Source organism: Vibrio sp. 10N.261.51.A4, from assembly GCF_041471945.1.
Classification (GTDB): domain Bacteria; phylum Pseudomonadota; class Gammaproteobacteria; order Enterobacterales; family Vibrionaceae; genus Vibrio; species Vibrio crassostreae_C.
Window position 1 is genome coordinate 1 of sequence record NZ_JBFRPJ010000069.1, and the last position, 57,671, is coordinate 57,671.

The following is a 57,671-nucleotide window of genomic DNA, read 5'->3' on the forward strand; positions in this document are numbered from 1 at the left end:
AGCGCTTATTATCCATACAAGCAATTTAAGAGGGATTCCCAACGCTTGGCATTTTTGCTTTTACTCCAGTTTTAGTGTTTATGGCACAATGCTGAATCTTTGTATTGCTAAGCAAGTTAATTGGGAGTCATGCGCTACTCCAACTTGAGAAGGTAGTACAAGTGGAAACTAGAGTTAAAAAGTCGGTTCGGTATCTTACCTTGGGTATTCTTATCTACCCGTTTCTTTACATGATACTCAATTTTATTATCCCGATTCTAATGGTGATTTTGGGCGAAGTTGGTCGCTCGTTAGTTGAAATTCTTGAATATTTCACTTGGTTTATAATGCCTTTTTTTTCGGTGCTCTATTTGTTAGCTTTCTATCATTTTTCACCCATGTTAGGTAAGTGGCATCAATGGGTTGGGTATGCTTTGGTTTTTGCCGCTGTGCTAATGGAAATAGCGATGCCCTGGATGGAATCTGGTCTGGTGTTTAAGACAGCATCTTTTCTATGTCAGCTTTTCGAGATAGGCATTTTGGTTAGTTGCCTGTTCGTTTTTAGCAATAAGTTGAGGCCAAATTCTGAGCTTGGAAGTAACGTATAGCAAGTCTGAGCCTCATCTTACTAGATTGGAGTGCTTATTATCCATCCGAGCTGTTCAAGAGTGATTCACAACACACGGCATTTTAACTATGCCTTTGTATTAGCCATTTAAGAAGTATAAGGCTGCTTCGGCATTGCGTTACTCCGCCTTGAACAGGGCGCACCACTCATCGTGTTGAAATTCATATTGCATCCCCGTTTCAGGGTAAATCGAGACCTATTTCCTTGCCTGAGAAATGAGCAAAAGTAGTATGTGCTTTAGAACTCTACTTCTAGTCAATTTTTCAGGTCATACGTGAATATACTTCTGATCATACCTACAATTTTTTTAGCTAAATTTATTGGTTTGCAAATGGGATTCACCTATAACCTGTTTTCAGATCCGTTCAGTCTTAAGCTTGCTCTGATTGACCTTAGTTTATTTGTCTTTGTCGGTGCGGTTCTTAGTTTTATTTACGATAAGATCAAACATGCACTCAAGAACGTCAGGAAAAATTAGCCCGACATAGCATTTAAGACTAATGCCCAGCGCTGTTGTTTTCGGCTTACTTCAATCTCAGTGTTTATGTAACAATGGTTTAAGGTCTGGTCATAACGTCACTCACACCTATACATAGTGTTGCTTTCTACGAGGGAATGAACATGAAACAAGGAATTTTAAAGAATCTGAAGCTGGCATTAGGTGTTGGTGTTGGTTTTGGTGTTGCCATTCATCAGTACTTTTTTATGACGGATGGTGCGTTTGATTTCTATCGACCACTTGTGGCTTTTGCTTTTACGTTTGTAGTTAGCAGTATTGGTACACTTCTAAAAGAAAGAATCATGCGTAACAAGGAGACTAATGGAGCATCATGACTAAAATCTACTTCGTATGTGGCTTTATTGGCTCAGGTAAAACTACTTACTCTAAAGCGCTTGCAGAAAAGCATGGTGCCTTTCGTTTCTCGATTGATGAGTGGATGATTCCTTTGTATGGCGAGCATATGGAGCGTGAAGTTTTTGATCGCCGGCTGGCTACGTTACAAGGTTTATTCAAGGAGTCTGCAATGCAGCTCTTTTCCTTGGGTGTCCCGGTGATTTTTGACTTCGGTTTTTGGCGTAAGTCCGACCGAGATTCTTTTATAAGTTGGGCATCAAACCTAGGCGTGGGCAGCGAAGTTCACTACCTTGATGTTCCGTTTGAGACTTGTAAGCAGAGAGCATTTAGCCGCAACTCGGAACTCAATGGCAAGTCTTATGAAGTGACACCTGAAATGTTAGATCTGTTTTGGTCTTGGTTTGAGGTTCCCACTTCAAATGAAAATGTTATTTGGGTTCAACAAGAAGCTCAAAAAGGTATGCAGTCAGGCGCGAAGGTGAGTGGCCTTTTTGCTATCTAGCTTATGTTCTAAGTCTCACGTTACATTGGGTTTATGAAAGTCTGAGTTGTCCATCGAATAGTCGTGTAACAAGGGCATTTCTCATGCCGTATTTTTGGTAATTAGTTCTTCCTGTCGATTATCGAATTTGTCCTAAACCCACTATAAGGCAGGGAACCCCAATGAATAGAACGCTATGGTTCGCACTCATTTCGCTTTTGTTTTCAATGACAATGGTATTTTGTACATACAGTTATGGCATAGAGAGCCACGTTGAAGTAATCACACTCACTTTAGTACTGTCGGGCCCTCTGATTTTGACCTTTGGGCTTGTTGTCATTTTTTGTGGCGCACCAGTCATTAGCAAGTACAAGTTACTTGGAACCATCGCAATTTGTGTGCATGGATTTACAGCCTCACTGCATGTGCTGTGGAACGGATTTATGTTCGTCGATGTGATTAATAAACAAGGCTTAGGTCCGGGACAAGGTTATTCTGGCTTGATACTTTGGGTTGGTAGTATTAAGGCGATGCTACTTGGTTTGGTTGTGGGAGTATGCCTGCATTACTTACTACGATTATTTAGAAAGGCCGCTGTAAGATAGCTGTTGCCTAGTTAATGGGTTGTTCGTTGTCTATAGGAGTTGTCACTGTGTTTTATAGTAAGGAATTCAACAAGGGATTGCTGCACATCCTTGTTGCGATAAGTGCTTTCATTGTCGTTACCTCGGATAATAACCCCGGGACATTAGTCGCTCACGCCATCAATGGTTTAATTGCTTTGCTCTTTTTCTCCATGACCATTGAGGTCAAAGACAATGTACTAGGTTGGTATTTCGGCTTTGGTTTTTGGCGTAAGAATGTAGAAGTGTCAGACATTACCGAGACATCGTTTTATCAAAGCAAGTGGTATCAAGGTATTGGTATCCGAATGCTGAGCGATGGTTGGTTGTATAATGCATCGATAGGTTCAGCGCTTAAGTTAAGCCTAAGCAATGGAAAGCATGTTTACATTGGTTGTAAGGATACGGACGGTTTAAAGCTGGCCTTGAAAACCGCTAACGAACAGATAACTCAAAATTGATTTACGAGGCTTGGCACTTTTCGTTTAAAGTTGGGCTAATGTTTAAGGTTCTATGCTTTAAGTGAGCTGGACTTTAATATCACAACAAATGAATCGGAGGTTGAATGGACAGAGCAATCAAAACACATTTCGACGAGTATCCCGATGATGTTCGAGCTCGGCTTGAAGAGTTGCGTTCATTAATCTTTGAGCTTTGCTCTGATTTGGATTTAGGTGAAGTCGAAGAGTCTCTGAAATGGGGCGAGCCGAGTTACAGCGTTAAGACGGGCAGTCCAATTCGAATCGATTGGAAATTGAAGTCACCAAACAACTATTACTTGTTCTTTAACTGTCAAACGAAGCTAGTCGACACATTCAGAGAATTGCACGATGGCACATTGGTATTTCAAGGTAATCGGGCAATCGTCTTGAACCTAACTGAACCACTTCCCAAAGCACCAATCAAGCAGTGCTTAGAGTTAGCCTTAACTTATCAACAACGAAAACATCTACCGCTTCTTGGCGCGTAATTCTTATGTGTTGTCATTATATTTCTTAAACAGGTTTTCTGTGTTCTAGCTATCACTCTTTAAAGTGCTAAGACTGTACCATCTTGATTAGTATCAAGAGGCTAGGGAATCTCTATAACCAACGCTGATTGTATTGCTTACCGTTTAAAAAGGTGTTCTAGTCACCTTGTATTTCAGTCTTAAAAGGAAGTTGCATGAATTTAGATAAAGCCAAGAAACGTATCGCAAAGCAGGTTAAAAAAGGCGACCACGGATACCCAAAAATCACGTTAGCGTACTACGGAGCGACCAAAGATCTCGCAACGGAAGTCGCAGTTCAATTTATGCTGGGTGAGGGCGATGGTGTTCAAGAAGAGCGTTTTTCTTGTGAAACCGAAATCCGAGATAATGAGTTAGTTCAAACGACGTTACTCAAGATAATCGAGCGAGCAAATGTTAACTCAGTGATTGAAGTTGAAGGCGTGGCTGTTCTTTAGTTTGCTTTAGCCTGGAAACGAAGCCAACACGAGAACTCAGGTGTATAATCCGCATTTTTATCAAATTGGGCAGGACGCATGGCGATCTCGTTTGAAACTCAAAGACTAAAAGTAGAAGAAGTCGCAGGTGAACTTACTGTTCCTGAACGTTCGGCTCTGCTTGAGCGAGTACCTGGCATTCTAATCCCGTCAGTCGTTGAAAACCTTCCACCATACTTTCATGGTATTGTGTCAGGTGAGCTGGCTGAAATTTGGCTCGACCGAATGTTGTCGGGGAGCCGCTTACTTCAAGTGAAATCCAACGATAATCAATTGATTGGTTTTCTGTTCGCTTATGTAGAAGACGAAAGTGATGCTCATATTGGCTACTTGCTTGCAGAAGAGTTCTGGGGCAAGGGTTTAGCGAGTGAGCTACTGAAGGGTTTCATCACAGAAGTCGCTAAAATGGAGTCATGGTCAACACTGATTGGCGGTGTCGATCGTTCAAACATATCCTCTGCCAACTTACTTAAAAAGCTAGGTTTTGTTGAGCAAGCCTCTGACAAAAGTGCCGTGGTTTTCTATGAATATAAGCTTTCTCGTCTTAACTCTTAATTCTTAACTCTGAGCTCTCAGCTCTTAATTTCTAATCCCTAACTCAAGCCACATCTGCGTTATACATTCATTGCCAATGTTTACGTCAATTGATAGGGAAGAAACCTTATTACACCATTCAACTGAGAACCGAGAGCAGCGAGTCTAGTTAACGTGGGCTAATTCGGCACTCTGTGTTTCATTAGCGACTCTCCAATCGCCCCCTAAGGCTTTATAGAAAACAGGCTTTGTATCCACATTAGACCATACTGGTTTAGCGACCTCGACCATCTACCATTACGATGATTGTTTTAGAGATGATGCTGAGATCAGCGGCAATCCAAGACTTAACCGAACATAGGCTTAGTGCATAACTGTGGTCAAAACCTACTTTACGACGTACATCATCAATACAGGTGTCGTAACCTTGATTTACTTGTGCAAGCCCTGTAATACCAGGCATTACACCGTATGTACGGTCGGCAAAGTAAGGAATTTCGTTCTCTAGTTTGGTGTAAAAAGTAGGGCGTTCAGGGCGCGGGCCAATTAGAGACATTTCACCTTTCAGTACATTGATCAGTTGTGGTAGTTCATCAAGACGTGTCTTTCTCAAAAAGCGGCCAACAGGCGTGATTCGTGGGTCATTCGCGGTAGCCCAAACTGCACCAGAGCGAGTTTCTGCATCCTCGTACATGCTACGGAATTTCATGATCTCAAAGATTTCCATTTTCTCCGGTGTCGATTTACCAACGCGCAATTGACGGTAGAAAATAGGGCCACGAGAAGTGAGTGCAATCGCCATCGCAATCAACGGAAATACGGGCGCTAGCAAAATCAAAGCAATCAGTGAGCTTACAAAATCGAAAGTACGTTTAGCACGTGAGATTTTGTATTGGTATAGGTTTTGGGTAGATAGCTGTTCGATGTTCATCATAATAAGTCCTTAATGATTTGCTCGTGTCCAAGGTGAGTTTTCTAGTCCGATTAGGTAACGAATGCCACCAATGAAGTTGGCGTAGTGTCCAACTATCAAATAAGAGATTAATGAAATAGGTTTGTTTACTAGACGCTTTGGCAAGATGCAGCCAAGGACGCCAATGGTATAAACGGCAACTTGAGCCCATAACAGCGCTTCAAATACCAAGTAGTTGCTAAGTAAGATTGAGCACACTAAGCACACAATCATTAAATAGGGAGTGAGTAGGCGAAGTCCTTTTCCTGAAAAGAACGCAAACGCGATGCCTTTAAACTTCGGGCTGAACAAGGCAAATAATCGAATCGCTTGTTGCATGTTGCCCGCTGAAATACGAAGTCTTCTTTTGAAGTCTGTTTCTAGGTTCGATTCTTCTAGCTCTAATGCAACCATTTGGGTTTCGTATTCGGCGATGTAACCTTGTTTAACGATTTGCATCGGTAAGATGAAATCATCATTAATAGTGTTGAGTGGAAGCAGTTCAAACAGGTGTGTTCTAAACAAGTAGAAAGCGCCATGAGAACCCAAGCTAGAACCTAATGAAGCCTCAGACTCTTTAACCGCGGTTTGGTACTGCCAATACGTGTTTTCGCCTTCATTGCCTGTTGGACAAAGTTGATACGTTGCGTTTACCACTCCAACCTTGTCACTTTCAAAATGAGCGGCAGCTATAAGCAAAGCATCCAATGAAATAAGGGCAGAAACATCACTCATCGCCGTGATATCACTGGTTATACGTGTCACTTCTTCATTAACAACCGCGACTTTACCTCGGTTTACTTGATGGTCATGTATCTCAAAATAAACATCACTGCACATCGCTTCTTGGATGGTCATTTGTGCAATGGCGACTGTGTTATCAGTGCAACCATCGCAAGCGATAATGACTTCCAACTTCTTTTTTGGGTAATCGAGTGAAGCAAGGTTACGAATCTTGTCTGCGATCCACTGTTCTTCGTTAAATGCAGGAACAAGAACGGTGATGGTCGGCAACGTGCAATCTTGCTGTTCCTCTTTGTAGCAACGATGACTCTCTTCAACTTTGCGTGCGGGGTGGCTTTTCGCATACCAACGCAGTAACAAAGGGTAGGCTGCGTGATGATAGACAATCAACGCACCTGAAAACAAACAAAGTCCCGCAAGCAACCAATCAATCATGCGTAAGCTCCTTCTGATATATCGTTGTAAGACGAAACCATTTTGATGATGTCGAATTTTTCGAGTACGTAACGACGAGGTGACAAAAAGCGTTCATTTTGCTTTTCTAATAGCGCACTAGCTAACCCCACAATGCTGCCGCTTTTGACGAGGGCGCCGCTGACTGGACATAAGGTTTCATCGACGGCACCAACGTCCATTGCGACGGTTGGAATATTGCATGCTTGAGCTTCAAGTGTAGAAAGCGGCAGCCCTTCGTGGCGTGAAGGTAGGCAGAACGTATCCAACGCTCCGTAAAACGTGGTCATGTCTTCAACTAAGCCAAGAAAGATGACTCGGTCACTCAGATTCAAGCGGCTAGTCAGTTGCTCTAGTTGATTGCGTTTAGTACCGCCGCCAGCCAATGCGACAACCATGTTTGCAGGTAAAAGAGTCAGTGCTTTAATAAGTTGGTCTTGGCCTTTGACATGTTCTAGTCGACCTGCACAACCGATGATGTGTTTGTCTGTCGGCAGGTTTAGTTTTGCTCTCGCGTGTTCTTTCGACATCGGCTTAAACTTCTCACAATCAACGCCATTTTTGATGGTAATGATGTTCTCATAAGAAAAAGCAGTGCGTAGTTGGTTATAAACACGTGTCGCGTCGGCAACTAACGTTGGTTGAGCAGCTTTTAAAGCAAGCGCTTGTAATCGACGATGTTTGTTGTTGTTCAGATGCCAAGCGTCATGTTCGGTATGGATTCGAGTTGGAACCCCGGTTACGCGAGCGGCATAACCAGCGTATAACAGTGGGCCAATATGATGGGTATGAACCACATCAGGGCGAATCGCGTTGAAGGCTTTAATTAGCTTAATAATGATATTGAATTGTACGCCTGGTGCTTTATCCAAAAAGACGATTTGCTTTTTGTATGGCTCTAGCTTCGGCCAGTTGTTTATAGACTCTTGTTTAGTACCCTCTAAACTGACAATCAACACTTGGTCTGTTGGTTTAGCAAGGCGGAGCAAATCCAGAGTTAGGGTTTCTAATCCACCCGGTGCAAGGTGCTGAACAACGTGTATGATCTTTTTGCCATGCTTCGTTAAATGCGTATTCATAGTTTGGACCCTGCCTTTATAATTGTTGTTTCGCCTTTCTGACGTTTCTATTGAAGTAAATTCTTTAAAACGTTTAACTACACAAGGAGATTGCAGAAGTTGTGCCAACTAAATAATCTTTATTTTTCAGTTACTTATGTTATTCAATTCCAGTGCGGTTTTCATTTCTCAAAATGGGAATCAAAACAAAATACGATTGAATGGCAGGTTGAATCATAGGGCTTGGGTAAATCGAGAGTAGCATTAGAACTTGGGGCTTTAAACAAACAAAACGCCAACCGAGTGTTGGCGTTTTGCTCTAGGATGCACGAAGCTTGGAAATTAGAAAGCTGTGAATCTAGCAAGTCAAAAATGGCTTTGAGGCTGACTAGCTCATTTTAGGGATCACCGTTATCACAGGGACACCCAAGATATCTTCGATTTCGTCTTTGCGTTTGATTGAAGAATCAAACAGTTCAAACAATACCGCTAAACCAATACCCAAACCGATACCTGCAACGAATCCAGCCAGAATAAAAACAAAAGTCGGCATGTTAGATTTGACACTCGGTGTGAAAGGCAAATCGATAATCTTCACACGTTTGTTTTGCTCGAATACACCAAGCGAACCCGTTAGTTGAGCCATTTCATAACGCTCTGTCAGTTCATCATATAGTTGACGTTTGATTTCAACTTGACGTTTAAGGCGGTACATCTCTTTTGCATTTTCGCCGAAGTTATTGGCCTTGTGTTCTAATTCGAAAATCATAGTTCGAAGGCTTTTGGTCTCTTCAGTTAAAGACTCAAAGCGAGCACGAACCAGCTGTAGGCTGTGTAATTGAGTGACCAGAAGAGGTTGGGTATCAGAAAGTTTGTTCAGTGTCGTACTACTTGCGATGTCCCAAAGCTGGTCGCTGTTCATCGTTGGCTGGGTTACCTCGAGCAAACTCTTACGTTCATTCTCTAGTCTGTCTAGCTCACGCACTTTAGCTTGCACAGCACTGTGCTTGTCCGTGTATTTAGCTTGTAACAAGGTAAGGTCGCTACGAATGTCGATGATCTGGTCTTCTAATTTACCGATCACAGGGTTGGTTCTTGAAAGTTGTTGGTCGATTGACCCTAAACTTTTTTCGACACCCGATAACTCGGCCTCTTTTTCTGCCAGTGTTTGTTTTAGTGAAGCTAAGCGATTCAAACTTTGGCTCTGTACCTCAGGCGTCGAATGAACATTCTCATTCATGTATGCAGCTAGCGCTTCTTCTGCTTCTGCAAGCTCTGCGCTACGTTTGTCGATATGGATTTTCAAGAAGTTACTTGAATCTTCAATCGATGAACGTTCCGGTGCGAGTAACTGTTCAATGAAATGTTCACTTACCGAGCGCAGCGTCGCTTCCATTCCATTTGGTGTGTTCGACGTTAGACTTATCTTTAGAAAATCTTTTCCAAGCTGAGTCACCGTTAGACGTTGAGACAGGTCAGTAATGATCTCTTGTTTCTCAATTTCAGGCATATCTGGCGTGGTTAATTGCAGTTCATCAGCGACCGAGTAAAGCACATGTCGACTGTGAAGCAGTGTTCTTAATGCGTTAAGCCGATCTTTGAGCATCGTCGAAACGGCAATGTCTTCCAAGAATGGATTCATCTTGGCCGTTTCTTGAATCAACATACTGGTATGCGCGTCATATTTAGTTGGAGCCAACTTGCTCACACCAAAGCCTACAAAGGGCAAAATAAGCATTGGCAGAACGATAACGTAGCGTTGGCGCCACATCGCATTGATGATGACTAATAACCGCAATTTCAGATTATTCATAATAGCTCCAACATCCAATGTACAAAGTTACCACGGTTCTCCCAGCTCTCTTGTTCGACGACAGAGATAGGTGAATTGCTTAGTTGGCGTGCATGATCAAGCGCCCAAATCATTTGGTTGGCACTGCCAACCGTGGTCACGTGCTCTTGGTATGGAACCAAAGCAGGGAACGGTGTTGTGATAATGGGTGTGCCCGCCGCAAGGTATTCCATTAGTTTGAGTGGGCTACACGCTCGGATCTGCTCGTTATCAACAAACGGCAACAAGCTCACATCCCAGTGTTGAGAATAGCTTGGTAGCGTGTGGTGTGGACGAGGGCCAAGGTAATGTACGTTACTCAACTTAGGCAGAATGAGCGTATCAAGCTCGTTTGGACCTATGAAAACAAAGTCCCATTCCGGCATCGCATTCGCAACATGATCAATCATTTCATAATCAAGCCACTTAGAAAGGCTGCCATAAAAACCAGCAATAGGGCGGCGGTTGCTTGGTAAATCTTTTGCTCTTGGTGCGGGTGTTGAAAATAGGTCTACGTCGACACCATGTGGTAGCAAGTGCGCTTTATGCTTTGGAAATTTATCCATCAATTTTTTGCTAGCCGCGAATATAAGCGTTGATTTTTCGATTAGCTCTGATTCGTGCTGTGCAACGGTGTCATGATCAACACCAGCCAGCGCGCTAAAATCATCACCGCAGTAATAGACCACAGATGACTCGCCTAAGTGTCCGCACAAATCAACAGCGGTCGGAAGAGAAGTCCATAGGATAGGCGCGTTCAGATTAAGCTCCGCAATAATCGGTTTTAGTTGGTGCAACATCATTTGCTGAGCCAACTTTCTAGAAAATTTAGAAGCAGGCGCAGGGATTGTCTTTAAGTTAACGATAGTAATGTTGTCGTGTCCCTCAGAGTCGAGCATGTTTTGAGTAACGGCTTTGGTTTTACCAAACAACTTGTTGAACGCTCGGCTGGCATCTTTAGCGGACAGCTTCGGTTGTCTTAAGCCAATAGAGTTGACCCATAAGACTTTGTGTTGCTTAGCAAGGTGACGAACTAAATGTTGAGTCGATGAAGGTAGGCCACCAAAGTCTTCACCAAATACGATTAAATCACGCATGGTCACCTCCATGAGTCTCTAACGAATCGAACATATCGGATTCTGTCACTTCAACGGGTTTAATGTGACCGACAACTCGAGCTGGGTTACCGCCTGCGATTGCAAAAGCCGGGATGTTCTTTGTTACTACGCTGCCTGCGGCTATTACGGCACCTTCGCCGATGGTTACGCCACCTTTAACCGTCACATTCGTGCCTAACCAAACATCGGGTTCAAGAATGATGTCACCGATTTGCTGAGGGTCGTCACCTTCACCTAGCGCTCGGCGTTTTGCATCAAGCGGGTGTCCAGAGTATCCAAATAGAAAAGCGCCGCCTGCGATTCGTACGTTGTCAGAGATAACCACTTTACCTCCAACAGCGATAGTCGACTGCCAACCAATGTCGACGTTATTGCCAATCGACAATAGTGGGTGTTCCAAGCCTTCAAGTTGTTGAGTACAACCAGAGAATGTCGTGTGGCCAGAGATACGGCAGTTGTCGCCAATCGTAATTTGCACCGGACCGCTGACGAAAGGCAGTCCACCATACAAATACAGGCGTTTGCCACATTGAGCCACACGACCTTTGAAAGCCGGAGTCCAGTAGAAGAATCGCGTAAAGCCAGAAACCAGATTCACCACTAGCTTGTGCGCTTGATATAGACAGCGATTAAATAGTTTAGGGGTAGGTAGCTCTGCGCTTCTGATGTTTTTTAAAATGAAAAACACATTTCTAATTCGAGAATTAGGATGAAACTTAAGCCAATGTTTGAATTGATGTATAGATACTGACGTCATAATGAAAATCCTCTTTTTTGTTATATAGAAGTACTTTCATATATTGTGCCATCTAATAAATATAATATTTTCAATAGGTTAAAATGTGTCTTTTAGGTTTTCTCATTTTGACAGGCAGTTTGAGATACATTTGAGACGCAAACTGTGAGTGCTGCGAGGATATAAATCGGCCAGTTGAAGCCTTGAGTCAAAAATGTACCCGACACGATTGTTCCAATCAGACCTGCATAGATCGCATAGGCGACCGCATTGAGTTCGGGGGCGATTTCTGTGGCCGAGTTTTTTAACCTCGTTAGCGTAGAGCGAGAGGTTTTGATCAAAGAAACGATAAGGCAGACAAAAATGATCAGACCAATAAAGCCTGTTTCTGCCAACACACCAAACCAGGTACTGTGAACGGCGTGATTCAGTCCGTCCCAATGGGAACTGTAAAAGAAGTAGTTCGAGAAGAAGTTGTTCAACCCTACGCCGGTCAGTGGATTCTCAACTGCCATCTTTATTGCTGCTTCCCAAGCATAGATTCGACCCATTGCAGATTCATCGATACCTTGTTCAGCGGCACCACCAGAAGATCTGTCTGAGATACCAGCAACTAAATAGAGCACCACGGCCGCGACAGTTCCCACTGAGATTAAGAGAACTTTAGAGCGCACTAGCTTCCACGCAAAAATACCAATCACCGCAATACAACCCAGTAATCCGCCACGGCTTTGAGTGGCAATAATGGCGGCGAGCAGTAACAGACAAACTAAGGCACTGATTAAACGTTTGGATCGTGAGATGCCAGTCGTGGTGGCTTGGCTTATTGTAAAGGCGAGTGGGAACATCAGTACCAGTGCTAGGTCGTTCGGGTCACCTAACATAGAGCCAAAATCGCGGCCAATAGTCACGCGTGAGCCCTCGACAAGCCCAATACCATTTACTGAGTTGTACACGGCAATAGAGCTGACTAAAGCGCCAGCGTAGATAATCGTCATCGCGGTTTTTGCGAGATTTTCCGTGGTATTTACTAGCCAAGTAATCGCAAGCGTCATCACGATAATTTTCCAATAAACGCCCTTGAATTCTGCCAGTGCTATTGGCCTGTTAGACGCGAAGACAATACCAATGAGAACCAATACCCAAAATATGGCGAGCCAATTTAAACAAGGGTGCCAGAAGATTTTAAGTTCTTTACTGATTAATGCATGCCATAGAAGAGCCGACAGAGCGCCTAATGAAAGCATCAGCGGTATTTTTAGCGAATAGAGCTGAGGTATAGCTTCGTGAATTCGGAAAAATGAAAAGACAACGAACAATAGAACTAACCAGAATGTCTTGTTTAACACGAATAAGCCGGCTAATGGCACAAGAGCGAGCGCCACAATGACAGCAGGGTGAGGCACAAAGTACCAAACAACACCAAGCCCAACACACAAGGTGCTGATCGTGATGATGACTGGCAATCTATTGGCTTCAGGGTTGACCATTGTGACCTCTATTGGCAAATAAACTCTTTAGGACTCGGCTCGTAATCTTTTTAAGACGTAGTTACGCCTGATGTTAAAGATTGCAAAGTGAGTGCCAGTTATGCATTTTGTTTAACTTACTGATTTAATGTTGGATTATTAAGTGAGGGCGTAGCCTTGAGGTGAGTTTTGTCATTTTGAGAATCAGTATAAAACTGTCTAAAGTACTTAAATCATCAAGCCAAAATGAACAGTTAACTACAAAGACGAGTATTAACGGTCGAGTTGATAGATTTCCAACAACTGTGGGACAACGGCTTGTGGTGAGTATTGGTTTTTCACGGTTTCTATCGCGTGACTCTTGAGAGAGTCACGTTGTTCGCTCGTCAATGACATCCACAAAGATAAAAACTGTTCTAGCTCAGCTTCTGAATTTGCAAGGTAGCCGTTAACTTGATGCTCGATGAGTTGAGGCAAGTTACCAACTGAGGTGGCGAGAACGGGAATGCCACGAATCATGGCTTCTAATGCCGCCATAGGTAAGCCTTCAAAGCGAGAAGGGATGATTAACAGATCGATTTGGCTCCAGACGTCGTCCATATTGGTCTGATGCCCATGAAAGGTCACATTATCAGGCTGCGATTTAACTAAGATGTCCATTTCTGGCCCGTCACCAAAAAGCTCAAACCGAACATCAGGAAACTGTTTGGCTAATGCAACAAATCGATCAGGCGCTTTTTCATGGCTCAATCGCCCCACAAAACCAACATGGAATGGGCTTGATGAAGGGGAGCTTGTTAACCCGGTTGGCATTTTAACAAAGTTATTCAATTGATGGGTTTGACTCGGCACTTTCGCTTTAATCTTTTCACTGACCACGAGCGACTGATCAGAAAGAAAACTGCTGTAACGGTCGAGCCAATCATAAAGCCATACTTTGCCTGTTGGGGTTTCACCTGCGTGATAAGTGGTGATTTGCTTTGTGTTGTTGAAACGAGGCGGAAGCTTGATTAACTTGCTGACCAAACTGGCTTTGTAACCATGAGCATGGATAAGCCTTGGTTGATAATGTTGAACTGCACGTTTCAGCTGTGTCGCGCTATTGCCATTTGAATCTACAGAACATGAGGCTAAATCGGAGAGGTAACTAAAAGGGATGTTCAGCGCATTCAACTTTTCAACGATGATCGCTTCAGGATTAAACTTAGTCAAAAGAACGATACGAACAGCCTCTGAATACTGAGCGCTTTCCGATATCAGGCCTTGTGCTAATTCTAAAACATGCGTTTCTATGCCTCCAAAAGTTTGGCTGTCGATCAACAGCCAAATCTCATGAAGGTTTATGTCGAGTACACCTTGGTTAGGCTTGATTGTACTCATCTTCCGATTCCCAAGCCTGTTTCTTACGATAAACAGTAGAAGGGCTAAGTTCTAGCAGCACAGCAGCGTTTAACACATTCCCATCGCAATGATTGATGGCATGTTGAATGGCTTCACGTTCTATTTGCCACATTGGACGAATAGCACCTTCGCTTGTGGTAAATGCAGGCGTCATCGGCTCATTGTGAGCTTGAGCAACTGACGATTGTTCCAACTCTTCCGGAGTAATCGGTGGCAACTTAGCTTCTGGTGCTTCAACAACTGCAGGTTGAGGCGCAGTTACTCGAATTGGTGTCACTGATTTAGATGATGGAGCGGCATCTACTTTATTAATCGGAGGCGGTAACATGTCTTTAGTCACGCTCGTTTCATTGTTCAACACCACTATGTTACGGATGATGTTTTGCAACTGACGCACATTGCCTGGCCACGCATAACGTTTAAGTAGATTCTGCGTTTCTTTGTCTATTGATTTAAACTTCTTCTTATCTTGCTTCGCGTACAGCTTCAAGAAATGATTGCAAAGAGTGACAATGTCACTCCCTCGCTCGCGAAGCGGTGGCATTTCGATAGGCACAACGTGAACACGATAGTAAAGGTCTTCTCTAAAACGTCCTTCTTCTACTTCAACCAGTGGATCGCGGTTGGTCGCACAGATAATTCTGACATCCACTTTAATCTCGCGGTTGCCACCGAGTGGAGTAAACGTACCAGTTTGCAAAAATCTGAGGAGCTTCTTCTGCATCTCCAGTTCCATTTCACAAAGCTCATCGAGAAATAGGGTACCGCCATGCGCTTGCATTGCTGCACCTTTCCGGTCGGTTGTCGCACCGGTAAACGCACCTTTAACGTGACCGAAGATTTCACTCTCCATTAGGTCTCGAGGGATAGCGCCGCAGTTAATGGCCACGAAGGGTTTACCATTACGCTGACTCTCTTGGTGAATCGCTTCCGCACACACTTCTTTACCTGTACCACTTTCGCCGTTAATAAACACGCTGGCAGTGGTTGGTGCTACCGAATCAATGATCTTGTAAACCGCCTGCATGGGTAGGCAAGAGCCAATGAAATTATGAAAACGATCACGATCGAATTTGCTTTGCATGTTATCGACGAGGTTTTCGAGTTTCGCTCTTTTTAGATGCAAGCTAACAGAGGTCTTGAGTCGATCGGCTTGAATGGGTTTCTCTAAGAAGTCTTCTGCACCGCGTTGGATAAGGTCTACCGCGATGTTTACTGAACCATGCGCTGTCGCGATGATGACAGCGGTCGGTATTTCGTTAGCAGTAATCCAATCTAAGACTTCTTCGCCTGGCATGTCAGGAAGCTTAAGGTCGAGAATCACAAGCTGTGGAGAGTGCCTTTCAATGAAGGTCTTAGCTTCCGCGCCGGTTTCGACGTGGAAAATATCATAGGGCTCGTCTTTTACGTACTGCTTGTAGAGTACGGCGAGTGAGGTGGAGTCTTCAACTAACAATACCTTAGGGCGCATTGTGTATTCCTTTTGAAACTTTATCCTAACCAATCAATAACATAGTGATATGCAACCATCAATACGAGTCTTGTGTATTTGTTATCTACCACATGCAATCTTTTAAGAAGCGGCCTGTATAACTTCTCGCATTGCTGTTCATGATGGAGCCCATCTTATGGCGACTATATTAATAACGACTGTTTTGAGTTTTTAATCTGATACCGATAATGAACATGCAAAGCTAGCTGAAGCCTGCCTCTTTCCTTTCAAGCAAGGCTTTTATTGAACGCTCTGCGAGCTCTAGTAATTCATCAACTTGTCGAAATGCCGCATCATGACTCTGTTCTAAACATAGCTTTTCTAAAGCTCGAGCTAATTCACCCAAAGGGCGATTACCTAACGAAAGCGCTGTGCTGCCGAGAGTGTGGACCTCGAACTCAAGTGTTTGAGCGTCTTTCTGCGTGACTGCCTCTTTTATAGCGACCAAGCGTGTTTGTGATTCTTCGACATAATGGTCGATCAAGATAGGGATAATGTCCGCACTTGTATCGCGAATCATTTGCTCCAGAACGCTTCCATCGACAAGCTCGCTCACTTGTTGTGAGTTTAGATTTGTAGCTACGTCTGACGCTAAAGTAGAATTCATCAAACTAAGTCCTTTTATTGAGCTTAATATCTGTTAATACTATTAAGTTTTAGTCATTTTCTAGAATAATTTCAACTGGTTGCCGTACAAATAGAGCATTTAATTGGCATCTCACTCATCTTGCTATTGGGTTTGTGACAAACCTAACGGACTGATTTTATTTTGTTTTCTCTTATGAAATATAAACTTAGGTGCCTATAAAGCCTAAGGTGCGGGTAGATCTCAGAAGAAAACGAGCCCGATACAAATAAAAAAGACCACTGCAGTGAATTAACAACAGTGGTCTTAGAGCGGGGTAAGCAGTTTGGGCTAATCTAAATAGCGATAACGCAAATAGCGATAATTTAAACAGCCGAGCTTTAAATCACGAAAAGTAGGACTACGAAGCTTTATCAATCTTTGGCTTTGGGTCGGCTTCTACTTCTTCCTCGCGACTTTCTGAGAAGATATCAGCAACAGCGCTTCTCTCTAGTTCACCTTTTAGATTACCGTCTTCATCAACAACTGGAAGAGAGTAGTCACAAGACATAGTATCTGGTAGCACTTCTTCAATCACCGCATCTGGTAAGATGGCAGGGACTTCTTCGTATATCTCATCACTAAAATCATGTACCGATGAATCTTCAACTGCGTCTTGTAGACTTTCTTGTGTGACTAGGCCTTGATAGCCGTCATCTGTTACGTGATAAGCGTAATCGTTTTTAAGCATCTTCATTTGTGCCAAAGCACCTTCAATTGTTTCTGATGTGATTCGATACAGAGGAGGCTGCATAACGGTTTCAACGGTCAGTGCACGAGCACGGTTTACGTCTTTCACGAACGCTTCCACGTAATCATCGGCTGGATTTAGCAGAATCTCATGTGGTGTGCCTTGTTGTACTAACTCGCCGTCTTTCAAAATTGCGATTCTATCGCCTAGGCGGAGTGCTTCGTCCAGATCATGTGTGATGAAAACAATCGTCTTATGAAGCTTCTCTTGAAGTTCAATAAGCTGGTCTTGCATTTCACTTCGAATCAAAGGGTCGAGTGCCGAAAAGGCTTCATCCATTAACAAGATTTCAGCGTTAGTACACAGAGCGCGCGAAAGCCCAACACGTTGTTGCTGACCACCTGAAAGTTGCGCTGGGTATTGCTTGCCGTAACCTTTTAAGCCCACCGTTTCTAACCATTCGTTGGCTTTCGCTAAACGGTCTTCTTTTTTGATGCCTTGTACTTCCAACCCGTACGCAACGTTTTCAACCACAGTGCGATGAGGCATTAAGCCAAAGCGTTGGAATACCATCGACATTTTATGACGACGGAACTCTTCTAGCTGTTTAGTGTTGAGGCTCATCACATCAATGCCTTCAACCATGATTTTACCTTGAGTCGGGTCAATCAAACGGTTGAAGTGGCGGATCAGCGTCGATTTACCCGAGCCAGAAAGCCCCATGATAACGAAGATTTCACCACGGTTAATCTCAAGGTTGATCTCTTTCAAACCAACGGTATGACCCGTATCCGCAAGAATCTGATCTTTGTGTTCGCCGTTTTGAACTCGGTTCATAACAGACATTGGTTTCGGTCCAAACACCTTGTACAGACCACTAATTTCAATCAATGGTTTAGTCATGCTTGAATCCTCCTAAATGCGCATTAGTTCTTCTTGCGTACGCTTGTGAAGCGCGGTCAAAAAGGATTGCGAGGGCAACGATGGCGAAACCATTCATCAAGCCTAATGTGAAGTACTGGTTAGTAATCGATTTGAGAACCGGTTGTCCTAGGCCTTTCACACCAATCATGGATGCGATAACAACCATAGACAGTGCCATCATGATGGTTTGGTTAATACCCGCCATGATCGTTGGCATTGCTAGAGGAAGTTGAACACCCCATAAGCGTTGCTTTTTGCTCGCACCGAAAGCGGTAGCGGCTTCAAGGACTTCTTTATCAACTAAGCGTATGCCTAGGTTAGTTAGACGAATTACAGGTGGGATCGCGTAGATAACCACGGCGATTAGCCCTGGAATCTTACCGATGCCCAGTAGCATTACCACTGGAATCAAATAAACGAACGCAGGCATGGTTTGCATGATATCAAGCATCGGCGTAACAATTGACTGAGCTCGATTTGAACGAGCCATCGCAATACCAATCGGAATGCCCAAGAATATTGAAACCAAGGTACATACAGTGATGATACTGAGCGTCCGCATGGTGTCTTCCCACATTCCAAAGTAACCAATGAGAAGTAGAGAAGCAACACAGCCTAGAGCCAGTTTCCAAGAACGGCTTGCTGCGTAGACAAGGCTGGTACACACAGCCAGGACTATAATCCAAGGTGTTGAGATAAGGAGTTTTTCAAACCAAACGAGGAATGAAAGAAGAGGGTCAAAGAGAGATTCAATCATTTCGCCGTATTCACGGGAAAATTCACGGTATGCGCCATCTAGCGTCTTTTTTATGGTTCGTAAATCACCGCGTTCCATCTCTGGAAAGCTTGATAACCAATTGCTGTCAGCCATTTTATATCCTTATAGTTCGGAGCCACTTGTCCATGCGATAAGAAAATCGCTAATGAAAAGGGCTCCGAATCATGAATAACATCAAGTATAGCGACGTTATTTCTGTTTTATTGTTGAAGCGTAATTACTTGTTATTAAATCAAGCTCTTACAGCTCTGCTTCAACTTTCTTAGCCACTTCTTCAGAAACCCATGGGTGCCATACTTCTGGGAATTCACTTAAGAAATGCAGACTCGCTTCTTCGCCATCAGCTTGGTTGTCTTCCATCCATGCAAGTAGCGAGTTCATTTTGTCGTTCGTGAAACCACGTTTAGTAAAGTAGTCGTATGCTTCAGGAGCACGTGACGCAAAACTTTCAGTGGTAATCGTGTGAACAGGTGAAGGCGGGTACATGGTCGCTTTTGGCGATTCACAATCTTCTTTAGTGGTACAGTTAAGGAACTCTTCCTCATTAACGCCACTGCCAAAGTCGACTTTAACCATGTCGTATTTACCTAGCACAGCCGTCGGTGCCCAGTAGTAACCAAACCAAGCTTCTTCACGTTCATAAGCTTTTGCGATAGAGCCAGATAAGCCGGCACTCGAGCCTGGATCAACAATCGTGAAACCGCTGTTTTCTAGCTCAAGAGCATTAAACAGGTTTCCGGCGCTGATCTGACAGTTCCAGCCTGCAGGGCAGCTGTAGAATGCAGATGTATCTGGGTCTTCAGGGTGTTTAAATAAGCTTGCGTTTTTGCGTACGCCTTCGATGGTTGCCATTTCAGGGTACTGTTTTACTAGGTAAGCTGGAACCCAAAAGCCTTCTTCGCCGCCGTTCACAAGTGCTTTACCTGCGTAGCGAAGACGTTTTTCTTCAACACCTTTATCTAATGCGTCTTTTAAGCTGTTGCTCCAAAGTTCAGGTGCAACATCAGGCTGGCCTTTTTCGATCATAGACGTGCCTGTTGGCATAGTGTCGCCAGGGATAAGTTCAGCATCACACCCATAACCATGTTCAAGGATGAATTGGTCGATATTGGCGATCAGTGTTGCAGAGTTCCAGTTCATATCTGCGATTGTTACGCTGCCACATTCTCCAGCGTTAGCATTACCGCTGGCTGCTGCTACTAACAAAAATACGGAGCTTAACTTGTATTTCATATTGAGTTTCCTTTCTCTTTAATAATACAACTAAGGTAACCAAGGTAAATTGATTATCTAAATTGCTCGATGGTGATCCTTTCCGTGTATTTGAACCATTTGAGCAGAAGGAGGGATGGGTGAAGTTTGAATAGATAAACGTGCAAAGTCAGTGAAGTGTGATTTGCCAATTCATCCACTGTGTTTCAACAGCCATCGGATAACTTTGTCAAACTATTACAAATTCGTCAAAAACCACCTCTATTTATAATCTTAGGGAATAATCGTACGAATTCCATCTTTGATTCGATTTACATGGCACTTTAACCGTCTGTGTCACATTACCGCTAAAGTTAGGCGTGGGGCTGTTGATTTTTGAAGGGATTTAAAGGGGGTAAGACCATGATTGATGTGTGTGAAATGCGTTGAATGGTTTTTAAAATCTTATTTTTAATAATAACTTCGCCAAAAATACCCAATTTGGTTTTGAGTTATTCAGAGCTTTTGGAGCTTGAAGTCTAATAGGATAGGTAGCTGTCATGGTTTAATGACAGCCAGAAAGTAGCAAAAGAAAGTTACATCGGAAGGTTCAAAAACTCATTTTGATACAGCTTGTTTGCCAAGCTATCGCGAAGCTTAGCGGGGATAAATTTCATTCGATTGATTTGTCTGACCAACTCTTGTGCAAAGCTAGGCTTTTGTTTCATGTTCATCACGCAGCCCATTAGGTTGATACTTTGTGCATCAAGCAGCTTTTTCGCTTGTTCTAGGTGGTGACTCGACGTTTCACCATAGGCGACAACCATCAATGTGCTGTCACAAGCACTCGCCACAGACTGAGCCGGAATGTTGCCTTTGTTTATGTTGAGAAGCGGTGAGGTATCAATGATGACTCTGTCGTATTTCTCTAACCATTTGTTGACCACGTTTTGTAACGTTGTCGGATCTTTATAAGCCAATTGCGTTGAAGCAACTTGTGGAGCAGGGACACCGATAAATGTACGCTGAGATTCAACATGTTCAATCAATTGACCTTGCTGATTATCTTCTAGCATATTCAAATCTTTGAAAGCAGGGTTGAATAAGTTGAGATCAACATAAAGCGTAGAATAACCCGCAAGAAGAAAACGCTCGGCTAATGCGGTTGCAATAGATGTTACGCCGTCACCTGAATGGCAGGCGGTGACGCATATTGATTTTTGGCCGTTAAGTTCAGAAGCTAAATACAGTTGCTCGACTTCGGCATGGGTCGCTGAAATAGTCATTATAAAGCTCCTATTAATACGATGGTCGTGGTGATACGCAGTATGTCATCAAGTCCGACTCGTGCTTTCTCAATAAAACTTTCGCGACGGTCTGGAATGTAAATCGTGTCACCGGCGCGCAGCACCGGCAGGTTGTAAATGTTCGCCGTTTTGCTGAATTCAACAAGGTCAAAAGTACGAGCCTGACCTTGGCAACAAGACATATTGACGATGGTAATTTTCTCTACGTAAGCATTGTCGGTAGGGCCTGCAGCTTCTGCCAGAATATCTAGAATGGTCATGTTGTCGTTGAATACATAACGCCCTGGGTTGTTAATCGCACCAAGCACACGAACGGTTTCTTCTTTCGGTGTATCTAACCAGTTTTTGCCTTTCTCTGGGATGTAAATCGTGTCGCCAGTGGTTACGTTTGGCAGTAACGATTCGTCACCGGTTTCGAAGTACAGTGATAAGTTAAGTTTGCTTACTTGCGAATAGGTTTTGTCACGATGCGTTACTCGAACATTGTGGATGTCGGCATCCTTTGTTGGGCCATCAGCCGCTGACAAGATATCAAGGAAGTGCATGTCTTTGGTGAAGCGGTAACGACCAGGCGCATTCACTTGTCCAAAGATGTAGATCGAAGCATCAGAGCTTTGACGAACCCATTGTGATTTATTGTCTGAAGGATCTTGTGGCAAGTCGTGAACGCGCACGATAGAACCCGCTCGAATTTGTGGCATTTGATCACGTGGCGCACCATTTCGAATAAAATCATCAAGGTTAAACACAACCAACTTTCTACCAGTCACGACTTCAATTTTTGATGTGTCTGCGCGTAGCGTAGGGCCGCCGACGTGTGCCAATAGCCCCATGAAGTTCATTTCATCTGACCATTCAATACGACCAGGTCGATTCACCTCACCAATCACGTTAACCGCTCGGTCTGGCGTAATTTTCAACCAAGACTTCTCGTTCATGTCGGTTTTCTCGGGAACGAAAATCGCGTCACCAGCTTTGATGCTAGGAGGGTTAGAGTTAGGTAAGCCTTCAGTGTAAGCCGCTAAATCGAATTTAAGCACTCTGCCATCTGCTTTGATAACACGGATTTGTCGTGACTCTGCAAATCGAGTTGGGCCGCCCGCATTCGCCAAGATATCCATAAAGGTCGCGTCTCTTTTGCCTTCAAAAGCACCAGGGGCTGCGACTTCGCCCATTACGTAAACCATGTTGGCGCCGGATTTGATCTCTTCTTCTTGCTTGGGAACGAAAATGGTCGCACCCGGGCGTAAAATTGGAAGCAGACTTTCGTCACCAGAATCTAAGTAACGTTTTAGGTTGAATAGCGTTGGGGTGTTGTTCGAAATCACTCGGATTTGCTCAACACTGGCATAACGAGTTACGCCGCCCGAACGCATAAGTACGTCGACAAGGTCGGTGTTCTCTTTGTAAGTGAACGAACCCGGCGCGTTCACCTCACCAAACACTTTGATGGAGTTACGAGAATCAGCACTGTCACCTGAGTTAGCAAGCTTTGCTGCATCGAACTCTTGCTCGATGTTACCGACTAATGGAGAAGCTGGAACGAATAGTGAATCCAGTGATTGAAGAGTAGGTAATGTTGACTCGTCTCCTGAATCAAGGAATCGTTTGTAGTTAAACTCTTTCTTATCCGCGCCTCGCTTAAGAATAAGCTTGTCCAGTTGCGCGCCCGGGCGTAAACCACCCGCAGCGTAAAGTGCCATTTGGATGCTAGAACCTAATGCGAGAGTGTATTCGCCAGGCTGTTCTACATAACCTTGCACATAGATAATGATTTGCTGCTCTTTTACATACACTGAAGCGTTCGAAAGATCTTTATAAGCGGTTGCCAGCGACTCTAGAACGACTTTGTTAAGCTGTTCGCTGTCGTAACCTGCAACAAACACAGCGCCTACTTCAGGAAGGGTAATACGTCCACGCTTATCCACCTGGAAACCAGTGTTTAAGGTGCTTTCACCGGGTACATTAACTTGGATAAGGTCACCGACTTGAACCGCGTCTGAAAACTCGTCGTTAGCATTGACAACATTCGCAAAGCTCAACGACAGGGTGATGATAAAAGCGATTAAGGATTTCATATTCCACCTCCCATTTTCTCGGCATTCTTAGGCGAGATAACTTCGATACTTACTCGGCGGTTAGTTAAACGTGTGCCGTCAGATTCGCCTTCAAAAAGAGGGACGGTTTCGCCAACAGATACGGCTTTGATTCGTTGAGCGCCTAGTCCAAAAATAGTCAGGTAGCGTTCGACTTGTTTCGCTCGTCCAAGTGCTAACTTGTCGTTGTATTCTTCGGCACCCGTTGCATCAGCATGGCCGGTAACAACAAGGTCTAGGGATTTGTGTTCTTTAAGTAAAGTGGTCGCCTCGGCCAGTCTTCCCATATACTTAGGATTTACTTCAGTCGAGTTTTCCGCAAATTGGTTGTCAACATTAAGTAGGTCATACAACTGTTCAATAACCGACAGTTGCATTCTAAATTGATTTTCATTTTGTGGTGGCTCACAGCGGGCTTGTGAAGTTACGTAATCCAGTTGGACCTCAAGTTCATTTAGGCGTTTTCTTTGGATTACTAAGTCGTTGGCTGCATCCAGTAGTAGACCACCTTGAAGTTCGCGAGCAATACGATTTTGCTTTTCGATTGCTTGAACAACAGCAGCGGGGAAACACCAACGAGCACCTTCTTGAATCAAAGCATCAAGGTGCAATTTAGCGAGCTGCCAATCAAAGCGTAATCCATGTTCCGGACCAAGAGGCTCGTCTGGCATGACAGGAGAGAAGTCTGAGTTTTGATAGTTAATAGAATCGTAACTTTCAGCCAAACCCCCTGTGCCTTGTTCAGGATAGCTAGTACAGCCACCCAGAACGAGAGCGGACAGAGAAAGGGCTATGTAGTTTTTCAGTATTTTCATGCCAACGTCCTATGTTTCTAATTTTTCTTATTATTTTTTGTTACTTCTAGCTTAGTGGGTCTTCATGAATTTGCAGGATTTTTTGAATTTACTGGGATAGCGTGGCCAATACGCAGCAAGTTCATAATTTCAAGAGGTTGACCCGTCACATTTTCAAGTCGCATGTTGCGCTCGCGTTCAGTCAGACGTTTGAACATATAAACAATCGCGCCAACACCAGATGAATCTAAAAACTCAACCTGACTAAAATCAACTTCGATTTCAGGGTGACCATCGTTAGAAATCACATCATCGATGTCGGTTTGTGCATCACGACTGCCTGCTGCATCCAGATCACCGAAAATAGAAAGTGTCAGTGTCGTTGTGTTTAAATCAATCTTACGTAGTTCCATAGCGATATCTCCTTTTCAGTATGTATGGACAATTGCACTGAATGTGCCAACTTTTATGTTGTTATTTTTCAATGGCTTATATTTATCGTGAATTTCCATCTCAAATTGAGAAAAGGCATTTCTCAATTTGAGAACTAAAAACGGCGGATCATATGAGAGCCATAAGTCATTAATTTAATGAATAGATGCAAGGGTTAGATAAGGTTGATGAGTGGATCGCATCTTCTAGCAAAGATTGTCTAACTGCGTGTTAGAGCACTTACGATTAAAAGCATTTGTTGACCACTACAGTTATTAATACGGAGAAGATGATGAGATTAACCAAACTGGCTTTAGCCACTCTATGGGTGTGTTCGCTTTCATCTCATTCATCCTATTTACCTCCGGACTATTTGGTGCTTGCAAACTCCTACCAGCAAGGCATTGATGTTTCTGAATACTGGAAGAGTGAAAAGCTTGATGGGATTCGGGCTCTTTGGGACGGACAACATCTTTATACACGCAATGGTAATCGCATTTACTCACCCAAGTGGTTTACGGAAAACTTACCTAAGGTCCATCTCGAAGGAGAGTTGTGGGCAGGAAGGGGCAAGTTCCATCTCGTTCAATCTACCGTTCTAGACCATACGCCGAGTGACACAGCATGGCGCCAAATCGATTTCATGCTGTTTGATATGCCAGGCGCCGCAGGAGATTACCAAAAGCGCTATTACAACATTTTGCATTGGGTAAGCGTGATTGGAGAATCTCATATCAGCTACATAGAACATGTACCAATTCACAGTGAAGAGGCTTTATTTCATCAACTTGATAATGTCGATGAGCGTAATGGCGAAGGTTTGATGCTTAGAAAGATCACCAGTCGTTATCAAGCAGGCCGAAGTAATGACCTGTTAAAGCTCAAAAGGCATCACGATGCCGAAGCCACAGTTATTGGATACAAGAGCGGGACAGGGAAGTACAAAGGGATGATGGGGTCAATTTTGGTTCACACAGAAGAGGGTGTGGAATTTTATATAGGCAGCGGGTTCAGTGACCAAATGAGACTCGCACCGCCAGAGATCGGAAGCCGTATTACCTTTCGCTACAATGGTTTTACTCAAAACGGAAAACCCAAGTTTGCGCGCTTTGTTCGAGAGAAGAGTGAATACTAAGGCAGATGCGATCTACCTGACCATTAAACGAAAAAGAGCCCTGAAAATCAGAGCTCCTTTTTGTGTTCGAAATCAGATAGACCGACTTAGCGAGTGCGAATCTAACGAGAACTAAATTCTAACTGTACGTCATCATCCTGCTTGTGCATCCAGTGTAAGCGCATACCTAGCATAATCGCTGCTGACGTTAGACCGATAATGAAACCAATCCAGAAACCGTGTGCGCCCATAGGTTCAACAATCCAATCTTTCATTCCTAAGATGTAGCCGATAGGAAGACCAAGCAACCAGTAAGCTACGAAGGTAATGTTGAAGATTGAACGCATGTCTTTGTAGCCACGCAGAGCACCTGCAGCGATAACTTGGATGGCGTCGGTGCATTGGTAAACCGCCGCGAACAACAGCAACTGCATTGCAACGGTAATTACTGCAGTGTTCTCTGTGTAAAGTAATGCAACCTGCTCTCTAAACAGAACCGTCAACGCCGCTGTCATTAAGGCTGTCACTAAACCAACAATGATACCCACGTGTGTCGCGATCTTAGCGCCTTCGGTGTTGTTTTCGCCCAACTTATGCCCAACACGAATACTCACGGCTGCACCGATACTCATTGGAATCATGAAGACCAGCGAAGAGAAGTTGATCGCGACTTGGTGCGCGGCAACAATCAATGAACCCAATGGTGCAACTAACAGAGAAACCACCGCAAACAGAGTTACCTCGAAGAAGATAGCGGCCGCCACAGGGAAACCAAGTCTAAACAGACGAATTTGAGCTTTAAGTTGCGGTTTATGGAAGGTACCGAAGATGTTGATTTTCGCCAAACGCTTTGATGTTAAAACGTAAGCGAACAGTAGTGCAAACATCACCCAATATACGATAGCCGTTGCAACGCCACAGCCAACACCACCCAGAGCAGGAGCACCAAGTTTTCCGTATACGAACATCCAGTTCAGCGGGATGTTTAATAGCAAGCCAATAAAACCAATCACCATCGCAGGCTTGGTTAAAGACATACCATCGGTAAAGCTTCGCAATGTTTGGAACAACAAAAACGCAGGTACAGCAAACATCACCGCATTCATATAGCCGATGGTCTTTTCCGCCATGAGTTGTTCAATGTCCATCCACTCCAATATCAATTGTGTTTGAAAAAGCACACCAATGATTGGAAGGGAGATGACGAGCGCTAAAAACGCGCCTTGTTGAATTTCGAATGGAATTTTTACTTGTCGACCAGAACCATTCAGTTGTGCAACGACAGGAACCAACGCCATCAATAGACCAACACCAAATAGGATTGATGGTAGCCAGATACTTGCTGCAATCGAAACCGCCGCCATATCGATAGCACTTACGCCACCGGCCATTACGGTATCAACAAAACCCATTCCAGTTTGTGCAACGGATGCGATCAATACTGGGGTCGCAAGTTTGATTAGATTCGAGGATTCTTCTTTGTAACGATGCACAAACAACTCCAAATAAGAGGGAAAATTAGAATAATAGTGTAGGAAAGGACATTCTGAAGGAATCAGAGACAATGATCTTAAGCTTCCACTGGACGAATCATAAAGAAATGTCACAATAACTGCTATGAAAAACTGTTACTAGAATACTAAATAGGAATCTTATGTTTACAGGTATCGTTCAAGGCATGGCAACACTGGTTGCTATCAACAAAAAAGAGTCGTTTCAAACTCATACCATTGAGCTAAGCGATGAAATGGTTGAAGGATTAGCCATTGGTGCTTCAGTAGCTCATAACGGTTGTTGCTTAACGGTAACGGAAATTTCAGGTAACCAGATTGCTTTTGATTTAATGCAAGCGACATTGCGATTGACGAACTTAGGCCAACTGAATGTTGGTGACAAAGTGAATGTTGAGCGTGCAGCAAAGTTTGGTGACGAAATTGGCGGGCATAGCATGTCTGGCCACATTACTCTGATGGCTAACCTAGTCGATGTGATTAAAACAGAAAACAACCGTACGCTTTGGTTTGAGCTGCCTCAAGAATCAATGAAGTATGTGCTGAGTAAGGGTTACATCGGCGTTGATGGTTGTTCATTGACGATTGGTGAAGTGGAAGAGAACCGTTTCTCTGTTCACCTGATCCCAGAAACACTGAATCGTACTCTGTTTGGCGGCCGTGAAGTAGGCGACCAAGTAAACATTGAGTTTGATCCTCAAACACAAGCGATTGTTGATACTGTTGAACGCGTACTAGCAAACCAAAAATAGTAGTAGCGGTTTATCAACAGCATTTGCCTAAAAAACGCTGACTAAGTAAGAGTCGCAGACATTAAAAAAGAGCAAATCGAGTGCTCTTTTTCTATTTGTGTGTCTCTGCGTTTTTCTAGGCTAGCCTCAAAATCGAGGTGTAGAGCCAACTCGACAAGAGAGTAGGTGTTAGAAGACTTGTTCGTCGTCTGCATCAATCGAGAGATTAATCCTGTCTCTTACCTCATCTACCTGCATGTCGAGGTGAATGGCATTGCAACATGCTGGGCAATCGTCATAAAAATCTTGGCTCCCATTAGAAGCATCAAGCGTTATGCTGATGGCATGCCCACAGTGGGGGCAGGAGACATGTTTCTCTGTGTATTTATGCATGGCAAATTCTCCTCACTGTAACTGATACCAATCGTATTCGGTTATAAACAGCTGTAATTGGTATTAAACGGCCTGTATCTTCTGAATGCATGCTTCAGTGTGTGCTAAATATTCGCCGCCAAATTGATTGCAGTGGTTAAGAAGATGGTACAAGTTGTAAATGTCTTTCCGATCAGTATAGCCAACGTCGAGTGGATTGACGCTCTGGTAACCTTCATAAAACTCTTTAGGGAAACCTTCAAACAATTCAGTTAACGCCAAATCACACTCATGGTCCCCCCAGTAACAAGCAGGGTCGTAGCAAATTGGGCCAAACGCAGAGTTAGCAACATTGCCATTCCAAAGATCCCCATGAAGCAAAGAAGGGCGAGGGTTGTGGCCAGCAAGACGCATATTCACCACATCAACGATGTCATCGATATCACCAAACTCGATGCCTTTCTCTTTGAGCAGTTGCAGTTGGAAGCCAATGCGTTGCTCAGAGAAAAAGCGACCCCATTTCTTATGCCAAGGGTTGGGTTGAAGTGTGCTGCCGATATAGTTGTCTTGGTCGCAACCAAACTCTTTTTGCTCGCCCCATTGATGAAGCCGCGCAAGCTGAACGCCGAAATCGAAGCTATTGTTGCCCGTCTCGAGCGGTTTGGTCGGCAAGTAATTCAGAATAATGAACGAGCACTCTTTGGTTTTGCCAATAAGCACCAACTCAGGAACGTAAACAGTGGAGGTTTCTCTTAACAAGCGTAAGTTCTCAGCTTCAATTTCAAACTTAGGTAAAAATTCTCGCTGATTCACTTTCACAAAGTAACGCTCATTACCATCGCTGATCATATAGCAATCGTTAATGTCGCCACCAGAAACCTTGGTACGTTCAGTAATCTGAAAGTTAAATAGAAGAGTATCTGAAAGTTGTTGAGAAATGGCCTGCCACATAGGAAATCCTCAAAGACTGAAAGTTAAAAAGATTGAAGGTTAGAAATACTGTTTGTTTAATAGCAATAGTTTAGGATAAATCTGAACAATTTATAGACGCACTCGTCAATGTTCTTAGCTCTTCTTCATCTTACGTAGAATCAATTGGCCGAATTGTGAACTCGAACTGATTCAAGCTCTTTGAAATACAAACATAAATTGAAAACCTGACGTGATGAAATAGTTTGGAACTGGTCTCACAATCGAAACGGTTTTGAACGCCACAAACTGGAAAAGAGGTTTGAGCTTGTTATTGTCTAGCGACTAAATCAAATGAGCTTTTAGAGTAAGTTGAAAGGGCTATTGTTAACTGGCGCAATACTTTGCTTCAAAGTTTGTCTTACACTTCTTTAGCGTGAATTTACTTATGTCGTAAGTAGGCAGGTATACCACATAAAGCTATATCGATTTAATTTTAAGCTGAAATACTAACTAGGATCATTTAAATGTGGTTTTGGGCAATAAAGTGATGACAAATAGCTTCATTTACATAGTATTAGGCAAGTACGTATTAATCTGCTCTAGAGCTTAAAACGGAGAATTATTGTGGTTGTAGAAACCGATGGCTATTTGGCTTTAATCGAGCACCTATCATTCAACCTTGATGTGTTTACCAATAGTAATGGTGATACTGGAAACGAAAGTGTCGAAGACATTGTTACCGACATGATTTCAACAAACATCATGGCTATTTTCGAGCAAAACCCAGAGTTGCATTCGAGCGTTCGTTTTCAACTTTTGAAAGAAGCAGATGCCGTAGTAGCGGATCTTGGTGAAGTATTAGCGGGTGTGTGGGCTAAGAAAGCGACTAACGAACAAATTGTATTCCTCGATGAGTACATCGCGTTAGTGAAGAACCTGTTTGATACTGCTGTTGCTAAATACGATTAACGGTTTGTTTGCTCATTTATCGTCGTAATTAATCAGCATAATAACAACGGGCGTTTAAGTCGTATCTTTCTAGAGTTACCTCGCTCAGCGGTTTATCTTTCGAACCGCTATAAACGCCTAAAGTGCCAAAACTTGGATGCCCAGTAAGGGTTATCTAACCTAGAAATAATGACACCTTTCGATGTCGAGGCATGTAGAAATTGGTTGTTTCCTAAATAAACGCCTACATGTCGCACCGTCATCGAAGTCTTGAAAAACACCAAGTCACCGCTTGTTGCCTGCCCATACGCAATTTCTTTTCCCTTTTTACTCTGGTCTTTTGTGGTTCTTGGTAGAGCTTGTTGAGTCGCATTTTGCACGGCGATTTGAACAAAAGCAGAGCAATCTATACCTCGAAATGAGGTCCCACCGAAATGGTATGGCACGCCTTTCCACTGTTCGTACACGCTCATATAAGCGTTTGTAGTCAATTGTTCTGACTTTGATAGGGGTTTCTGTGCGGTTTGACTAAGCTGAGAAGGCGAAGGTGACGAGCTACAAGCAGCCAATGTTGCTAAAGTTATTGTAACTACAGCCATTTTTCTGATTTTCATATGTAACTCTTCTGACAAAAAACTGAAATAAAAACGTCATCAAGGACTTCTAGTATACGACCTAACTTAAGGATATCTCTTTTCGTAGTCAAACTGGATTTCACATGCCCGACACAAATTTATCAATAAAACCCTCACGTTATACATTCTCGCTCATTCAAACCGTCACTGCTGTATTTATTTCCATTCTTTTACTTGTTACTTTTTTATCAATGGTTAGCATTCGGGGCGTTGAACGGGTCGGGGGACATTTTGATGCACTCTCGGAACAAGCATTACCCCTTGCTCTACATAACGCCGAATTAACGCAAAGCGTATTAGAACAAGTAAAACTTCTCACTTACAGCACCCAATCAACCGACTTAGATACACTGAATGCCACAAGGGGCTCAATTGACCAACTCGCGACAGAGAGCAATACCACGCTAGAGGAACTTCTTTTTATTTCCCAATCTTTTCCTGATGCGATCTCTTTAGAGCAACAACAAATCCTTGTCGATGACATGGCGCAACTGCAAGCTATGACCAACACGGTACTGCTGGCGCAGATTGAGATTCAAAGTAAGCAAAATCTGATCGACAGTAAAATGGGCGAGTTCCGTTATGGCGTTGGATCTATCGGACCAGAAATGAATCGAATCAGCTCATTCTTGGTTGAAGACAACCCAGAAGCGAGCGATGCAGCGAACCGATTTACATCCAGCGCGTCTGCTATGGCGAACACCTTCTTGATGCTGATGATGCAATCTGACATTGATAAAGCACAAGACGAATACCGTCAATTGAGAAACCGAATCGCAGGTCTGAACTTGGCTTACAGCGACTTTGCCGATTGGCACCCAGATATCGCTGAGTTCGCGAGCTTGACGGCGCCTTACGAGATGGTGAAAGAAGGCTTTACCGAAGAAGGCGTAATCAAACAAATCCTCTTGAAACTCGAACTGGTTCAGCAGCAAGAGCAAAACTTAACGCAAGTCATTAACTTAGCGAACACCGTCATTAGCACATTGAATCAGCTGTCTTCCACCGCTTCCCACCTGATTGATGAAAGTGAACTGGTTGTAAATCAAACCATCACCAATATTGATCGTGTGTTGTTTATCAGCGGGCTAGTGATTGCCGTAATCATTGTGATTTCATGGTTCGTGTTACGCCGTTGGATGAATAAAGGGCTTAAAAACATAACTCAACAGTTGAGTTCACTGGCAGATCATGACTTCTCTAAACAGAGTGAATTACTGGGGCCGCTAGAGCTGCAAGTTATTACTTCAAAACTAAATACGGTCGTTGATTCAACCGCGGACTCGGTTCGTTTAGTAACGCGTAACTGTGAGACGCTTTATCAAACGGCTGAAGTAAGCCATGACGCCGCAGAGCAAACCAATTCAAGCTTGAATGAGCAGAACGAATCACTTCAGAATATGATTACTACGATTACTGAACTTGAAGCATCCATTGGTGAGATTGCTCGTATCTCTAACGCATCGAATGACGACGCGCAGATAGCAGAAGACGAATCAGTCAATGGTAGCCAAGTGGTCGGCCTTAATCAGAAGCGATTACAAGCACTCGAGCAATCTCTTAGCCTGAATCAAGAATCGATGACGGACTTGGATATTCGCGTTAAACAGATTCGTGAAATGGTTGACGTAATTAGTGGTATTGCTGAAAACACTAACTTACTCGCATTGAATGCCGCAATAGAAGCAGCGCGAGCAGGAGACCAAGGCCGAGGGTTTGCAGTGGTTGCCGATGAAGTACGTAAACTGGCGAGTGGTACCTCCCAGCAAACCACTAATATTCGTAATATGATGAACGAATTGGTGGCGGCGGCTGACCGATCACGCGCTTCTGTAACGGAATCGAGAAGTGAAATGGCCAACGCACTGGAAACCAGTGGCGATGTAAAACAAGCCTTCGAGAAAATCGAATTCGCGGTTAGCCAGATTAAAGGACGTGTTGAACAAATCATGGTGGCAACCGAACAACAAGCACGTGCGACTGTCGATGTAACGCATTCTATCACTCGCGTGTCTGAGCAGGGTGAGAATACTAAACTGCAACTTGAATCTATGATCGAGAGTTCAGAGCAAGTCGGAGAGATAGCAGGGCACCAACAAGCTATGCTTCATAAATATGTACTGAAATAAACAAGCGCGCTGAAATAAACGTGCGTGAGAGTTAAGTTAGTGTGCGCAAGAGTTTAAGTACTAGCAGCACTTAGTCACTAACTACGCTTATAACGACTATCGATACAGAAATGCCCTTAGGTTCTCACAAGAATCTAAGGGCGTTTTGTTTTGGCATTCAGCTAAGTTTGTATTTAAGCTAACTTCGTTATTAAGATAAGTTTGGTCTCAAGATAAGCTTGAGCCTCAAACGAATTCAAACCTAGTTTTTCGTCGTCGGGAATTGAGTAAATGGCTGACGTAGCATCAGATCTAACCGTTGTTCTTTACCATCTTGAATCTCGGGAACGCCAATCTGAACGTTATCGTGACCAAGCTTTGGTTGAGCGCGGTAAGTCTTAAACCGGATGTCCCACACAGATAAAAAGAAACCGAAGTTTGAGTGGGTTTCTTTCACGATAACCGAGTGATGAACGCGGTGCATATCTGGTGTCACAATCACTTTTCTCAACCGCTTATCAATCCACAACGGTAGACGCGCATTGCTGTGGTTAAACATCGCACTCGCATTAAGAACAATTTCAAATATCACGACCGCAATTACGGGAACACCAAGTGCGATTACCAAACTCACTTTGATGAGCATTGAAAGAATCATCTCAATAGGGTGAAAGCGCGTTCCGGTTGTGACATCGATATCTAGGTCCGCATGGTGAACTCGATGTAACTTCCACAACCAAGGAACACGGTGAAACACCAAGTGCTGCAGGTAAATGGCGCAATCTAACAGTAATACGCAGATCAAAATGGTGAGTTCTTTAGGAAGTGACAGGGTATTGAACAGACCCCATTGGTTTTCTTGCGCAATGACCGCCGCTTGGAATGCTGCAATAGGAATTAGAGTGGCTAATAGAAAGCTGTTCAAAGCAACCAACGCAAAGTTATTCCCCCAACGAAACCATTTGCTTTGAGTCAGTGTTTTACGCGGGAAACGGTATTCCCAAAGCGCACACAATCCAAAAACGACAATAAAACAAACAAGGCGAAGCAGTGATGGGTCTTGCATGGGAATTCCTTCTATCATTCTAAGGACACTGTAAGTACAATCGTGCCACTTTTCTAGAGTTATCGTTATTGTCCATGAGAATCCACGCTTTTCACCGTTTATATCAACACCGTTTGTCTCTTTCTACCAAGCCGTTTAACGCGCGCGGGTGTAAAGTGGTTCGATGTCAGTTCTGTAAAATCAAACAAGACAGCTGTATCTGTGAACATCAACCAGACGTAAATACGAACGTCGCGACCATGTTGATCTTATCGGACAACGAAATACTCAAACCAAGTAATACCGGCCGTTTAATCCTTGATACCGTTAAAGACAGCTATGCCTACCTTTGGCACCGCACTGAACCGAATCAAGAGATGCTTGATGTGCTGAAAGACGATAAATATCAGCCAGTCGTGGTCTTTCCTGAAGATTATACCGATGACAAATCGCGTGTGGTTGCTGACCTTGGTGAGATGCGAGATTCGAACAAGACGTTGCTGCTGATCTTTATTGATGGTAGTTGGCGTGAAGCACGACGTATTTTCCGTCGTTCAGAGTATCTGCAAGACTTACCGGTGTTGTCGATCGAACCAGAATCGGTTTCGCAATACATGATGCGTAAGTCAGACAACGAACAACATCTCTCGACTGCAGAAGTAGCGAGCTTGGTTTTGAAACAGGCTGGTGAAGAGCAGGGCGCAAAGACTTTACAGCTGTGGTTTGAGACATTTCGTGAAAGCTACATGCTAAGTAAGACGCGTTATAAGTCCGATCCAACCAAACCAAGCCTGAATGCTTTCATAGAGCATACTAAAAGTGAGACGTCACTCTAACCTTTAACCGCTTTGTGCTGACTTGTTGTTCAAACAGATTCGAACACAAGATAAGTTTGTTATCTATCACGGTTTGTAGGGGGAGTGTTATGGATAATGCTTCCTAGTTGTTTAATTTAAAAATTTTATTTGCCCGAATTTAGGGAAAAATTGGAGAGATTTCATGTATTACGGCTTTGATGTTGGCGGCACAAAAATTGAGTTTGGTGCGTTCAATGAAAAACTTGAGCGAGTAGCAACCGAACGCGTACCAACGCCTACTGAAGATTATCAACTGCTACTTGATACGATTGCCGGTTTGGTAAAAAAATACGATAGCGAATTCTCTTGCGAAGGCAAAATTGGCCTTGGTCTTCCTGGTATGGAAGATGCGGACGACGGCACTATGCTCGTTGTTAACGTACCGGCTTCAACAGGTAAGCCATTACGCAAAGACTTAGAAGCGCTGATTGGTCGTAGTGTTAAAATCGAGAACGATGCGAACTGTTTTGCGCTGTCTGAAGCGTGGGATGATGAATTGAAAGATGAACCATCAGTAGCGGGCCTAATTTTAGGTACTGGTTTTGGTGGTGGTTTGGTTTTTGATGGCAAAGTATTCTCAGGACGTAACCACGTTGCTGGCGAGCTCGGCCATATGCGTCTTCCTATTGATGCATGGTTCCACCTTGGCGACAACGCACCGTTACTAGGCTGTGGTTGTGGCAAGAAAGGTTGTTTAGACAGCTACCTATCTGGTCGCGGCTTTGAACTGATTTATGAGCACTACTTCGGTGAGAAAAAGAAAGCGATTGAAATCATCCAAGCGTACAACGAAGGCGAAGCAAAAGCAGCTGAGCACGTTGACCGTTTCATGGAGCTATTGGCTATCTGTTTCGCAAACCTATTTACTGCACTTGACCCGCATGTTGTAGCACTGGGTGGTGGACTTTCAAACTTCGAACTTATCTACGAAGAGATGCCAAAGCGTGTTCCTAAATACCTATTGTCTGTAGCGAAATGTCCAAAAATCATCAAAGCGAAGCACGGTGATTCAGGCGGCGTTCGTGGCGCAGCATTCCTTAACATTAAGTAATCGTTACTTACCGTTAAGCTAGTTAAGGTTAGATAGTTAAAAGCACAAACAAAAATGCCGCAATCTCAAAATAGGTTGCGGCATTTTTTATTGTTCGGTGTTTTCGTTTCTTTAGCTCTTAACTTCTTAGCTCTCAAGTGCAAACGAAAAGCTAGAAACTACAGATCGACAAAAAAAGAAACCAGAGGGCTTACTTCTTCTTTTTACCAACACCAAGGTTGTCTTTTTGCTTCAACGTAAGCTTAGTAAAGCCTAGCTTACGGAAATAGTTGTCTTGGTAGTTACGAACCGCTTTAGTATCAGAAATAAACTCAAGCTGTTGCTCAGTTTTTAGATACTCAGAGATATCGATGCCTTCAGCTGCAGCAACAGCTTCTTGGATCGTGCGGTGTTCTTGTTTTGAAAACAGTAACTCTTTGTCTTCGTCTTTGTAAGTGTACAGAATGGTACGAGCCATGGTGCTCTCCAATAGAATTATTACTTTGCGCGCACTCTACATAAAAAGCGTACGTGGCTCAAGGTAATGGTAAGAAATCTTAAGATTATCGTTCTAAACGTTTAGCGTAATTTAAGCTATTTGTCTTTTAGGAAACGAACAGGTTGTTTTTCTCGAAACGAAAAGAACAAAAAGCCCCTTAACATCGAAAGCTCGATAGAAGGGGCTTCGTCTATGTCTTGGCGAAGATCTTCCAAATCACTTAAAAGCTTCTAAATCAATTAAAAAGCTGCCAAGTCAATTTAAGTGTTTGCTTTGAGTTAAACGCGACCTTGCAGAGGAATGATCGTCACTGTCTCGCCAACTTTCACAGTATCAACTGCTGGAGAGATTTCGATTAAGCAGTTCGCTTCACTCATTGAACGCAGAATACCTGAACCTTGCTTGCCCGTTGTTTTCACTTCAAGCACGCCAGATTCATTCATCGAGAACACACCACGGCTAAATTCAGTACGGCCTTGGCGTGAGCGCAGTTGTTCAGTTGCTACAGCATTTGCTTTTACTGGTGTCCAGTTCGTTTGACCTTGAAGCTTGCGGATCGCAGGCTCAACAAAGTTAATGAACGACACCATCACAGCAACAGGGTTACCCGGTAAACCAAAGAACGGCTTGTTCTCAATCTTACCGTAAGCCAATGGGCGACCTGGACGCATGTTGATACGCCAGAAGTTGATTTCACCCAGTTTATCTAACGCAAGCTTGATGTAATCCGCATCACCAACAGACACACCACCAGAAGTCAAAACCATATCGGTTTCAAGCGACGCAGAATGCAGCACATCCATCATCTTCTGCTCATCATCTTCAATGATGCCGTAATCGACGATGTCACAGCCGAGCTTTTGAAGCATGCCGATAATAGTAAAACGATTTGAGTCATAGATAGAGTTTGGTTTTTGCTCGTGACCCGGCGCTTGAACTTCATCACCCGTAGAGAACACACCCACTTTCACTTTACGCAGAACAGGGCAGGTACCAAAACCTAACGACGCCATCATGCCCATTTCTGGCGCTTCAATGCGTGTGCCACGTGTAAAGACAGGTTGGCCGATTTCTAAATCTTCACCTGCCATACGGACATTTTGTCCAACCGAGATTTTAGCATCAGGGAAGCTAACTTTATCGCCATCTTGGACGGCTTGTTCACGCATCACGACAACATCAACGCCTTCTGGCATTGGTGCGCCGGTCATGATTTTAACGGCTTCACCTTGTTGCACGATTTGCTCGTAGCTGTGGCCCGCCATGACTTCAGCAACGATGTTGTAACTGTCCAATTCTAGATCTTCACTACGAATTGCATAACCGTCCATTGCAGAGTTGGTATTCTGAGGAACGTTGATTGGCGAAATCACATCTTCAGCCAGCACGCGGCCGTAGCCTTGCAGTAATTCAACACTCTCTGTGAGATCGAGTGCGTCAATGCTATCAACAATCTTTTGTTGGCCTTGAGTAACGGTTAAACCTGCAGGAGAGAACGAATCACAACAAACAGCTGGCGCTGCGTCTTTTGAAGGTGAGCATGACACGGCTCTGCCTGTTGTAGAGACAAGGTCAAAGGACTGCGCGTAATCGATGATGAAATCACGAATCGCTTCTAAGTCGCTGATCGCCATTTGTGGCAGCTCTGATTCAACTTGGCTGTCTGCCGCGATAGCAATAATGTTGTTATCGTTCGGGTACAACCAAGGTTTGCCCACTTCATCTCGGTGCAGTTCAATTTTAGGGAAGGCGATGTTCTTACAGCCTTCAACCAAAATCAGATCAAGCGTGTTGGTATCAAATCGAGTCAGCAGGTAATAAAAACCTGCTTCGGCTTCTGGTGTTTCTGTCATCATCACGTGACGATTACGAGAAGCAATCAACATTTGGTTCGCGCCCGCTTTACGTAAGCGGTAACTGTCTTTACCCGGCTTATCGACATCAAAATCGTGGTGAGCATGTTTTAACACGCCAACTTTTAAACCCGCATCAGTCAACAGAGGAAGCAGGGCTTCAAGTACGGTCGTTTTGCCTGTACCGCTATAAGCAGCAAAGCCCAATAAAGGAAGGTTAGGGCGTTGTTTAGAATCTTTCATTATTGAAGCGTTCCGAATTGGGTGAGTTCTTCTGGCGTGTTGAGATTAACAAAGCAGTTAGGAGAATCGCTGAAATCAACGTATTCGGTAACACACTCTTTGTATAGCAAGATGATTTTACGATCACCACGTTCCAAAAACGCTTCTAACTTTGGTAGAACACGTTTGTGGAATAGGGTGAATACAGGTTGCTTAAATTCGCCATCATGCGCGACAAGAATGTCGCTGTCTTCTTTAACTGCAGAACAAAAACGCTCAACAAGGTCGTCACTGATTTGTGGGCTGTCGCAAGGGACAAAGCCGACCCAGTCTGTACTCGCGTTTTTAAGGCCAGCATGAATGCCGCCCAATGGACCTGGATAGTCAGGGAAGGAATCGGAAACAACCGGAGCAAATGCTTGGTAACTGTCTAAGTTACGGTTGGCATTGATAGTGATGCTGACATCTTGCTGTGACAGCTTGTTTATAACGTATTGAATAAGCGGAGAACCGTTGAGCTCAACAAGTCCTTTATCTTTTCCGCCCATGCGGCTGGCCTGTCCGCCAGCCAAAATAACCCAACTAGTTTGCGTTGGAAGCAGCATAAATATTCTCTTGTGCTTTATCTTTCTGAATAACTTGCAGAAGCGGCGATTCGGTCAAAGTATTGTCTTTGATCCACCATTGCTTCTTACATAAGTCGGTTAACGCGTTAGTTTGGTGACTAGTGATGACTAAACTCGCGCCTCTTTGAAGAAGATCTTCGGCCATTATCACCAATCTTTCAATAGATTCTTTGTCTAAAGAGGCACTTGGTTCATCCATAAGCAAGATTGACGGCTTAAGAATCCAGGCTCGTGCCATTGCAACGCGTTGACGCTCACCACCAGACAACACAGAAATGTGTTCATCTGCCAAGGTTTCTAAACCTACCATTCTCAATGCATTAATTATTTGAGCTCGCTTATCTTTTTGGCTCTCTTTGTTAAAGCGAATGCCATAAGCGACATTTTGGTACACCGAACCATCAAAAAGATAGGGGGTTTGATGCAGGTAGATAATGTCTTTGAACTTGAGCCTAGGGAATAAGATCTGCTGCCAGCTTTGTGTCGGAGACTGAATGCGGCCAGAGCTGGGCTGAATCAATCCAGACAATATTTTAAGTAGGGTCGTTTTACCCACACCATTATCTCCTTTGAGATAAATGGCATCGTTGGGGCCGATCGACAATTCGGGAATATGGAACAAAACACGCTCTTTGTAGCGCATTGAAATTTGCTGCGTTGTTATTTTTATACTCATGACAGCGTTCCTAAGTTCTTAAATAGCCTTTTCCTCTCACACTGGAAAGGAAAAAGTTAAGGGCTAATGCCAATGCTAATAACACCATACCGAGGGCGACGCCTTGAGCGAATGCGCCTTTGTGGCTTTCCATAGCGATAGCTGTTGGGATGTTTCTTGTCATCCCCATAATGTTGCCACCGACCATCATTGAACAACCAACCTCAGTGACGATACGAGAGAAGGCAGCGATAGTTGCAGCTAAAAGAGGGAAGCGCGTTTCCCAAATTAACGTACACGCCACACGAGTCGTTGATACGCCAAGCGTGCGCGCCGTTTCAACCGCTCGGCGGTCACTGGCCTGCAGAGCACCGTGCATCATCGCAACTAGGATAGGGAAACAGATCACCATCTGACCTAGAATCATCGCCTTTTGGGTGAACAGCAATTGCCAATCACCTAACGGGCCAGAGCGAGAAAGCATCATGTACATCAACAAACCGATAACCACAGTAGGGATCGCTTGCAGGGTGTTGATCACTGAAAGCAGAGCCCATTTCCCGGGGAACTCGGTGTAAGCCAATAAGAAAGCCATAAGGATTGCAGGAACAATAACCAATGAAATGGCGGACAAAGATACGCTGAAGGATACCGCGACGATTTTCCACAATTCGTGGTCAAAACTCACCAGTAGATTCATTGCATCAATCGTTGTTTGCCATAGGGTCATGAAGTATCTCGTGTAAATCGATAATAGGTTTTATCGGTAGTGACTGATGTTAATCATAGCTGACACTAACTATTTGAGTGTGTATTGGTCAGCTATTGTTCTTAAGCATGGTTGCGTTTCTAAACATGAATGTGTTGTTAAGCGTGAACGATATTAAAGTGAGGCAGCTTTATAGCGAGTTGCTGTAAAAACAAGACAGTTTTTAAAGCGACATTGCTTAGGTGCTTCGTTAACTGTTTAGTTAAGCGTAGCGCTAATTGATTCGGGTGAACCCTTAGCGCTACTTTTACTTACAGAAAACGACGGTTCACTTACAACAAACTATTCTGCGCTTGCAACAAACAGTTGTTTTCCATGCAGTTTAAAGTCGTTAATCAGTTTCTGACCTTTAGGGTTAACCAACCAATCACTGAATACTTTCGCAGCTTGGTAGTTAATGCTTGGGTAGCGCTCAGGGTTAACCAGAATCACTTGGTAAGGGTTGAAGAGGTTCTTGTCACCTTGGAAAAGGATTTTAAGATCCAATTTGTTTTGGTAAGCCAACCAAGTACCACGGTCTGTCATGGTGTAGCCTTGCATCTCTGACGCCATGTTCAGAGTAGGGCCCATGCCTTGACCAACACTGCGGTAACCACCAAAGTTTGGTTCAATTTTAGTTTGTGCCCAAATCCCCATCTCTTTCTTATGAGTACCAGAGTCGTCGCCACGAGACACAAACGTCACGTTATTAGTCGCGATCGCTTTGAACACATCTGCCACTGCTTTTTGAGATTCAATTTTTGCAGGGTCGCTTTGTGGGCCAACGATGACAAAGTCGTTATACATCAGCTTACGAGGTAAAACGCCGTAACCTTTTTCTACGAAATTCGCTTCAGCCTTTGGTGCGTGAGTCATCACCAAATCAACGTCACCATTTTCGCCCATGCGAAGAGATTTACCCGTACCAGCGGCAAGAACATCAACCTTGATACCAGAATCCTTTTCGAACTCAGGCAATAAGTAGTCCAGCAGACCAGAGTGATAAGTACTTGTGGTTGTCGCCAACTTAATATGAGTGGTGTCTTCCGCGCTGCTAGCCGTGTAACTGACGATCGATAGAGCTGCAATAGTTAGGGGAATTGCTTTCATTATTATTATGTCCATTCTGTTATAAATGAATGACATGCCTTCAGTTTTAAAGGGCTCAAAGAAGGGCATGTGCATAAGACGCTAATTGTTGTAATTAGAAATCTACACCTTACAAGCAATCTTAATGCCAACAAATAATGCATCAGATTTCATTAAATTGCTGTTATTTCGGACAAAATTGCGTCATTTACCCCGTTAAAATGAATCAAAACATGAGCTAGGACAAAATGTCGCACATTGTCCCTGTTGGAGAAAAGGTTAATTGGTACACTCTGTCCCAACTTTCCTCACCGGCTAATCATTATGTCTTTACCTAGTTCATCTGCTTCCAATCTCAACCCGAACACATTGACTCAGTATCAGGCGTTTTCCGTTTTGGTCGTCGATGATGAATTGGGTATGCAGGCTATCTTAAAGAAAGCACTAGGTAAGTTCTTTGGCAAGGTGTCGAGCGCAGGGTCGGTTGAAGAGGCTGAAACGCTGCGTTCAAGCGAACATTTTGATCTGATTGTCCTTGATATCAACCTACCAGGCCGCTCTGGCATTGAGTGGGAAGAGGCGTTTAACGACAACGACAAACGCGCCGATGTGATTTTCATGACGGGTTATGCCGATCTAGAGATGACCATATCCGCGCTTAAGCTTGGTGCTTCAGATTTTATTCTTAAGCCGTTCAACCTCGAACAGATGATACAAGCGGTTCTGCGTTGTATGGATAAGCGACTCGACCAAAGAATGCAGTACGCGTTGAAGCGTGATGTTAGCCGTCATATCAAGACCGAATTGATCGGCAATTCAGACAAAACTAAACAGCTTAAATTGCTGATCAGTCAATTTGCACCGTCAAGAGCATCCGTTCTTATAGAAGGTGAGTCAGGTACGGGTAAAGAGTTAGTTGCTCGTGGTGTACATGAAGCCAGTAAACGCACAGGTCCATTTGTGCCAATCAACTGTGGTGCGATTGCTCCAGAGCTTCTAGAAAGTGAACTGTTTGGACATACATCAGGCGCATTTACTGGTGCGAAGAAAAACCGTGAAGGTCTTTTCCGAGTCGCAAGTGGTGGCACCTTGTTCCTTGATGAAATTGGTGAAATGCCACTGCCAATGCAAGCTGCATTGCTACGCGTGTTAGAGCAAAGAACCATTCGTCCAGTCGGTAGCGAAAAGGAAATTTCCGTTGACGTACGAGTGGTGGCGGCGACCAACCGAAATCTTCAAGAAGAGGTCGATAAAGGGCACTTCCGTCGCGATCTGTTCTACCGACTCAATGTACTTAAGATTGATGTGGTGCCATTGAGAGAGCGCCCATCAGACTTGATTGAACTTGTTCCATACTTTACTCGTCTTTTATCGAGCGAGCTTGGCATGCCTGTTCCAAATTGGGCACATGAAGATATCTTAGCGTTGAACGAATACGAATGGCCGGGGAATATTCGTGAGCTTAAAAACTTAGTCGAACGATGCATTCTTTTAGACAAGCCACCAGCACACTATTGGCGTGAGATTAATGGCGATCCTGTACCCGCTAGCATTTCAGTGACGGTGTCACATGGTGCAGAGATGCCAAACTTGAATAATGCAGATGCTGCCGAGGGTTATCCAAACACTTGGACACTCAAAGAAGTAGAGAAATCTCATATAGAACAGCTTGTTAGTTTTCATGATGGCAATAAATCGGCAGCTGCAAGAGATCTTGGCGTGGCACGTAAAACGCTAGAGCGTAAATACAAAGATTGGAACACGGAAGGCTCTGAATATGCCGATTAGACGTCGTTGGTGGTCAAAATGGGCGTTCCGATTCAAAACCATGGTTCGCTACCGCTTATTATTCCTAACATCAGCTCCTATCATTCTGACCTTGTGCGCTCTTGTGGCTATCACACTGTATTGGTCAATACATTACACGTGGCAGGGCGCGCTGATTGATGTTGATGAACGCTTGGATGTTGCCGATAACAGTATTCACCTGATCCAAAATCAGCAAGCATACAACGTTCGTGCGTTTGCCGAGTCTTATAACTTTCGAACCAAACTCGCGAGTGATCTTTCACACGAAGAGCTAACTCGCTGGGTGTCTGAGAACAAATCTCGCTATGAGCTCGATTTTTTGCGTTGGCGCAGTGTCGAGAGCATGGAGAAGAAACTCGAATATCTAAACTTAACTCACAAGTCTTCATTTTTCAGTGTCTTAAGCCGTAATGAACTCAATTATCTCGATCGTGACCTCGCTAAAAAAGCGGAAGTTCCGATGCTCAACGGGCAAGAGGTCAAGACTCGAGGATTGGTAAGCCGAACCGTTGTATCCATCAAAGATGAACATGATCATGTGATTGGTTTTCTGGATGGTGGGATCTTACTGAATAACAGCACTCAACTTGTTGACCAAATCAGTAACCTTATCTATCCACAACGAGAAGGGTTTAATCGTCATATTGGTACGGTCACGGTCTTCCTTGATGATCTTCGTGTCAGCACCAACGTGCCTTTGAGCAGTGAAGACAGTGTAGGGCGCGCCATTGGTACACGTGTTTCTCACGAGGTTCACTCGAAAGTCTTGAATGAAGGTAAAGAGTGGCTAGATCGAGCGTATGTTTACGATGCTTGGTACATCACAGCATACCAACCAATCCATGACCAGTTTAATAATGTGATTGGTATGCTTTACACCGGTTATTTGATTTGGCCGCTGATAGAAACGTACTTAACCAACCTTGGCGAAATTAGCATTACCATTGTGTTGCTTCTGTTGGCATCCGGTTTGATCGTTCACCGTGGCGCACGTGATCTTTTCAACCCAATCGAACGCATTCATAAAGTGGTGAAGCTAGTACAGATGGGGCAAGACAAGCGAATTGGTACGCTAGGTTTGGATGATCAACACGAACTGACACTGCTCGCTAAACAGTTCGATAAGATGTTGGATCTACTGCACGAGCGTAATCAAGAGATTCAACAAGCGGCATCTGAACTTGAGTGCAAAGTGCATTCTCGTACCGCGAGTTTGAAAGAGAAAACCGAAGAGCTCGAACTGCACATCAAGCTTCTCAATCAAGCCAGAGATAAGCTGGTGGTCAATGAAAAACTGGCCGCGTTAGGTGAATTAACGGCAGGCATTGCTCATGAGATCAATAACCCAACCGCCGTGATTCTTGGCAACGTTGAACTGATGAAGTTTGAACTGGGCGATGAAGTGAGCCGTGTAGATGAGGAAGTCCACGCGATCATGGAGCAGATTGACCGAATTCGAAACATCACACGAAGCCTGCTTCAATACAGCCGTCACGGCGGCGTACAAGACGAAATTACGTGGCAACATATCAATCCAATTGTCGATGAAAGTATTACGCTTGTAAAAACAGGCGCTAAGAAGAAAGGCATTGTGTATGTATCACAACTGAATGCTAAAACCTCAGTCGAAGTGAACCGAAATCAATTGCTACAGATTCTGGTTAACCTACAAATGAACGCGATTCATGCAATGGACGGTCAGGGTACGTTAACTATTTCTAGTGAAGACTGGGTTGAAAATGGTGTGTCCCATGGCGCTATCGTTCATGTTCAAGATGAAGGCTGCGGTATTAAGGAAGAACAACTGAAACGCATTTTCTCGCCTTTCTATACCACTAAACGTGATGGTACGGGGTTAGGGTTGTCAGTCTCTCAAAGTATCTTGAGCCAAACTGGCGGCGAGATCCGAGTTGAATCGGAGGTAGGTAAGGGAAGTTGCTTTAGTATCTATCTTCAACAGAAAGCGACACCTCAATTGCTAGTATCAAACCTATAAGTTCTAAGAACTTATTCACCAACATTATCATCTGATAATATTTCTAACGCGCTTGGGCTATTACACGAACGTTTTAGCCCAAGCACGAAAATTCTGCACTACTAATCTATCGCAAACCAAATCTCAACCTCTTTCGGTTTGACGAGCACCTCTTTTTGCCTATGTAACACAGTGCATATCTTTTGATCTTGATGCATATCATCTGAACTGTACGAAATTTTGATACCTTGACCGAAAATACATAATCAAAACAAATAATAAAGTCAGTCAGCTATGAAATTAAGTAACGCGAATAACTTAGTCAGAGATCTGCAATCAGGCGTGACTGAAATAAGCCAAGTCGTTGGTGTGATTCGTGATGTATCAGAACAAACGAACGAACTTGTTAGCGCTCAACGCAGCAATAGAAGCGGCACGTGCAGGAGAGCAAGGAAGAGGATTTGCGGTTGTTGCTGATGAAGTCCGTAACCTTGCTAGCCGCACTCAGAATTCAACTAACGAAGTGCAATCCACGATTGAGAAACTGACTCAACAAGCAGAACGCACCTTTAAGGCAATGCAAAGCAGCAACGAGAAGGTTGATCACAGCGTTAACGCGTCTAACGAAACTCGCCAGCAACTCGATGTGATTGTGAATGAACTACATAACGCTAACGACATGGTCGCGCAAATTGCCGCGGCCTCGGAGCAGCAAAGCACGGTAGCCACCGAAATGAGTGAAAGTGTCACTGGGATTCATCTCGCTGCAAATGAGGTCCTGCAGGCCTCACAATCGCTTGCAGAAGACAGTCAGAAAATGGCGAACACTACAGAACACCTTACTGAGCAATTGAAATACTTTAAGGTTTAGCCTCAACACGAACTTGGTTGAAGATAAAAAGCTCATAAAAAAACACCTCCGCACTTGCGATAAGTTCGGAGGTGTTTTCGTTTGTCGCTGACTAGGAGATTAATTCACTCTCCGAGCTTTAGACCAAGTGCGATTAATGCGCCGCCACTGAAATTTTCGGAGGGTTGATGTTGTGCTTCTTAAACTCTTTCATCACACGCAGGGTAATGTCGGTTTCAAACAGCTTCTCATACGCAGTATCCACAACGTAAGCCTTACAAGTTAGCTGTATTGCTAGGTAGTTATCGGTAATCGTCTGTTTAACCAAAACCGTTACAGGTTTCGGCAAGTGGATATAACGACTTGAAGACGCCGCTTCTTGAATCAGATCGCGGGCTAGGGTGATGTCTTCATCCATACCAACGTAAAACGGAATCACCACCTGCATGTCCAACGCACCGTAGTTACCACTGGTGGTCACTTCATTTAAGAACTTGTTGTTCGGAATGGTAATGATGTCATCGTTCAGGGTTCTCATTCGCACTGAACGCAAACCAATGGTAATGATATCACCGTAGTTGCCTTCGAACGTGACGCGGTCACCAACTTGAAAGGGCCTATCAATCATTACCGTGATGCCCGCGATGAATGAAGCTGCCAAATCTTTAAGCGCAAAGCCGACTGACACGGCGAGGGTACCACCAATCAAAGTCAGTATTTGGTCGTTGATTCTAAAGCTCATCATGAACACGATAAGACCTGTGCTCACATAGATAAAGAACTGAGTAAACGACTGCAGTTTCTGTAGCAGCATTCGGTATTGCACGAATTGGCTACCAAAACTGGTCACCATCGAGTTGATAAACTTAAGCAGTAACCACATCGCAGCAATAACGATCATGGAGAAGAACACGCCGCTCCATCGCACTAGACTCGCTATCTTTGAGATGTTTTCTACATTGGCTAACTCTTCCGTCGCAAAGATCGGGAAACTGACAGCACTTGCCAAGCCAACAAATAGTAGGATAAATAACTTCTTCATTTTACTTCACCAGTAGATGTTGACGGTCGAGAACGTTAGTAATGTGGCGGAACCAGTGCTCGGAAATTCGAGCCTTTTCTTCATGCCAACCAATATAACCACGGCTTTCAAAGTAACGCAGAATGCCGGTTATCTCAGCCGTGCTTAGCTGCGTACAATCAGACAAGACTTCCGGAGACGCGATTTCCAACTGCACGATAGAACGAAGCACAGCCAGCATAGGTTTTGGCATGTTTTCTAGTTCTTGTGCTTCTGGTACATGGAACAAGCGCACCACGGCTTGATCGGTATCTTTGTTTCGATTCAATGAGAGTCGGAAGAAGCGCAACGCAACGGTAGGGTTACCATCAGAGTAATGCCACAAGATTCGGTAGAAGCCTTGGCGTGCGCGATCTTCCTCGCTCATGTCATCTTGGTCCCACTGTTTAGGCACCACCAAACCATCAAACGATAACGGCTTCTCAAGCTCCGTATTAATACGGCTATTTAGAAGCTCACCGACTTGTTTCTCTGTCCAACGCGGAAGGAAACACACCAAGTCAAACAGCAAACGTTCGCCACGCGCTCGATCGACAAACCGCCAGCTTGATTTGGCGATCGATATCACGACACGGTGGTTCTTTTTAGAACGACGCAGTAGATTGGTTAAACGTATCAGATCAGACAATCCGCCAACCATTGGCTTAACTAGACGTTGTGCATTATCGATCGCAATCAAGTACGTGGTCTTGCTTTTACGAAGGTGAGCCAAGATCTGAATCTCAGTCGCTTTCTCTTCCAAGCCGATGCTCACCGCTAGATGCGCTAACAGCTCTTGATAACCAGCGTAAGGGCAACTTACGTAGACAGGTTCAGCGTTAGAGACTTTGTGCAGCAGGGTATAAAGCAGCGTTGTTGCGCCCACACCACGTTCACCTGAAACAATACAGATAGCAGGGCTGTCTGACATCAAGTAGCGAGACAGTTGCTTAACCTCATCACCGGCGTAATCAATCAGCGTGCTGTCGATATTACCCGGAAGAATGTATTCATAGGTTTGATCGCCTTTGATTCGAACCAAGTTTTGCTGATTCTTGTCAAGGTCAGACTGCTTAGCCACTTCAATTCTAAACAGGTACGCCAAAGCTTGGCTAAACAGTGTGTAATTAGACAGTAAGGCCATGATGCGGTGTTGGAAGTTGTAAACACTCAACCATACGATGCCAATGGCCGTCGCCAATATATTAAGTAAGAAGGTATCCTTGCGGTTTACTGCCCAGTTCACCCATACCGGACGATCAGAGATGTGTTGCAGCGTATCGAAGACTTTCGCACGCCATAATCTAAGCACTGAAATGGTAACCAGTACAAACCAGAAAAATAGGGCGCTGTAGATCCAGCTATAGATAGTGCCTTTGCCTAGCGTGATACTCGATATTTGCAAAGTCACACCCGCAACAATGAAGCTCCAAACATAACGGCGAATGGTCGATAGGCGCAGCGCAATCACTTCTTGATTAGATGTGCGGCCCAAACGATACGCAAATTCCAAAATAAAGCTGATAGCAATCGAACCACCTAGAATCCACCAAGTGAAGATCTCAAGGAAAATCAGGTGTTGCAGGCTAGGGATGCTGGAGAGCACTCTTAGAGAAAGCGTAATCGCAATTAACCAAGCAATCGCACGATCAGCGCGGCTGATGTACCAGATCACACGTACTAAAAATGGAGGGTTCGTTTTCGCTTCAAGAAAATTAATTCTGAACAACTCAATCAAACGAGTGCTATTGGCAAGCCACCACGCTAAACCAAAATAGATAAACAACACTTTTAACGATGCACCAATCACAGGCACTGGCGAAATAAAGATGTCTTTAACGAGCGCTTTAAAGCTACGAATTTGGAAGTAAACAAGATACTCAATGTTGAGCTTGGTTAATTCCCACTCTTGCTTAAATTGAGTTACGCCGTAGGGGCCAAAACCCGTTAGGCGCTCTTTATTAGCGGAATTCGTCTGCTCTAACAGGTGTTGCTTGCTCACATTCAAGCTATTCAAAGTGACGTAACTGGTTTGAACGGCAAACCATTGATCGGCGTCGTTGTTCGCTCTGTAGGCTTTTATCTGTTGCTCGAAGGTTTTGATTTCCTGCTTTTGAACTTGTAGCACTTCAGCGAGCAATATATTGACTTGGCGTCTGTCCGACGGTTCCATAAAGAGGGGGTCGGGTAACGAATCAATTCGATCATCGAGATCAACAGCAGAATCGGATACCTGAGGCTGAGATTGTAAGTCATATTCCAAGTTGGCATGACTAGGCCAAGAGAGAATGGCCAAAGTGAGGATTAAGAAGCGCGATAGTGAACGCATAAAAGTCTCTTAGAATTATGAGGTTAGGATTACTATAGTTAGATAATCTGACTTTGTGAAATCCAACCCCGTGTCGGGGGCGAGTACTTTATTCCTGTTTCGAGCGATTTTGTCATGAAATTGTCAGGGATTAGGCTAGTATTTGAGCATCTTTATTATGTCTTCTGTTGCGTTGATCGGGTTGGCTTTTACTGTGACCAATCAGCATACGATATATTCAATGGTTGGCATGATTTGGGACGTTATATACCGCCCATTATGGTGCGCTGTTCGATATTTTGTTTTTCCTTAAAATCGACGGTTTTACGGCGATAAATAGAAAACCAAAAATGTGAGTCAGTTCAAACTATGATTTGGCTAGGTTATCACTCACTTAATGGCCAGTAATTGCAATCAATACTTGCAGTTAAAGCCCTGAACAAGTAACGTTGCGGCGTTTTTCACATTAAAAAGGTAATGGCATTGATCTCCACAGCAAATATCACCCAACAATTCGGCGCTAAGCCACTTTTCGAAAATATTTCAGTTAAGTTCGGCGAAGGCAACCGCTACGGTTTAATCGGCGCGAATGGCTGTGGTAAATCGACGTTCATGAAGATCCTATCTGGTGAACTTGAGCCAAGTGCTGGTAACGTAAGCTACGATCCAAACGAGCGCGTTGCTAAGCTAAACCAAGACCAGTTTGCTTACGAAGAATTCACGGTAATCGACACGGTTATCATGGGTCACAAAGAGCTTTGGGCTATTAAGCAAGAGCGTGACCGCATTTACTCTTTGCCAGAAATGAGCGAAGAAGACGGCATGAAAGTGGCTGACCTTGAAGTTCAGTTCGCTGAAATGGACGGTTACATGGCAGAAGCTAAAGCTGGTGAGCTTCTTCTAGCGGTAGGTATTGAAGAATCAATGCACTTCGGTCTGATGAGCGAAGTAGCACCGGGTTGGAAACTTCGTGTTCTATTGTCTCAAGTACTGTTTGCAGACCCGCATATCATGCTTCTTGACGAACCAACGAACAACCTGGACATGGACACCATCAAGTGGTTGGAAGACACGCTAAACCAACGTAACTGCACAATGATCATCATTTCGCACGACCGTCACTTCCTAAACTCTGTTTGTACACACATGGCTGACCTTGATTACGGCGAACTTCGTCTATTCCCAGGTAACTACGATGAGTACATGACGGCTGCGACTCAAGCTCGTGAGCGTCTACTGTCTGACAACGCTAAGAAGAAAGCACAAATTGCTGAACTTCAAACGTTCGTATCTCGTTTCTCTGCTAACGCATCTAAAGCGAAGCAAGCAACGTCACGTGCTAAGCAGATCGATAAGATCCAACTAGACGAAGTTAAAGCGTCTAGCCGTCAAAACCCATTCATCCGTTTCGAACAGTCTAAAGAGCTATTCCGTAACGCACTTGTGGTTGAAAACCTATCTCAAGGTTTTGAAGAAGACCTATACAACAAGTTCGACGGTATTTTCGAAGTAGGTGAGCGTGTTGCTATCATCGGTGAGAACGGTGTGGGTAAAACAACACTACTTAACACACTAGCTGGCGCTCTTGAGCCTCGCACAGGTGAGTACAAGTGGTCTGAAAACTCAAACATCGGTTACTACGCTCAAGATCACGCACACGATTTCGAGACAGACATGAACTTGTTTGATTGGATGAGCCAATGGCGCCAAGAAGGCGAAGACGAGCAAGTTGTTCGTGGCTTCCTAGGTCGTATGCTATTTGGTCAAGACGACATTAAGAAATCTGTAAAGGTTATCTCTGGTGGTGAGCAAGGTCGTATGCTTCTTGGTAAGATCATGATGCATAAACCAAACATCCTGCTAATGGATGAGCCAACAAACCACATGGATATGGAATCTATCGAAGCGCTTAACTTGGCTCTTGAGAACTACAAAGGCACATTGTTCTTCGTATCTCACGACCGTGTATTCGTAGACTCGCTTGCAACTCGTATCCTTGAAATCAAAGATGGCAAGATCAACGATTTCCGCGGTACTTACGCTGAGTTCTTGAAAGCACGCGGCTAAGCTTTAAGTTAGCCTTAGTTTTCAACTCTATGCGTTGGAAATTAAGCTATAAATTGAAAATTAAAAACGCCGTCATACTAAAAAGCATGACGGCGTTTTTGTATCTAGCTAAGTTTCTATGTATTTATCCTTGATGGGTCACTAACTATTTACATCAGAACTTTACAATTAGAAGCGGTTAGTGAATCACCAATCAAACCTACGCTTTTTTCCGACTGCTGATTATTCACCTTTCACATCAAAGTCAATCTTGTCTGCACCCGTGAACACTTGGAAGCGTAAACCTTTAGCGCGAGCAATCGTAGTGATGCCGAACTTCTGCGCTAAATCTAAGCCCATTTGTGTAACGCCAGAGCGTGACAGTAGAACAGGGATTCCCATCTGCGCAACCTTAATCACCATCTCAGACGTTAAACGGCCTGTGGTGTAGAAGATCTTATCTTCACCTGTCTCTTTGTTAAGCCACATCTCACCAGCCAATGTATCAACGGCATTGTGTCGGCCAACATCTTCAACAAACGATAGAACCTTGTCGTCTTTGCAAACAGCACAGCCATGAACCGCACCCGCTTTCTTGTAGGTGTCGTTATAATGAGTCAGCGCTTCTAGAGCCGTATAGATTTCAGATTGCTTAATCTTGGTTTGAGGCACTTGGTAATCTTCCAATTGCTTCATCACGTTGCCATACATGGTACCTTGGCCACAGCCAGAGGTAACTGTCTTCTTCTTAAGCGCTTGCTCAAGTTGGCTCGTATCTTCTTTGGTGATAACCGCTGCTGAGCTGGTTTCCCAGTCGATGATGATTGATTCAACGGCTTCTGGATCAGAAAGGAAGCTTTGGTTTTTCAAATAACCCAAGACTAATGCTTCCGGGCGTGAACCCAATGTCATTAGAGTTACGATCTCTTTCCAGTTCAACATAACGGTAAGAGGGCGCTCGCACGCAATTTGTTTCGTTAGCTTTTCGCCATATTCATCAAACACTTCAACTTCGATGGTCTGAAGTGGGTTTTCACTGGTTTTTATTATGTTTGGTTTTACCACAGTCACGTCCTACTTAATGAGATAGCGATTATAAGGGATAAGAAGTTAGGCAAGAGTCATCATACGACTCTTTAGAATACATGCGTTCTCTGTCACTTAGTCAGTCTTAGCTTTAACTCAAGCATTTAGCAATTCTCATTCCAAAATAACGGGGATTGATGGAAACATGAAGCATTAGATTAAAATAGCGCAAAATATGAGAGTTCACCGGGTGGAGTTGTCTGAAATAACCAGTATCGACTAACGTTATAGTGACAACTTGATAACGAACGCTATAGATACGCTCTCGCAGTTAATCCGTATTGGCGTGTTTATTGCTTTATGGGGTGTATATGAATGCACACAGTACAAAATGTCCTAAGTGCATTCAGACCAAAGAAAATCAATTGGGTGAAGTATGTCTGAGATAAAAGAATTCAAAGAACAATATGAAAAAACAGAAGCAGCTTGGCCAATCGGTGTCCAAAGAATAGAGAAAGAGATCAAAACTGGCATTTGGGTAACAACTCAATGGGAACTCATCGGTTTTGAATTATCACCTGAACATGAAACCCCAGACGTATGTTTGCTTCAGTTGCACAAAGACGAACGTACCGACTACCGCTTCAATCTAAGCTCTCAGCAACCTAAGCTATTCTTAGTTATGGATAATGTTGACTCCGGTAAACCTATTATTCAATTACTGACAGCATCACAAACAGTCGCAGGCCAATACATGGACGGAGATAACCAAGTATTGTCTTACGACATGCCATTGCCTGTACAAGCTTGGATGGAAGCATTCATCGGTCGTCATGGCGAGTTATTAGAAGCAAGACGTAAGAAACGTAAAGGCGCGGGTCGATCAAATGGCAACTAACTTTTTTAGCCGTTGGTCTCAACGAAAGCTTGATGAATCAACCGACCAACCTTTAGAAGCGCAACAAACGCTTGAGGAAACTGAGCTTACTTCCACTGAGGCTTCGTCTGCTGCTTCATCTATAGACGCAGAAACATCGGAGTCACTAGAACGTGGAACTTTGGAAAAAGAGTCTCCAGAACACGCTGTCGATTCTCAAACTATTGACTCTCAGGAGATAGCATCAGAAACGACTGAAGACTTGTCTGTTGCTCAATTATTGGTGTCAGAAGCTTCAGAAAGCGTAAAAAAAGCGGCATTGCGTAAATTATTCCTCTCAGAAGAATTCAACGTTCGTGATGGTTTAGATGATTACGACGACGATTACAGTAATTTGAAGTCTCTTTCTGAAGGGGTTGCGGAAACCTTGCGTGATTGGGTTAAAGACAAAACGGAAGAAGAAACTGCGCCAGAAGAAGAGCAAATCATTGATAATAAAGACGAAGGTGAAGTTTTAGAAAATTCTGAAAGCGATCTTGAGGTATCTGATAATAAACTTGAAACGTCAGAAAGTGCCGAAATAACCGAACAAGAAAAAGAACTGTATAAAAACACAGTATCGGATAATAACGCTACAATGTCAGACGAAGCAGACCTGAAAGAGGTGGGACAAAATATACCACACAAAGAATAGGTACATTTTGACTAAACACTCAATGAACCGCTTGCGACAAAATGTCCCAAGCGGTTTTTTTATACGCACAATAAACGTTATATAGGATTAAATCACTGAAATATAAGGCATATTAAATTGGCATGGCATTTGCAAAATAACGTTCATTATCAACTTTTTTGTAGATAGACGAGTTCACGGTCTGACGAACGACACACTGGCTAAAGGGTTAGTTGTTAACGGATTACTCAGCAAGTTCTCTCTCGCTTACTACAATAAAGGTTGAACAGATTATCCATGTCCAAAGATGGAACTGAGCAATGCTTAAACAATTATTAGAACAAGCAAATTCAAATAACGCTAAAGCAAGACTGTATGCATTTGAAAATACAGTTGAGTTAACAAATCTGATTCCACCTACTGTTAGCTACGAAAGCGGCGGTAATACACTTGTTATTGGTCCAACTGCGATCATTGAAAGTGCTGCGGCTCAATTACCTCAATTGACGAGCCTAACCTTATTGTCAACAGATGGCGAAAAGGGCACAAACCCAGAACTGTACTTCGCGAATTCGGTTCAAGTATCCGGTTTCCTTGGCACGTTTGAAGTTGTGATCGAAAACAAAGGCACATCAAGCAATCTAGCGAAAGTCGCGATTAATCACGATTGTTTCGATGTTGTTTTAGACCTATGTCTGAATAGCTGCATGACAGAAGAAGTACCTGTACCGGGTTATTACCCAGTAGGTCGTGGCTATCCAAAACTTGCTGAAGCACTGGAAGAGATTCCAACGCTTATGGGCACATTTGATAAGCCTAAGTTCTTCCGTCTCGACACTGACCTTTGCGCGCACAGTTCTCGTGGCGTAAAAGGCTGTGAGCGTTGTGTAGATGCTTGTCCTGCTGGCGCACTATCAAGTGAAGGCTCTGATAAGACGGGTCACAAGATTGAGATTAACCCTTACCTATGTCAAGGCGTTGGTACTTGTGCAACTAGTTGTCCTACAGAAGCGATTACCTATGCGCTGCCAAACCCTGATGACACTCAAAAGTTTATTGAACGTACGCTAGCTAATTATGAGCAAGCGGGTGGTCTGGATCCAATCGTACTTATCTGTAGCTCACGTCATGAGACTTACAACGTGATGGCTCTTAAAGCGCTACCAGATAACGTGATTCCAATTGTCGTAGAAGAACTGCCATCTATTGGTATCGATACTTGGTTTGCAGCTTTAGTTAATGGCGCAACTCAGGTTCTGTTTGCCGCATCTCGCTTTATGCCAGAAACGATCATTCGTGTTCTGAATAACGAAGTAGGGATTGCTCAAGAACTACTAGATCAAATCGGTATTCCAAAAGAAACCATCGATATTCTGTACTTAGAATCTCTACGTGAATGTCCTCCAACACTTTGTGTGGATTCATTCGACCTTGCACTTGGCGATCTTCAAGGCAACAAGCGCCAACGTCTATTTACAGCACTTGATGCGATGTCTTCAGCTCGTATTCCTGTTGAAAATATTGTTGAGCTTCCGTCAAACGCACCTTACGGCAACGTTTCGTGTGATAGCAAAGATTGTACGTTATGTATGAGCTGTGTGGCTGTGTGTCCGACACGTGCACTTCATACCGACGGGGCTTCTCCATCACTTAAATTTGTAGAACAAGACTGTATTCAATGTGGCTTGTGTGAAAAGGCATGTCCTGAAAATGTTCTGACTCTTACGCCTCGTATGAACTGGGTAAAAGAAGAACGTCAAAAAGCAGTTGTGATTCATGAAGAGAAAGCTGCGGAATGTGTACGTTGCCATAAACCATTCGCACCTCAGTCTATGATTGACATGTTACAGAACAAGTTACGCGGTCACTCTCACTTTTCAGATGAAGCAGCGATTAATCGTATTGCTATGTGTGAAGACTGCCGTGTGGTGGATATGTTCGATTCAATGGCTCAAGACCCATTGAAACAATTGAAATACTAGGAGTTAGCCTTGGAAACGAATTTGGATCAGGCACAAGAACAGACACTAAGAACTGAGATCTATTTGGTTCTATCCGCACTGTTTCGCAGCGCACCTTCTGAAGAGGTGATCGACTTTCTAAAAACACTCGATATTGAAGCGTCTGAAAGCGCAATGCAAAAGGCTTGGATTGCCATTCAACAAGCGGCAACAGAATCAAACCGTGAAGCTCTTGAAGACGAATATCAAGATTTGTTCATCGGTATTGGGCGTGGAGAAGTCGTTCCATTTGGTTCTTGGCATCGCACTGGCGCCATGATGGAAAAACCATTGGCAGAGATTCGTCATGACTTAGAGCTTTTAGGCATTGAGCGTGACGATCAAGTGAAAGAGCCGGAAGATCATATCGCAGCACTGTGTGAAGTGATGGCGATGCTAACGGCTGAAGAAGAAGCACTGCAACAGGCGGTATTCAATAAGCACCTTGGCCCTTGGTTTAACTCTTTCACGCGTCAGCTTGAAGGGGCAGAAAGCGCGAACTTCTACAAATCGGCCGCTCAACTGTGTGAAGCATTCTTAACGTTAGAACAAGTGCGTTTTAGCGTGAATACAAAAAGCAGTAAGCACAAATTAAAGATTGATGTGAAAAACGTCACTGATTACGAGTAATCGAGCAGTACGCGATTATATCGATAGAGGGGCATTAAGCCTCCAAAAAAAGATCTACCGTAAGGTAAGGAAGCAATGATGAAAGATAATAAAGATATAAATACAAGCCGTAGGGATCTACTCAAAGGCTTGACGACTGCAGCCGTTGCTGGTGCCGTTGTCGCTGGTACAACTAAAGTGGCAACCGCTTCAGAAACTGTTGAAATTTCGAAAGAAGACGTGAAGAAGACAGGGTATCGTGAGACGCAACACATTCGCGATTACTACGACACACTTTAGGAGATAACGGATGAAACTTGTCAAACGCTCCGATAGTGTGAGCAAAGAAACCAATCAGCTAGGTGTGTCTCGACGTGCCTTCATGAAAAACACTTCATTAGCTGCTGGTGGCGCAGTGGTAGGCGCAAGTCTATTTGCACCAGGTATGATGAAGAAAGCACAGGCTAAATCAGTCGATCCAGAAGCGAAAACAGAAGTGAAACGTACTATCTGTTCTCACTGTTCTGTGGGTTGTGGTATCTACGCTGAAGTTCAAAATGGCGTATGGACAGGTCAAGAGCCTGCATTCGATCACCCATTCAACGCTGGTGGACACTGTGCGAAAGGTGCAGCACTTCGTGAGCACGGCCACGGTGAACGTCGTCTTAAGTACCCAATGAAATTGGAAGGCGGTAAGTGGAAGAAGCTTTCTTGGGAACAAGCGATTGAAGAGATCGGTAACAAAGCGCTAGAACTTCGTAAAGAGTCTGGCCCTGATTCAGTTTACTTCCTAGGTAGTGCGAAA

54 protein-coding genes and 1 pseudogene (1 of these 55 running past the window's edge) are annotated in these 57,671 nt (G+C 43.8%); 24 read left to right on the forward strand and 31 right to left on the reverse strand.

Annotated elements, in window-relative coordinates:
• Positions 1-161: 161 nt before the first annotated feature.
• The 8 genes from AB4384_RS15410 (at position 162) to AB4384_RS15445 (ending at position 4,607) form a co-directional block, all read left to right on the forward strand.
• Positions 162-587: a hypothetical protein gene (locus AB4384_RS15410; protein WP_372129772.1), complete on the forward strand. Its 426-nt coding sequence runs from the start codon at positions 162-164 to the stop codon at positions 585-587.
• A gap of 641 nt (positions 588-1,228) precedes the next feature.
• Positions 1,229-1,441: a hypothetical protein gene (locus AB4384_RS15415; RefSeq protein WP_372129773.1), complete on the forward strand. Its 213-nt coding sequence runs from the start codon at positions 1,229-1,231 to the stop codon at positions 1,439-1,441.
• Positions 1,438-1,965, forward strand: a complete 528-nt coding sequence (locus AB4384_RS15420; protein WP_372129774.1) for an AAA family ATPase — start codon at positions 1,438-1,440, stop codon at positions 1,963-1,965. Before AB4384_RS15415 ends, AB4384_RS15420 begins: the two co-directional genes overlap by 4 nt.
• Positions 1,966-2,126: 161 nt before the next feature.
• Positions 2,127-2,549 (forward strand): hypothetical protein, encoded by a 423-nt coding sequence (locus AB4384_RS15425; protein WP_372129775.1) that lies wholly within the window; start codon positions 2,127-2,129, stop codon positions 2,547-2,549.
• Between the two features lie 14 nt (positions 2,550-2,563).
• On the forward strand, positions 2,564-3,028 hold the full coding sequence (locus AB4384_RS15430; RefSeq protein ID WP_372129776.1) for a hypothetical protein: 465 nt from the start codon (positions 2,564-2,566) through the stop codon (positions 3,026-3,028).
• A gap of 104 nt (positions 3,029-3,132) precedes the next feature.
• Entirely contained in the window at positions 3,133-3,537 is a 405-nt protein-coding gene (locus tag AB4384_RS15435) for a DUF1801 domain-containing protein (RefSeq protein WP_372129777.1), read from the forward strand.
• 194 nt (positions 3,538-3,731) lie between these two features.
• The gene (locus tag AB4384_RS15440) at positions 3,732-4,013 is read left to right on the forward strand and encodes a hypothetical protein (RefSeq protein WP_017063905.1); all 282 of its coding nucleotides are present in this window, start codon (positions 3,732-3,734) and stop codon (positions 4,011-4,013) included.
• Between the two features lie 78 nt (positions 4,014-4,091).
• Positions 4,092-4,607 (forward strand): GNAT family N-acetyltransferase, encoded by a 516-nt coding sequence (locus tag AB4384_RS15445; RefSeq protein ID WP_372129778.1) that lies wholly within the window; start codon positions 4,092-4,094, stop codon positions 4,605-4,607.
• Between the two features lie 253 nt (positions 4,608-4,860).
• Here the strand turns inward: AB4384_RS15445 and AB4384_RS15450 are convergent, their stop codons facing one another.
• The 17 genes from AB4384_RS15450 to AB4384_RS15530 form a co-directional block, all read right to left on the reverse strand.
• Complete coding sequence (locus tag AB4384_RS15450) at positions 4,861-5,520, reverse strand: sugar transferase (protein ID WP_017063903.1); 660 nt, start codon at positions 5,518-5,520, stop codon at positions 4,861-4,863.
• Between the two features lie 9 nt (positions 5,521-5,529).
• On the reverse strand, positions 5,530-6,717 hold the full coding sequence (locus AB4384_RS15455) for a glycosyltransferase family 2 protein (protein WP_017059581.1): 1,188 nt from the start codon (positions 6,715-6,717) through the stop codon (positions 5,530-5,532).
• Entirely contained in the window at positions 6,714-7,814 is a 1,101-nt protein-coding gene (locus AB4384_RS15460) for a glycosyltransferase (RefSeq protein ID WP_372129779.1), read from the reverse strand. Before AB4384_RS15460 ends, AB4384_RS15455 begins: the two co-directional genes overlap by 4 nt.
• Before the next feature lie 367 nt (positions 7,815-8,181).
• Entirely contained in the window at positions 8,182-9,606 is a 1,425-nt protein-coding gene (locus AB4384_RS15465) for a Wzz/FepE/Etk N-terminal domain-containing protein (protein WP_017063900.1), read from the reverse strand.
• Positions 9,603-10,721 carry a glycosyltransferase gene (locus tag AB4384_RS15470; RefSeq protein WP_372129780.1) on the reverse strand — a complete coding sequence of 373 codons (1,119 nt, stop codon included), beginning with the start codon at positions 10,719-10,721 and terminating at the stop codon, positions 9,603-9,605. Before AB4384_RS15470 ends, AB4384_RS15465 begins: the two co-directional genes overlap by 4 nt.
• Positions 10,714-11,499: a DapH/DapD/GlmU-related protein gene (locus AB4384_RS15475; RefSeq protein WP_017059585.1), complete on the reverse strand. Its 786-nt coding sequence runs from the start codon at positions 11,497-11,499 to the stop codon at positions 10,714-10,716. Before AB4384_RS15475 ends, AB4384_RS15470 begins: the two co-directional genes overlap by 8 nt.
• A gap of 92 nt (positions 11,500-11,591) precedes the next feature.
• Positions 11,592-12,968 (reverse strand): O-antigen ligase family protein, encoded by a 1,377-nt coding sequence (locus AB4384_RS15480; RefSeq protein ID WP_372129781.1) that lies wholly within the window; start codon positions 12,966-12,968, stop codon positions 11,592-11,594.
• 252 nt (positions 12,969-13,220) lie between these two features.
• Complete coding sequence (locus tag AB4384_RS15485) at positions 13,221-14,327, reverse strand: glycosyltransferase family 4 protein (protein ID WP_372129782.1); 1,107 nt, start codon at positions 14,325-14,327, stop codon at positions 13,221-13,223.
• Complete coding sequence (locus tag AB4384_RS15490) at positions 14,308-15,819, reverse strand: sigma-54 dependent transcriptional regulator (protein WP_136978470.1); 1,512 nt, start codon at positions 15,817-15,819, stop codon at positions 14,308-14,310. The genes AB4384_RS15485 and AB4384_RS15490 overlap by 20 nt, the downstream gene beginning before the upstream one ends.
• A gap of 223 nt (positions 15,820-16,042) precedes the next feature.
• Positions 16,043-16,447: an Hpt domain-containing protein gene (locus AB4384_RS15495; protein ID WP_372129783.1), complete on the reverse strand. Its 405-nt coding sequence runs from the start codon at positions 16,445-16,447 to the stop codon at positions 16,043-16,045.
• Between the two features lie 379 nt (positions 16,448-16,826).
• Complete coding sequence (locus AB4384_RS15500; protein WP_372129784.1) at positions 16,827-18,059, reverse strand: glycine betaine/L-proline ABC transporter ATP-binding protein; 1,233 nt, start codon at positions 18,057-18,059, stop codon at positions 16,827-16,829.
• Complete coding sequence (locus tag AB4384_RS15505) at positions 18,052-18,951, reverse strand: proline/glycine betaine ABC transporter permease (protein ID WP_017059591.1); 900 nt, start codon at positions 18,949-18,951, stop codon at positions 18,052-18,054. Before AB4384_RS15505 ends, AB4384_RS15500 begins: the two co-directional genes overlap by 8 nt.
• A 147-nt stretch (positions 18,952-19,098) precedes the next feature.
• Positions 19,099-20,091 carry an ABC transporter substrate-binding protein gene (locus tag AB4384_RS15510; protein ID WP_017063893.1) on the reverse strand — a complete coding sequence of 331 codons (993 nt, stop codon included), beginning with the start codon at positions 20,089-20,091 and terminating at the stop codon, positions 19,099-19,101.
• A 554-nt stretch (positions 20,092-20,645) separates the two neighbouring features.
• Positions 20,646-21,335 (reverse strand): chromosome partitioning protein ParA, encoded by a 690-nt coding sequence (locus tag AB4384_RS15515; protein WP_372129785.1) that lies wholly within the window; start codon positions 21,333-21,335, stop codon positions 20,646-20,648.
• On the reverse strand, positions 21,335-23,434 hold the full coding sequence (locus tag AB4384_RS15520) for an SLBB domain-containing protein (protein WP_102320213.1): 2,100 nt from the start codon (positions 23,432-23,434) through the stop codon (positions 21,335-21,337). Before AB4384_RS15520 ends, AB4384_RS15515 begins: the two co-directional genes overlap by 1 nt.
• Positions 23,431-24,267 (reverse strand): OmpA family protein, encoded by an 837-nt coding sequence (locus AB4384_RS15525; protein ID WP_102320212.1) that lies wholly within the window; start codon positions 24,265-24,267, stop codon positions 23,431-23,433. Before AB4384_RS15525 ends, AB4384_RS15520 begins: the two co-directional genes overlap by 4 nt.
• 62 nt (positions 24,268-24,329) lie before the next feature.
• Complete coding sequence (locus AB4384_RS15530) at positions 24,330-24,659, reverse strand: STAS domain-containing protein (protein ID WP_050621341.1); 330 nt, start codon at positions 24,657-24,659, stop codon at positions 24,330-24,332.
• Positions 24,660-24,970: 311 nt separating this feature from the next.
• Between AB4384_RS15530 and AB4384_RS15535 the strand changes: the two genes are divergently transcribed.
• Positions 24,971-25,813, forward strand: coding sequence for a DNA ligase (locus AB4384_RS15535; protein ID WP_372129786.1), 843 nt, complete (start codon positions 24,971-24,973; stop codon positions 25,811-25,813).
• Positions 25,814-25,914: 101 nt separating this feature from the next.
• Here the strand turns inward: AB4384_RS15535 and AB4384_RS15540 are convergent, their stop codons facing one another.
• On the reverse strand, positions 25,915-27,285 hold the full coding sequence (locus AB4384_RS15540) for an MATE family efflux transporter (RefSeq protein WP_136974276.1): 1,371 nt from the start codon (positions 27,283-27,285) through the stop codon (positions 25,915-25,917).
• 161 nt (positions 27,286-27,446) lie between these two features.
• Between AB4384_RS15540 and AB4384_RS15545 the strand changes: the two genes are divergently transcribed.
• Positions 27,447-28,055 (forward strand): riboflavin synthase, encoded by a 609-nt coding sequence (locus tag AB4384_RS15545; RefSeq protein ID WP_017065861.1) that lies wholly within the window; start codon positions 27,447-27,449, stop codon positions 28,053-28,055.
• A 168-nt stretch (positions 28,056-28,223) separates the two neighbouring features.
• On the opposite strand, the gene AB4384_RS15550 is transcribed toward AB4384_RS15545, so the two are convergent.
• Together AB4384_RS15550 and AB4384_RS15555 are read right to left on the reverse strand one after the other, a co-directional pair.
• Positions 28,224-28,427 (reverse strand): CPXCG motif-containing cysteine-rich protein, encoded by a 204-nt coding sequence (locus AB4384_RS15550; RefSeq protein WP_004733789.1) that lies wholly within the window; start codon positions 28,425-28,427, stop codon positions 28,224-28,226.
• Between the two features lie 63 nt (positions 28,428-28,490).
• Positions 28,491-29,357: a fructosamine kinase family protein gene (locus tag AB4384_RS15555; RefSeq protein WP_017059601.1), complete on the reverse strand. Its 867-nt coding sequence runs from the start codon at positions 29,355-29,357 to the stop codon at positions 28,491-28,493.
• Between the two features lie 585 nt (positions 29,358-29,942).
• Here AB4384_RS15555 and AB4384_RS15560 point away from each other — a divergent pair.
• Positions 29,943-30,287, forward strand: coding sequence for a DUF3802 family protein (locus tag AB4384_RS15560; protein ID WP_010440912.1), 345 nt, complete (start codon positions 29,943-29,945; stop codon positions 30,285-30,287).
• Between the two features lie 107 nt (positions 30,288-30,394).
• Here the strand turns inward: AB4384_RS15560 and AB4384_RS15565 are convergent, their stop codons facing one another.
• Positions 30,395-30,880 (reverse strand): C40 family peptidase, encoded by a 486-nt coding sequence (locus tag AB4384_RS15565; protein WP_017059602.1) that lies wholly within the window; start codon positions 30,878-30,880, stop codon positions 30,395-30,397.
• Positions 30,881-30,984: 104 nt separating this feature from the next.
• Between AB4384_RS15565 and AB4384_RS15570 the strand changes: the two genes are divergently transcribed.
• Complete coding sequence (locus AB4384_RS15570; RefSeq protein WP_372129787.1) at positions 30,985-33,030, forward strand: methyl-accepting chemotaxis protein; 2,046 nt, start codon at positions 30,985-30,987, stop codon at positions 33,028-33,030.
• Between the two features lie 241 nt (positions 33,031-33,271).
• On the opposite strand, the gene AB4384_RS15575 is transcribed toward AB4384_RS15570, so the two are convergent.
• Positions 33,272-34,075: a sterol desaturase family protein gene (locus AB4384_RS15575; RefSeq protein ID WP_372117632.1), complete on the reverse strand. Its 804-nt coding sequence runs from the start codon at positions 34,073-34,075 to the stop codon at positions 33,272-33,274.
• A gap of 68 nt (positions 34,076-34,143) precedes the next feature.
• On the opposite strand from AB4384_RS15575, the gene AB4384_RS15580 reads away from it, so the two are divergent.
• Together AB4384_RS15580 and nagK are read left to right on the forward strand one after the other, a co-directional pair.
• The gene (locus AB4384_RS15580) at positions 34,144-34,890 is read left to right on the forward strand and encodes a tRNA-uridine aminocarboxypropyltransferase (RefSeq protein ID WP_372129788.1); all 747 of its coding nucleotides are present in this window, start codon (positions 34,144-34,146) and stop codon (positions 34,888-34,890) included.
• 163 nt (positions 34,891-35,053) lie between these two features.
• Positions 35,054-35,962: an N-acetylglucosamine kinase gene (nagK, locus tag AB4384_RS15585; protein WP_004733781.1), complete on the forward strand. Its 909-nt coding sequence runs from the start codon at positions 35,054-35,056 to the stop codon at positions 35,960-35,962.
• A 190-nt stretch (positions 35,963-36,152) separates the two neighbouring features.
• Here the strand turns inward: nagK and AB4384_RS15590 are convergent, their stop codons facing one another.
• The 6 genes from AB4384_RS15590 to AB4384_RS15615 form a co-directional block, all read right to left on the reverse strand.
• Positions 36,153-36,419 (reverse strand): DUF2960 family protein, encoded by a 267-nt coding sequence (locus AB4384_RS15590; protein ID WP_102393726.1) that lies wholly within the window; start codon positions 36,417-36,419, stop codon positions 36,153-36,155.
• Positions 36,420-36,718: 299 nt separating this feature from the next.
• Entirely contained in the window at positions 36,719-38,536 is a 1,818-nt protein-coding gene (locus tag AB4384_RS15595) for a bifunctional molybdopterin-guanine dinucleotide biosynthesis adaptor protein MobB/molybdopterin molybdotransferase MoeA (RefSeq protein ID WP_372129789.1), read from the reverse strand.
• Positions 38,536-39,120 (reverse strand): molybdenum cofactor guanylyltransferase MobA, encoded by a 585-nt coding sequence (gene mobA / locus AB4384_RS15600; RefSeq protein WP_004733776.1) that lies wholly within the window; start codon positions 39,118-39,120, stop codon positions 38,536-38,538. Before mobA ends, AB4384_RS15595 begins: the two co-directional genes overlap by 1 nt.
• Positions 39,098-39,817, reverse strand: a complete 720-nt coding sequence (locus AB4384_RS15605; protein ID WP_004733775.1) for an energy-coupling factor ABC transporter ATP-binding protein — start codon at positions 39,815-39,817, stop codon at positions 39,098-39,100. The genes mobA and AB4384_RS15605 overlap by 23 nt, the downstream gene beginning before the upstream one ends.
• A 10-nt stretch (positions 39,818-39,827) precedes the next feature.
• Entirely contained in the window at positions 39,828-40,526 is a 699-nt protein-coding gene (locus AB4384_RS15610) for an ABC transporter permease (RefSeq protein ID WP_017067174.1), read from the reverse strand.
• 321 nt (positions 40,527-40,847) lie between these two features.
• A complete protein-coding gene (locus tag AB4384_RS15615; protein WP_017059611.1) occupies positions 40,848-41,654 on the reverse strand; it encodes a substrate-binding domain-containing protein in 807 nt (268 codons plus the stop codon).
• 303 nt (positions 41,655-41,957) lie between these two features.
• On the opposite strand from AB4384_RS15615, the gene AB4384_RS15620 reads away from it, so the two are divergent.
• The 3 genes and pseudogenes from AB4384_RS15620 to AB4384_RS15630 all read left to right on the forward strand — a co-directional run.
• The gene (locus tag AB4384_RS15620; RefSeq protein ID WP_029235435.1) at positions 41,958-43,421 is read left to right on the forward strand and encodes a sigma-54 dependent transcriptional regulator; all 1,464 of its coding nucleotides are present in this window, start codon (positions 41,958-41,960) and stop codon (positions 43,419-43,421) included.
• Positions 43,411-45,438: a cache domain-containing protein gene (locus AB4384_RS15625; RefSeq protein WP_372129790.1), complete on the forward strand. Its 2,028-nt coding sequence runs from the start codon at positions 43,411-43,413 to the stop codon at positions 45,436-45,438. The genes AB4384_RS15620 and AB4384_RS15625 overlap by 11 nt, the downstream gene beginning before the upstream one ends.
• A 376-nt stretch (positions 45,439-45,814) precedes the next feature.
• Positions 45,815-46,288 (forward strand): annotated as a pseudogene (locus AB4384_RS15630) (methyl-accepting chemotaxis protein); the annotation flags it as partial.
• 133 nt (positions 46,289-46,421) lie between these two features.
• Here AB4384_RS15630 and AB4384_RS15635 read toward each other — a convergent pair.
• Together AB4384_RS15635 and AB4384_RS15640 are read right to left on the reverse strand one after the other, a co-directional pair.
• Positions 46,422-47,309 (reverse strand): mechanosensitive ion channel family protein, encoded by an 888-nt coding sequence (locus AB4384_RS15635; protein ID WP_372129791.1) that lies wholly within the window; start codon positions 47,307-47,309, stop codon positions 46,422-46,424.
• A gap of 1 nt (position 47,310) precedes the next feature.
• Positions 47,311-49,656 carry an ATP-binding protein gene (locus AB4384_RS15640; protein WP_017068188.1) on the reverse strand — a complete coding sequence of 782 codons (2,346 nt, stop codon included), beginning with the start codon at positions 49,654-49,656 and terminating at the stop codon, positions 47,311-47,313.
• 462 nt (positions 49,657-50,118) lie between these two features.
• Here AB4384_RS15640 and AB4384_RS15645 point away from each other — a divergent pair, with 462 nt between their 5' ends.
• Entirely contained in the window at positions 50,119-51,702 is a 1,584-nt protein-coding gene (locus tag AB4384_RS15645; protein WP_009846736.1) for an ABC-F family ATPase, read from the forward strand.
• Between the two features lie 222 nt (positions 51,703-51,924).
• Here the strand turns inward: AB4384_RS15645 and AB4384_RS15650 are convergent, their stop codons facing one another.
• Complete coding sequence (locus AB4384_RS15650) at positions 51,925-52,746, reverse strand: formate dehydrogenase accessory sulfurtransferase FdhD (protein WP_017068189.1); 822 nt, start codon at positions 52,744-52,746, stop codon at positions 51,925-51,927.
• 397 nt (positions 52,747-53,143) lie between these two features.
• On the opposite strand from AB4384_RS15650, the gene AB4384_RS15655 reads away from it, so the two are divergent.
• From AB4384_RS15655 to AB4384_RS15680, 6 genes are all read left to right on the forward strand, one after another.
• On the forward strand, positions 53,144-53,605 hold the full coding sequence (locus AB4384_RS15655) for a DUF3305 domain-containing protein (RefSeq protein WP_017059618.1): 462 nt from the start codon (positions 53,144-53,146) through the stop codon (positions 53,603-53,605).
• Complete coding sequence (locus AB4384_RS15660; protein ID WP_102320204.1) at positions 53,595-54,278, forward strand: DUF3306 domain-containing protein; 684 nt, start codon at positions 53,595-53,597, stop codon at positions 54,276-54,278. The genes AB4384_RS15655 and AB4384_RS15660 overlap by 11 nt, the downstream gene beginning before the upstream one ends.
• A gap of 299 nt (positions 54,279-54,577) precedes the next feature.
• A complete protein-coding gene (locus AB4384_RS15665; protein ID WP_017059620.1) occupies positions 54,578-56,239 on the forward strand; it encodes a 4Fe-4S dicluster domain-containing protein in 1,662 nt (553 codons plus the stop codon).
• Positions 56,240-56,248: 9 nt separating this feature from the next.
• The gene (locus AB4384_RS15670) at positions 56,249-56,887 is read left to right on the forward strand and encodes a molecular chaperone (protein WP_017059621.1); all 639 of its coding nucleotides are present in this window, start codon (positions 56,249-56,251) and stop codon (positions 56,885-56,887) included.
• A gap of 78 nt (positions 56,888-56,965) precedes the next feature.
• The gene (locus AB4384_RS15675; RefSeq protein ID WP_008217926.1) at positions 56,966-57,166 is read left to right on the forward strand and encodes a twin-arginine translocation signal domain-containing protein; all 201 of its coding nucleotides are present in this window, start codon (positions 56,966-56,968) and stop codon (positions 57,164-57,166) included.
• Between the two features lie 10 nt (positions 57,167-57,176).
• Positions 57,177-57,671, forward strand: the beginning of a protein-coding gene (locus AB4384_RS15680; RefSeq protein WP_017063869.1) for a formate dehydrogenase subunit alpha. Its footprint extends 2,361 nt past the window's final position; 495 of the gene's 2,856 nt are visible here — the first part of the coding sequence; the start codon lies at positions 57,177-57,179; its stop codon lies beyond the right edge, outside the window.

Coding starts and splice junctions, on each gene's coding strand:
- AB4384_RS15415 (WP_372129773.1), top strand. CDS start 1,229: ATGAAACAAGGAATTTTAAAGAATCTGAAGCTGGCATTAGGTGTTGGT.
- AB4384_RS15420 (WP_372129774.1), top strand. CDS start 1,438: ATGACTAAAATCTACTTCGTATGTGGCTTTATTGGCTCAGGTAAAACT.
- AB4384_RS15425 (WP_372129775.1), top strand. CDS start 2,127: ATGAATAGAACGCTATGGTTCGCACTCATTTCGCTTTTGTTTTCAATG.
- AB4384_RS15430 (WP_372129776.1), top strand. CDS start 2,564: ATGGGTTGTTCGTTGTCTATAGGAGTTGTCACTGTGTTTTATAGTAAG.
- AB4384_RS15435 (WP_372129777.1), top strand. CDS start 3,133: ATGGACAGAGCAATCAAAACACATTTCGACGAGTATCCCGATGATGTT.
- AB4384_RS15440 (WP_017063905.1), top strand. CDS start 3,732: ATGAATTTAGATAAAGCCAAGAAACGTATCGCAAAGCAGGTTAAAAAA.
- AB4384_RS15445 (WP_372129778.1), top strand. CDS start 4,092: ATGGCGATCTCGTTTGAAACTCAAAGACTAAAAGTAGAAGAAGTCGCA.
- AB4384_RS15450 (WP_017063903.1), bottom strand. CDS start 5,520: ATGATGAACATCGAACAGCTATCTACCCAAAACCTATACCAATACAAA.
- AB4384_RS15455 (WP_017059581.1), bottom strand. CDS start 6,717: ATGATTGATTGGTTGCTTGCGGGACTTTGTTTGTTTTCAGGTGCGTTG.
- AB4384_RS15460 (WP_372129779.1), bottom strand. CDS start 7,814: ATGAATACGCATTTAACGAAGCATGGCAAAAAGATCATACACGTTGTT.
- AB4384_RS15465 (WP_017063900.1), bottom strand. CDS start 9,606: ATGAATAATCTGAAATTGCGGTTATTAGTCATCATCAATGCGATGTGG.
- AB4384_RS15470 (WP_372129780.1), bottom strand. CDS start 10,721: ATGCGTGATTTAATCGTATTTGGTGAAGACTTTGGTGGCCTACCTTCA.
- AB4384_RS15475 (WP_017059585.1), bottom strand. CDS start 11,499: ATGACGTCAGTATCTATACATCAATTCAAACATTGGCTTAAGTTTCAT.
- AB4384_RS15480 (WP_372129781.1), bottom strand. CDS start 12,968: ATGGTCAACCCTGAAGCCAATAGATTGCCAGTCATCATCACGATCAGC.
- AB4384_RS15485 (WP_372129782.1), bottom strand. CDS start 14,327: ATGAGTACAATCAAGCCTAACCAAGGTGTACTCGACATAAACCTTCAT.
- AB4384_RS15490 (WP_136978470.1), bottom strand. CDS start 15,819: ATGCGCCCTAAGGTATTGTTAGTTGAAGACTCCACCTCACTCGCCGTA.
- AB4384_RS15495 (WP_372129783.1), bottom strand. CDS start 16,447: ATGAATTCTACTTTAGCGTCAGACGTAGCTACAAATCTAAACTCACAA.
- AB4384_RS15500 (WP_372129784.1), bottom strand. CDS start 18,059: ATGACTAAACCATTGATTGAAATTAGTGGTCTGTACAAGGTGTTTGGA.
- AB4384_RS15505 (WP_017059591.1), bottom strand. CDS start 18,951: ATGGCTGACAGCAATTGGTTATCAAGCTTTCCAGAGATGGAACGCGGT.
- AB4384_RS15510 (WP_017063893.1), bottom strand. CDS start 20,091: ATGAAATACAAGTTAAGCTCCGTATTTTTGTTAGTAGCAGCAGCCAGC.
- AB4384_RS15515 (WP_372129785.1), bottom strand. CDS start 21,335: ATGACTATTTCAGCGACCCATGCCGAAGTCGAGCAACTGTATTTAGCT.
- AB4384_RS15520 (WP_102320213.1), bottom strand. CDS start 23,434: ATGAAATCCTTAATCGCTTTTATCATCACCCTGTCGTTGAGCTTTGCG.
- AB4384_RS15525 (WP_102320212.1), bottom strand. CDS start 24,267: ATGAAAATACTGAAAAACTACATAGCCCTTTCTCTGTCCGCTCTCGTT.
- AB4384_RS15530 (WP_050621341.1), bottom strand. CDS start 24,659: ATGGAACTACGTAAGATTGATTTAAACACAACGACACTGACACTTTCT.
- AB4384_RS15535 (WP_372129786.1), top strand. CDS start 24,971: ATGAGATTAACCAAACTGGCTTTAGCCACTCTATGGGTGTGTTCGCTT.
- AB4384_RS15545 (WP_017065861.1), top strand. CDS start 27,447: ATGTTTACAGGTATCGTTCAAGGCATGGCAACACTGGTTGCTATCAAC.
- AB4384_RS15550 (WP_004733789.1), bottom strand. CDS start 28,427: ATGCATAAATACACAGAGAAACATGTCTCCTGCCCCCACTGTGGGCAT.
- AB4384_RS15555 (WP_017059601.1), bottom strand. CDS start 29,357: ATGTGGCAGGCCATTTCTCAACAACTTTCAGATACTCTTCTATTTAAC.
- AB4384_RS15565 (WP_017059602.1), bottom strand. CDS start 30,880: ATGAAAATCAGAAAAATGGCTGTAGTTACAATAACTTTAGCAACATTG.
- AB4384_RS15570 (WP_372129787.1), top strand. CDS start 30,985: ATGCCCGACACAAATTTATCAATAAAACCCTCACGTTATACATTCTCG.
- AB4384_RS15575 (WP_372117632.1), bottom strand. CDS start 34,075: ATGCAAGACCCATCACTGCTTCGCCTTGTTTGTTTTATTGTCGTTTTT.
- nagK (WP_004733781.1), top strand. CDS start 35,054: ATGTATTACGGCTTTGATGTTGGCGGCACAAAAATTGAGTTTGGTGCG.
- AB4384_RS15590 (WP_102393726.1), bottom strand. CDS start 36,419: ATGGCTCGTACCATTCTGTACACTTACAAAGACGAAGACAAAGAGTTA.
- AB4384_RS15595 (WP_372129789.1), bottom strand. CDS start 38,536: ATGAAAGATTCTAAACAACGCCCTAACCTTCCTTTATTGGGCTTTGCT.
- mobA (WP_004733776.1), bottom strand. CDS start 39,120: ATGCTGCTTCCAACGCAAACTAGTTGGGTTATTTTGGCTGGCGGACAG.
- AB4384_RS15605 (WP_004733775.1), bottom strand. CDS start 39,817: ATGAGTATAAAAATAACAACGCAGCAAATTTCAATGCGCTACAAAGAG.
- AB4384_RS15610 (WP_017067174.1), bottom strand. CDS start 40,526: ATGACCCTATGGCAAACAACGATTGATGCAATGAATCTACTGGTGAGT.
- AB4384_RS15615 (WP_017059611.1), bottom strand. CDS start 41,654: ATGAAAGCAATTCCCCTAACTATTGCAGCTCTATCGATCGTCAGTTAC.
- AB4384_RS15620 (WP_029235435.1), top strand. CDS start 41,958: ATGTCTTTACCTAGTTCATCTGCTTCCAATCTCAACCCGAACACATTG.
- AB4384_RS15625 (WP_372129790.1), top strand. CDS start 43,411: ATGCCGATTAGACGTCGTTGGTGGTCAAAATGGGCGTTCCGATTCAAA.
- AB4384_RS15635 (WP_372129791.1), bottom strand. CDS start 47,309: ATGAAGAAGTTATTTATCCTACTATTTGTTGGCTTGGCAAGTGCTGTC.
- AB4384_RS15640 (WP_017068188.1), bottom strand. CDS start 49,656: ATGCGTTCACTATCGCGCTTCTTAATCCTCACTTTGGCCATTCTCTCT.
- AB4384_RS15655 (WP_017059618.1), top strand. CDS start 53,144: ATGTCTGAGATAAAAGAATTCAAAGAACAATATGAAAAAACAGAAGCA.
- AB4384_RS15660 (WP_102320204.1), top strand. CDS start 53,595: ATGGCAACTAACTTTTTTAGCCGTTGGTCTCAACGAAAGCTTGATGAA.
- AB4384_RS15665 (WP_017059620.1), top strand. CDS start 54,578: ATGCTTAAACAATTATTAGAACAAGCAAATTCAAATAACGCTAAAGCA.
- AB4384_RS15675 (WP_008217926.1), top strand. CDS start 56,966: ATGAAAGATAATAAAGATATAAATACAAGCCGTAGGGATCTACTCAAA.